The sequence below is a fragment of the Trinickia dinghuensis genome (assembly GCF_003367175.1).
Classification (GTDB): Bacteria; Pseudomonadota; Gammaproteobacteria; order Burkholderiales; family Burkholderiaceae; genus Trinickia; species Trinickia dinghuensis.
In genome coordinates this window covers 827888-883972 of record NZ_QRGA01000001.1, presented here as the reverse complement: position 1 = coordinate 883972, position 56085 = coordinate 827888, and the positions used below count along the sequence as shown (strand labels likewise).

Sequence of the window (56085 nt, the reverse complement as noted above, 5' to 3'; positions counted from 1 at the left end):
TAACAGCGCTCTAACGGGGGGCAGCAAAGCGCCCTTTCGGGACCAGGCGACGCCGACGTCCATGGTCGGAATCGGAATACTCAGGTCGCGCCTGCCGATCCGGTTTCCTTCGAGTGACCAGGGACGATAAACAAGGTCCGAAAGGATTGTCACCCCCATCCCCAGCGCAACCATGCTGCGCACGGCCTCGATCGACTTGCTCTGGATGCGCACGCGCGGCTCGAGGCCATATTTGCCCCAATACTTGCGCACCGTGCGGACGTGCTCGTCCATGTCGAGCAAAAGATAGTCCTCGCGCGCAATGTCTTCCAGCGTGACCTGCTGCGCCTCTTGCAAGGGGTGATCCGGATGGGTCCACAGCCGGCGCGTGGAGCGCAGGATCGTTTCGTACTTCAGCTCGTCCGCCTTGGCCGTGTTCGACACCAATAGCAGACCGAGATCGAGCCGCCCATCGACAAGACTTCGCTCGATCGCCTCACGTGTGTCTTCAAGAATCTCGACAGTCAGGTTGCCAAAGCGCTGTGCGACGGCCGCGAGCATCTGCGGCATCAGATAGGCTGACACGGTTTCCGTCACGCCAAGCCGAACGTTACCCGCAATCTGTTCCGGTTCTTCCTGGGCCGCAACCACGGCCAGTTCGATCGACGTGCTTGCGTTCCGAACGTGACGCAGAAATCGCTCGCCGGCGCGCGTGAGCCGGACGCCTCGCGCGTGGCGCTGAAGCAGCGGCACGCCCACGGTGTCTTCGAGATTGCGCAGTGCAATCGTCATCGACGACTGAGAGACGGCGCAAAGATCGGCCGATCGTGAGATCTGCCCGGTATCGGCCACCGAAAGGAAGTATTCGATCTGACGAAGCGTAATGTGCGTGGCCACGTTGCTCAACTCCGCTGAACTGCGGTGCATCCGCGCCGCCGGCCCTCGTGCCGGTGCGCACGCGGCGCCCGGCCGGAGGTATTGAAAAATTATATATCTCTCGGTCGAAAATATGAATTTGGCAAGCCCATTCCGGCCACTTAGCATCCCCTCATGAAATAGCGTGGGACTGTGATGGAGACTCAGGAAAAGAAGGGCTACTGCACGTTGTGCCGGTCGAGATGCGGCACGATCAACACGGTGCGGGGCGGCATGATGCTCAAGGTGCGCCCCGATAACACGCACCCTACCGGCAGCGCGATGTGCATGAAGGGCAAAGCCGCGCCCGAACTCGTGCACAGTCCTAACCGCGTGCTGTATCCAATGCGTCGCACCGCGCCCAAAGGGGCGGCCGATCCAGGCTGGCAGCGCATCAGCTGGGACGAGGCGATGGGCGAGATCGCAACGACGCTCGCGCACCTCAAACGAGAAAGCGGCGCTGAATCGGTGGTGTTCGGCGTGACGACGCCAAGCGGCACGCCGATGAGCGACAGCATCGACTGGGTGGAGCGATTCGTCTGGGCGTTCGGCAGTCCAAATATTTGTTACGCGACTGAGATCTGCAACTGGCACAAGGACTTCGCGCACATGTTCACGTTCGGCTGCGGCATGCCGACGGCGGACTACCGGAATGCCGAGGTCATCGTGCTGTGGGGGACCAATCCGGCCAACACTTGGCTTGCACAGGCGGACAGCATCGCCCAGGGACGGCGCAAGGGCGCAAAACTGATCGTGGTGGACCCGCGGCCCACGGCGCTGGCGCGCGAGGCGGAAGTCTGGCTGCGCGTGCGGCCTGGCACGGATGGGGCGCTCGCCATGGGCATTGCCCGGCAAATGATCGCGACAGGCCAGATCGACGACGCCTTCGTTCGGGAATGGACGAACGGCGCGATGCTGGTTCGTCAAGACAACGGACTTTTTCTGCGCGAGCGCGATATCGACCCGAAATCGACGAGCAATCGCCATGCGGTCTGGAACGGCACGCTTGACCGCCACGAGTTTGTTGGCGAGGAACCCACGACGACACCCTCCGACCTTGCGTTGCGCGGCACGCACGAGGTTGGCGTATTCGACGCCGCAGGCAGGGCGACGACCGTGACCTGCAGGCCCGCGTTCGAACTGTTTTGCGACGCCCTCGCGATCTACACCCCCGAGCACGTGAGCGACATCACGGGTGTACGCGCGGCCGACATCGAGACCGTTGCGGCCATGCTCGGGCCGCACCAACGTATTGCCTACCATGCCTGGTCGGGCGTGGGGCAGCATACGAACGCGACGCAAACGGAGCGTTCGATCGCCACGCTGTATGCCCTCACCGGCGCTTTCGATACCCGAGGCTCGAACCGCGAACTGGCAAAGCAGCCGACGAATCCCGTCAGCGACTATGCGATGCTGAGCCCGCGCCAGCGTGCCAAGGCGCTTGGACTCGAGGAGCGTCCACTCGGTCCGCCGGCGCAAGGCTGGGTGACGGCGCGGGATGTCTATCGCGCCATTCTCGACGGCACGCCGTATCGGGTGCGCGCTCTCATGGCGTTCGGTACCAATATGGTGATGTCTCAGGCCGACATCGGCATGGCGCACGACGCGCTGTGCGCGCTGGACTTTCACGTGCATTGCGACCTGTTCGAGACACCCACCTCCCGGTACGCCGACATCCTGCTCCCCGTTAATACGCCCTGGGAGCGCGAAGGTCTGCGTCTCGGCTTCGAGATCAACGAGCGGGCCGTGGAACTGGTCCAGTTACGACAACGCATGGTGCCGCCACGCGGCGAAAGCCGCGCCGACTACGACATCGTTTTCGATCTGGCCATGCGGCTCGGAATGGGCGAACAGTTCTTCGGCGGCAGCATCGAGGCGGGCTGGAATCATATGCTCGAACCGATCGGCCTCGATGTCGCGACGCTGCGCGCGCATCCCGAGGGTGTCTATCGGCCGCTCGAACAACGGGAGCGTCAGTATGCGTGCGCCACTCCGACAGGACCGAGGGGCTTTCGCACGGAAACCGGGCGTGTCGAACTCTATTCGGAAAAGCTCCATCGGCACGGCTATCCCGCAGTCCCGCAATACGTCGCGCCGCAGCACGGTAGTGGTGCGCTCGCCGAAGATCACCGGCGCTATCCTTACACGCTCACCTCCATCAAGAACGGCTATTACTGCCACAGCCAGCAACGGGGCGTGCCGAGCCTGCGGCGGCGTGCGCCCTACCCCATCGCGGAACTGGGTGCGGCGCTCGCGGTCACGAAGGGCATTGCCGACGGTGACTGGATACGCGTTACCAGTGCGAGCGGCACTGCGCGATTCCGGGCGAGCGTCGTTCCCGAGCTTGCGCCGGATGTGATCGTGGCGGAGTACGGGTGGTGGCAGGCATGCGAAGAGATCGGCATGGAGGCGCTCGCGCCTTCGGGAAACGCAAGCAGCAACTACAACGCGCTCGTCTCCGGCGCGATTGTCGATCCGCTGAGCGGCTCGTCGCCGCTGCGTGCCGTGCCGTGCGACGTGGCACTCGACCCGTCCGTCGATCGTACGCGGCGTGCCTGGGAAGGATTCAGGGACTGCGTCGTGTCGGCCATTCGAGTGGACGCCGACGGCGTTCGCTCGGTCACGATCTGCGCCGCGGATGGCGGACTGCTACCCGACTATCTGCCTGGGCAGCACGTCACGGTCCATGCTCCGGTACTGGGCGAAGGCGGGACGACGCGCGCCTATTCGCTTACGGGTCGCGCGACCGAGGCCGGGCGCCGGAGCTATTCAATCGCGGTGCGTCATCAGCGAGGCCGCGACGCGAGCGACAAGCCCTTCGAGGGCGCGATGTCTTCGTATATCCATCGCGAGCTGGCAGTGGGGCACAAACTCCTGCTGCGCGCGCCCAGCGGTACATTCATCGTACCGCCCGCCTCAAAGCAGCCCATTGTCTTGTTTGCGGGCGGCATCGGCATCACGCCGTTCATGTCGTGGCTGGAGACGATCGGCGAACAGGGCGCGCAAGCGCCCGAATCCTGGCTGTTCTACGCGAATCAGAACAGCGCCACGCATGCGTTCCGGAAGCGAATCGCGCATTGGCAGCGCAGGTTGCCGATGCTTACCGTCGTGAATTGCTACAACCAGCCGCGCAACGAGGTACCCGGGCGCGACTTCGAGCTGCAGGGCTATCTAAGCGCGGACGTCGTAGACGAAGCATTGATACGGCGCCGTGCGCGCTTCTACCTGTGCGGCCCACAACCGATGATGGACGCGATCACGGCGGGCCTCATCGAACGCGGCGTCCCGCCGTTCGACATCTTCAGCGAGGCCTTCCGGTCTCCGTCGAAGCCGGTCCTCGACCCGTCGCAGCGCTTTACCGTCGAATTCCGGCGTTCGCGCCTCAAGGCCGACTGGACACCGGAACGCGGCAGCCTGCTGAGCTTCGGCGAAAGCATGGGCATCGGCATGCCCAGCGGCTGCCGCGTCGGGCAGTGCGAGAGCTGCGCAATCAAGATCCTCGCGGGAAAAGTCTCGCACCTGAGCGGGCAAGGCCCGGACGAGCCCGATATGTGCCTCGCCTGCCAGGCGATTCCGGTCACCCATCTATGCATCGATGCATGAACGACAGAAGACGCAAGGAGAGCCATTGAGCATGAAAATCTTCGACACCGTAACGACACGCGCAGCACTGGACTTCGCCACCTTGATTCCGTCACTGAAGCAGGCGTTTATCAAGGGATGCCAGGTTCCACTCAGACACTCGCACACGATCGAGGTCGCTGATGGCCGTACCGGCACCGTGCTGATCATGCCGGCATGGGACGCAGAGCGGTATCTCGGCATCAAGACCGTGAATATTTTCCCCGGCAACGTGGCGCACGGAATACCCGGCCTCCATTCAACCTATCTGCTGTATGACGCCCGCACGGGTGAGCCGCTCGCGCAAATGGACGGCAACGAAATCACGTCGCGCCGGACTGCCGCCGCATCGGCGCTGGCTGCAACCTACCTCGCACGCGAGGACGCTTCGCATCTGGTGTTGCTGGGCGCGGGACGGGTGGCAAGTCTCGTGCCGGCCGCCTATCGAAGCCAGCTTCCGATTACACGGGTCGAGGTCTGGGACATCGATCCCCGGGCGGCTGCGCGGCTCGTGCAGCAGCTGCAGCACGAACGCTTCTCCGCCTCGGTCGTCAGCGATCTGCCGCACAGCGTGGCACGTGCGGACATCGTGAGCTGCGCGACGCTCGCCACCGCGCCGATCGTGCAAGGGGCATGGCTCCGACCCGGAACGCATCTCGATCTGATCGGCAGCTTCACGCCGCAGATGCGCGAGGCCGACGACGACTGCTTTCGCGACGCCAGCGTGTACGTCGATACCGACGAGGCCCCGCAGAAATCCGGCGATCTAATCGGTCCGCTCGCGCGCAATGTCATTTCGCTCGCAAGCCTGAAAGGTACGTTGGCCGGCTTGTGCCGGGGCGACGCACGCGGCCGGGGCGACCGCGCGGAGCGCACGGTATTCAAGGCGGTGGGCACCGCACTGGAAGATCTTGCCGCAGCCGCAAAAGTCTACGAGCAGTACGCCGCATAACACGACGCATCGAGGAGATCATGATGAAGGAATTGAGCCATCAACAAGACATGGCCGTCGCGGCAGACCACGACGCACGCGGGCTCGAACGCATGGCTGCGGCGATCGCACGCTGGTCGGAACGATGGTTTCCCGACGCCTATCTGTTCGCGGCGATCGCCGTTGTGCTCGTTGCAATAGGCGCCCTCGCCGTTGGGGCACCGGTACAACGCGTGGGTATCGCTTTCGGAGACGGGTTCTGGAGCCTGATCCCCTTCACGATGCAAATGGCGATCGTCGCCATCGCCGGCTATGTGGTGGCGGTGTCGCCGCCTGCCGCGAGATTGATCGCATGGCTTGCACGCTTGCCGTCCAATGGCAGGGCCGCAGTCGCATTCGTCGCATTGGTCAGTATTGCGTTATCGCTTTTCAACTGGGCGATCAGTCTGATTTTTAGCGGTCTGCTGGTCCGTGCGCTGGCACGCCGCACCGAGCTTCGCATGGACTACCGTGCGGCGGGTGCCGCTGCTTATCTCGGCATGGGCGCGACCTGGGCACTGGGATTGAGTTCGTCGGCATCGCAACTGCAGGCGAATCCGGACAGTTTGCCGAAGGCGCTGCTGGCGATCACCGGGGTCATTCCGTTCACGGAAACGATTTTCCTGCCTCAGTCGATGCTCATGGTCGGCGCGCTGACCGCCGTGTCGTTGCTGATTGCGTATCTGTCCGCGCCTAGCGAAGCACGCGCGAAAACCGCGCAATCGCTGGGCATCTCGCTCGACGAGACTGCAATCGATGTTGCCGCGCCTTCGCGTCCTGGCGACTGGCTCGAGCACAGTCCACTCATTACGCTGCTGATTGTCGCGCTCGGTTCCGTATGGGCGTGGCACGAGTTCACGACGAAAAACCCCCTGCTGGCAATCTCGAATCTCAACACGTACAACTTCGTATTTCTGCTGGGCGGTATGTTGCTGAACTGGCGCCCTCGCCGCTTCCTGAATGCAGTCGCGAAATCGGTACCCTCTGTGGCAGGCGTGCTGATCCAGTTCCCGCTCTATGGGGGCATTGCGTACATGCTCACGAAAGCGGCAGCGCCAACGGGCCTACCGCTATCCGATCATCTTTCGCATTTCTTCGTCACGGTGTCGTCGCATGGGTCGTTTCCGGCGCTGATGGGTATCTACTCGGCCATTCTCGGTTTCTTCGTGCCGTCAGGCGGCGGCAAGTGGATCATCGAAGCACCCTACGTGATCGCGGCAGCCAGGGATCTGCAGGTGCACCTGGGCTGGGCGGTCACTGTCTACAACTCGGCGGAAGCGCTGCCGAATCTGATCAACCCTTTCTGGATGCTGCCGTTGCTCGGTGTGCTGGGATTGCGGGCTCGTGATGTGGTGGGCTTCACGTTTACTCAGTTCGTCGTGCATCTTCCGCTGGTGATTTTCATGTTGTGGATCCTCGCCGGAACATTGACCTATCATCCTCCCGTTACGCTCTGACTGGCTCTTCACACCCCCGATGCAGCGACGCCTGTTTGCGGACTGTCATCCCGGCCAGGTCATACGCGCTGGGCCACTGCGGCGGCCATCTGCCTCATCATTTCGGGATTCGGACGGCCACCGGCCAGGATGTAAGGCGGCACGCGGCTTGTAGTTGCCTTATCGAATCGGCCGCCGTTTCGCAGGAACTCGTCAGCCATGATGAGAAACGGCTTGGACTCGGGATCGGCTTCACCGTACGCGGGATACCAGACTTCGACGGCACTCAGATCGATGCGCCGCTCGGCCAGAAACTTCAGCATCGTGCACAACTCGTCGGGCCCGGGATGATAGTGGCCGCTCTTGGGCGTGATGCCCATCAGCTTGCCGTCGATCACGCATATCTGACCGGCGGCCTTGATCTTGTCGCCAGCGAGGAAGCTCGAATGATGGAATTCGCCCATCCGGTATCCGCCGGCGAAGAGCACGTCGTCCGGCGACAGCACGAAGATGCACCAGTCGACTTTGCCGTCGGACATGCTGCCCCGACCTTCCGTGCTGTAGTTCGCGCTGGCGCTCTCCGCCACGTGGAGAAACTTCCCGTCGATCACGAACAGCAGATGCTTCCTGCGCTGCTCCTTGGTAAGGTACCCGACCGACGCCATCTCGAGACTGGCGGGATTCTGTTCCTCGAGCCAGTAGAAAAAGGGCAGATCGGTGCTGCCGCCTGTGCGCGCCTCAGTCCAAAGAGCAAGCAGTTTCGTCATCCCGAGACCGCTGCGGGACGGCACGGCATGCATCGATCGATGCAGCGGATCCGCCTTCTCCACGAGATAGTTCGGCCGCAGCGCGAGCTGGGGCTGGGGTTGAGGCGGGGGTCTCGAAATCGGGACGCTGTTCGAACGGGCGCGGCTGGGCGTCGGCGCGGGACTGGACACAGGCTCGGGCGCCGAAGGCCTGCCGGAAAAGCTCGCTGCACGGCGCCGCACCGGCACAACGGGCGCCGGCCGCTCGGCGATGCTCGCGAAGGCGTTTTCCGTCGCAGCCGTTTCGGAGGGGTAACGCAGGTAGAACGCAACAACCGCGTCGAGGTAGCTTTTCTTTCCTCTGGCCCGCAACGCCATCGCCTCGACGCCCGCCACCGCCGTAGGGGGAATCGAATAGGAAAAATTCCCGGCTGGCGGCTGCAGCAGCCACTGGTCGGCCGCACTGATGATTTCGCCCAGCTTGGCGACACGCGACGCGACGTCCCGCTTCCTGAGCGCGTGATACTGCCCGATCAGGCCGTCCAGCTGGTCCAGATCGCCGAGGCTGCGGCTAAACCTGGCAAGGCCGCCAAGCACGGTTGCATTGCGAAACTGGTCTACGCTGACGATGTCCCGCCAATCCATGTTGTTTCCCCCGAAAATCGCGGTTCGCGCCGGCGCCACCTCGATCATTTCCGCGTCCACCCATGCGGCAGCAGGACGTTTCTTCATACGTATTTTGCACGCCTCGCCCTGCATCCACAATACGGCGGCGGATAGACTGCTGTCGCGCTTCGCATACCGATTGGCGTGCTTTGCTAGTCATCTCGCACGAGAAAACCGGCAAGATCTCGAACATCATCCGTAACCGAATCAACGACGATGAATATCGATACCGACCTCCCCGTCATGGTCACCGGCGCAACCGGGTATGTGGCGGGCTGGCTCGTCCAACGACTGCTAGACGCCGGCTTGACGGTCCATGCGGCGGTCCGCCATCCTGACGATCCGGACACGCTGAAGCATCTCCAGCGCATCGCGGCCGGTACGCCCGGCACCATCCGCTATTTCCGCGCCGATCTGCTCGAACCCGGATCGTATGCCGACGCGATGGCCGGTTGCGGGACCGTGTTCCACACCGCGTCACCGTTCACTGTCCATGTACGCGATCCGCAGAAGGAGCTCGTCGACCCGGCGCTGCTCGGCACGCGCAACGTACTCGAAACGGCAAACCGCACGCCGTCGGTACGCCGTGTCGTGTTGACCAGCAGTTGCGCGGCCATCTACGGCGACAACGCCGATCTCGCCACTGCACCGAACGGCGTGTTCACCGAGGCGATCTGGAATAACAGTTCCTCGCTGGCACACCAGCCGTATTCGTATTCGAAGACGGTTGCCGAGCGCGAAGCCTGGAAAATCGTCGGCGCGCAGCAGCGCTGGGATCTCGTCACCATCAATCCGTCGCTCGTCATCGGGCCGGGCATCAATCCGTACGCCACCTCGGAAAGCTTCGAGATCGTGCGGCAGATGGGCAACGGCACGATGAAAGTGGGCGTGCCGGACTTCGCCATTGGCGCGGTGGACGTCCGCGACGTGGCCGACGCCCATCTCCGAGCGGCATTCCTCCCGAACGCAAACGGCCGCTACATCGCATCGGGCCATGACACGAGCTTGCTGGCAATGGCGGCAACGCTGCTCGAGCGGTATGGCGCCGACTACCCGATCCCCCGGCGCATCGTGCCCAAATGGCTCGTGTGGTTGGTCGGGCCGCTGGCGGACAAGAACGTGACCCGACGCATGATTGCACGCAATGCCGGGCTTCCCTGGCGCGCCGACAACAGCCGCAGCCGCAACGAACTCGGCATTCGCTACCGCCCGCTCGCCGAATCGATGAATGAATTCTTCCAGCAGCTTGCCGAAACCGGGCAATTGGGGCGATGAATCGCTTCGCGATTTCGCCGGGCTGGCAGGTCGTGATGGTCGACCTCGGCCTGCGCGTCGACGAACTGCTGCGGCGTGCGCAGTTGCCGGCCGATCTGTTCACGCGGCCGGAGAGCGGGCTGTCGACGCGCGAGTATTTCCGCATGTGGCGCGCGTTGGAGGAGATGGTGGCCGAGCCGGCCGTTGCGCTGCGCGTCCTCGATCTCGTATCGGTCGAGACGTTCGATCCGCCTCTGTTTGCGGCGCTGTGCAGCCCGAACCTCGAGGTTGCGATACGACGCATTAGCCAGTTCAAGCCGCTGATCGGACCAATCCGTTTGCACGTGGCGCGCGAGGCCGACGTACTCGTTCTTACCGTTCACTTCCTGGAGCGCGATGAGCAGCCTCCCGCCACGCTGCTCGCGGCTGAACTCGGCTTCTTCGTGAAGCTTGCACGACTGGCGACCCGCACCGATCTTTCCGCGCGGGCTGTCGTGCTGCCGCGCGATCTTGAGCTGCATCACGGCTATACGCGGTTTTTCGGCGTGACGCCGCGATACGGCGACGCACCTTCCGTGAGTCTGTCGCTGCAAGATGCGCGGCGTCCGTTCGTCACGGCGAACAACGCGATGTGGCAGATATTCGAACCCGATCTTCGACGCCGCCTCGACGCATTGTCAGCCGAAGCCGGCATCGTGGAGCGCGTACGCGCCGCGCTACTAGAACTCATTCCCGGCGGCGTGGCGACGGTGGACGATGTCGCACGCACGCTAGCGATCAGCAAGCGCACGCTGCAGCGTCGGCTCGGTGATGAGGGCGCCAGCTTCAAGGCCATACTGGCCGACGTGCGCAAGCGGCTTGCATGGCACTACCTCGATCGCTCCGATCTACCCTACAGCCAGATCGCATTCCTACTTGGCTATCAGGATTCGAACTCGTTCTTCCGCGCATTCAATGAATGGACCGGGATGACACCCAATGCCGCACGCATGCGCGACACGCCTCGACGCGAAGGGCAACCGTGATTCTCGTCGGATTCGGGGTAGCCTGGCCTTTCCGATGCTTTTTTCAGGAGATGAGATGAAACATACGGGACCTGATGCGCTTGATCGGCTGAACGACCTTTTGCTTCGTTTGCGGGGGCATCCGCGGTCAAGCGTCAGGCTTTGCGACGATTTGGCCGGCATTTTTCGCAATCAATGACCGCCGCCTCACCAAGAACACGATGGCTCCAACTGGAATAGCGATATTCAAAATGACCGGCGCATACGGTCCGGCACTAAGGAAGCCTGCTCCGAGAAACGCAAAGCTGATCGAGCCATGCTCGTATGCGCGTTGGGCGGCGTTCATGTCACGGTCCAACTCCGTATATCGGCCTTCTTCAAGGACGTTGCGCTGCTGCGCCGAGTCGGGGCCAGCCGTCTATGTCGCGAAACTCGTTGCGTGAAATGCGAAACACAAACCGCTACAGACCAAAATTCTTGTAATCATTATAGGAGCCTTATAACAGCGACGAATGCGACCGATCTCCCCCCGAGCTGAGGTAGGGTCCCCGCGGTCAACGGCATGACTTATGAGCCATTTGTTCGGTTGCGTGTGTTGGCGACACCACGTTTCTAGACACATACAGCGCGAAGCCGCTTTTCAGTCAGGACCCGATACATGGCTGGCGCCGCATTCGGGCCACCTCATTCGGCCACAAACGGTCATCCGAAGCTGGCGGATGAATCGTCGACAATCGGTCTCGCAACCGAGAAGACATTCACCGTTGGCGTCTGCCGGGCGATCGACGATAACCGTATGCCGCTACCGGCTCTTCCTCTGGAAGGCTCCCCCTGCAGCACGTCGGAGGCTCCTGAAAGCCTGCGGCTCCCACGCGCGCATAGCAAGAACGAGAGCGGTTCCGGTCCTCTCCGGCAACGGTGCAGAGGATGATAGGTCGTGTAACGCGGCAAACTTCGACCGAAGCTTGAACAATTCGTCGTTCAGCTGGCTAAGTGCTCCTTTTGTCAGCATGCCGTGAATGAAGCCCATGGACTCGTCTGGCGTGTCGAACCGGCTATCCATGAAGTCGGGAAGCCCGTGCTGGGAAAAGTATTGTCGAATCGGGCCGCCGGGCAGCCAGTCAAAGTCGCGTGCTACAAGCGGCTGAATCCGGTTGCCGGGTTTCAGCTTAATGAGACCCATCCTGTCGAGCGCGAGCAGATACTTGATGCACTCCGCCGCTGTTAGTCGATACGTCGCGACGAGGTCATCGATCGACCAGTGATTGAGCGCGCATACCGTTACCAGTAGAAACTTCTCGTCCGAGACGAGCCGCGCCTCCTGCTCTGGCGTAAGCGTGTGCAAGCGAGGCGTTGACGTCTCGACTTCATGCAACAGCTCGCCCATCGTCAGGCCCAGCAGGTCGCAAATTTGGGCGAGGCGCTCGACAGTAATGCGTCCGTTGCCCAAAAGGCGCTTCACGCTAGCCTCGGACAAGTCCAGCGCGTGTGCGACGTCTCGATAGCTAAGTCCCGCTGCTTTGAAGCGGTGCTTGAGCGTCGCGACCAATCGGGCGATCTCTGTCATGAAAGTATTGGAATTCAGTACCTGATGGGCCATTTTACGCAAAATCGCATAAAAATAGTGCGAATGACGAGACCTCGTGACATCCTGCGCCCACTCAATAACGAAAACGAAGGAAGTCGCCATGTCCATCATCGACTGCGCGTCGAGCGGCGGTACCGAAGCGGCAAAAGCAGATCGAGAAATGTCGCATCGAGATCTGCGCATTGGAGACCTCGTATTCATTCGGGTGAATGCCAGACCTTTTCTCGAAGTGGCGCGCGCAACCTGTTCGTGGACAAACCATGTAGGGATCGTTGTCGGCGTTGGCGAGAACGATTCGCTCATCGCCGAGAGCACATTTCCACTGTCCCGCGTAACGACAATGTCCAGATTCTTGGCCCGATCTTCGGGCGGATTCGCGATTGCGCGACTGAAGCAGCCACTCGACCGCGCGCAACAACGCAGCCTGATTTCGGCGGCAACGCGCCGTAGCGGAGTCTTCTACGACACCGGTTTCAATATCGAGTCGCAGCGCCAGTTCTGCTCACGCTTTGTACGCGAAGTGATCTTTGAGGCGACGGGTGTTTCCATCGGCGAAGTCGAAACATTCGAAACGCTGCTCCGGCGTAATCCGCGCCACCCGCTTGGCTTCTGGAGATGCTGGTATCTTGGTTGGATCCCATGGCAACGCCGCACAGTGACGCCCGCGAGCCTTCTTGCGAGCCCGCATGTGCGAGTATTTTGGGATAACCATTGCAACGACATTGAAGGCGCAAGGCCTTCTATCGCGCGGAAAAGTCATGACGATGGCGACGATGTCGCCCTTCGCATGTCGATTGGCGCCAAATGGCTCGAGTGGTTGGTCGGCCCGCTCGCGAACAAGAATGTGATCCGACGCATGATCACGCGCAATGCCGGGCTTCCCTGGCGCGCCGACAACAGCCGCAGCCGCAACGAACTCGGCATTCGCTACCGCCCGCTCGCCGAATCGATGAATGATTTCTTCCAGCAGCTTGTCGAAACCGGGCAATTGCGGCGATGAATCGCTTCGCTCTGATCAGAGCGACAACCTACAACTGCACGATCCGTTTGCGAAACTCGTCCGGCGTCGCTCCCATCAACCGGTGGAACATCGCAATGAAAGCGGACGACGTGCTGTAGCCCAACTCCAGCGCCACCGTCTGCACGGCCAGCCCGTCCTCGAGCATCGAAAGCGCCCGCACCAGCCGCAACCGCTGCCGCCACTCCACAAAGGACATGCCGAGGTCGCGCTGACAGCGCCGCGACAATGTGCGCTCGGTACTGTGCACCACACTGGCCCACGCTTCCAGCGGGCGATTGTCGCCCGGCTGATGGCGCAGTGCCTCGAGCACCTGGCCCAACGCCCGGTCTTCGGAGATCGGCAGATAGGTATCCTGGCGCGGCGCCAGGCTCATCTGGTCGACTAGCACCTGCATCAGCCGTTCGTCGGCGTCGTTACGTGGATAGTCCACCTGGCGCGCCACCAGGTCGGTCAGGATCGCCTTGATGATGGGGCCGACCGCCAGCGTACACACCTCGGTGGGCAGCCTGCCGCAACGGTCTGACGCAATGTCCAACACGCAATAGCAAGCCTCTGACCGCGTACTGGCCTCATGCTCCGTCCGCGGCGGCAGCCACAGACCGTAATGAGGCGGCGTCAGGTACTGGCGGCTTCCCACGGTCAGTTCGATCACGCCGCTGAACGAGAACACAAATTCGCCCCAGTAGTGGCGCTCCGCCGGGTAGGTCGTCACCTCGTTCAGCCGCATCGTCCGGAAAACCAGCGAATGCGGCAAGGACTGCCCGAGCGAGCGCGAAATTTGAGCGCCAGGCATCTTGTCGGAAACCTCGTATGCGTTGTCTGGTTTTCATTATATCGATGCGATCCGCCATCCCCACAATGAGTGCCGTTGATGAAGGCGCATTGGCTCGAGTCGGGCCAGAACCTTCCGACACTGTTCTTGTTAAGTCATGGCCACCATGGGGAACCCAAATGAACGCCCTCGATACACTTGCCCAACTTCCCAGACTCGACCTGCGAAGATTCACCTCGCCCGTGCAATACCTCGAGCGCTTCAGCGCGAAAATCGGCGTCGAGGTATGGTGCAAGCGCGACGATATCGGCACGGTTGGCCTTGCCGGTAACAAGGTGCGCAAGCTCGAAGTCGAACTCGCGCATGCCATCGCCCAAGGCGCCAGGCACCTGGTTGCCGAAGGTTCGCGTCTTTCCAACGCAGTGCGCGCGGTTGCCGCGGCGGCGGCGACAACCGGTCTTCGCTGCACGCTTGTGCTGTGCCACGACGAACCCTGTGAGCCAGTAGGCAATCTGCTTCTGGACGGACTGTTCGGGGCGCATCTGCGATTCGTTGGCAATGCCAGTTGGCCTGAACTCGCTCAGCACGCCGAGGCGGTCGTGACCGAACTCGAGAATGCCGGGGAGCGTGTCTATCGACTTCCCATCGGCTGTGCCTCGGAGAGGAGTTCCTTGGGCTTTGCCCTCGCATACGCTGAGCTTCGCGCTCAAATGGCCGCACAAGGGCGTGAGGTCGGCACCATCGTACACGCCAGTTCATCAGGGGGAACCCACTCGGGACTCGTGCTTGGCAATGCGCTTCATGGGTCGCCGAGCAAGATCCGAGGCATCGTCGTCGCCGGGGAGGTCTACGACGATGTTCCGGGTCAATACCTCGCCTTTGCGCGTGGCGGTGCGCGTCTGATCGGCGCAGAGGTTGAACTGACGCGCAGCGACATCAATCTCACCGAGGACTATCTCGGGGACGGCTACGGGCTGCCCGCTCCCGGGGTGATGGAGGCAATCGATCTTCTCGCCACGACCGAAGGCATACTCGTGGATCCGGTCTACAGCGCCAAGGCTGTCGCTGCGCTCATCGATCTCGCGGTAAGGAAGGAATTGGAAGGCCCTGTCGTCTTCTGGCACACGGGCGGGTATCACGCGCTCTTCGATCCGCATTACTCACGGAAAGTCTGGGCCGAGATCGAACGGCTTTCCGCCGTGCGGCTGTAGCTTGGCGAGTGCGAGGCATCGGCCGGAGGCACTCTGGCTAGTTCAGCGGAAGTGTCCCTCCCTTGAGGAAGGGTTGTTTTCGAGGTAGTTCGATAACTTGCGGGCGACGAATTTCCGCGGCCACTTTGAGACATTCGGCGCAGCGGGATATCGCCGACAATCCCACATACACGAACGGACACCTTGGGGGAAACTCAATTCTGAAGCCCCCCAGGAAGCCTTGCACGATCTCGTGCGCAAACGCTACATTGGGCACCAGGCTCTGGACGCATAGGTTGCCTAAAATGTGTCCCCATCGCGCACGTAATCGGGGGTGTGTCGCCGCTGAGGCACACGACAGTGACGTCTCCGCGGTATCGGCGCGGGCAGCCGGGCGGTGTCGACCCACGCCCAAAAGCTCGAAAGGGGGCTATGTTGACTTTGCACGAGGCAATCGTCCAAGTACTCTCCGCTGCGGGTGAGCCGATGACGGCGGGTGCTATCGCAGAGGAGGTTCGCCGGCTCGGACTCTACTCCCGCCGCGATGGTGCGCCCGCGCCTGCAAATCAGGTCAACGCGCGCGTGAATAGATATTCGCAGCTCTTCGGACGCAATGACGGGTTGATTAGTCTGCGAAGCGAATCACCGATGAATCAAGGTCTGCCGCGACCTCCGCGCCAGGATCCCCATACGCCCGTCCAAGGGAAGCACCACTTCGGCGATCTCGAGTCGAGGCGCTTGGCACCGATATCGAGCGTTGCCTTTCGTGACGTCGGAGTTATAGGTGTACTCCTTAAGACTGGCCTGCCCTCGTATGATTGGCTGGATTGTTGCGGCGTCTACGCTCTGATTCTCCCGCCCGAGTACAAGCTCTCCTTCATTGACGCCGAAGAGGCTCGCGAAGCCGGTAACGTCAGATCGCCATGGGATGTCGACGAGTTGAGGAGGAAGTGGGTCTATGGTACTCGCGTCGTCTACATTGGGCTGGCCGGAGATCGCTCCCCGCGTTCGCTCCGCAAGCGCCTCATGGACCTCCTAAATCATTGCAACGGAAAGACCTCGGAAAAGGGGCCGCACAAGGGCGGTGAAATTATCTGGCAATTCGCTGCGTACGACTCGTTGTTAGTGCGCGCGGTGCCCACCGGTAGTCCGCCCGAGCCTCGCGACACCAAGCGCTCGCTGCTGGCAGAGTTTCGCGAGTTGCACGGCGCCCTTCCGTTCGCTAACCGAAAACTGTAGCCAATGTTCACCGCTGTGGCATCTTCCTTCGACCAGGATGCCGAGGATTCTCGGTCACGAGCGTTTGCCGCCGCAACGACACACGGGCTGGCTTCGTTAGGGCAGAGAATCCAGCCTGCATACGCAAGAACATACGGTTTGGCAGTACGACTGCCCGCTTTCTGCGTATTTGTATGTCTCTGTCGGACCGTTTTATGCCTTTTGCATCGCGCGTACCCAACACAATCGGCGCGTCTGGTCGTCCGGCGCTCGCCGGCCAAGGACCGTCGTTCGCGGATTGCAGACGGACGACTGCCGATGCCCCCAAAGCGGACGTTTCTCAGTCTGTCGACGCCTTCACGTGCTGCACTACGGCGGAGAGTCGCATCTCTGCAAAACGTTGGAGTAATGCATCCTCTGCCGAACTCAGTGCATCGTCGAGGAATCGGCTTACTGCGAACTCTACCGGGCAGGCTGGGTTGTCATTCGCCGTACCGATCGCAAATGCGCTCTTATGGGCTATAGCGGCATATATGTCACGCACCGTGAGATCACCGAGTTCACAGCAAAGAAGCCAGCCTCCCCTTGGTCCGACAATGGACTCGACATAACCGGCTTCACGCAGCGCAGCCATCGTGCGTCGAACGAGCGATGGCTGAGTGTGCAGCATTTGCGCGATCGTCTCGGAGGTGGTGGTGCCGCCGCGCAGGTGCATGTGAATGAGTACGTGAACAAGTCTGGCCAACCGTGTATCGCGTTGCATGCTCTATGTGGAATTCGTGACGTTTGATGTTACGATTTTGCGTGATTTTGTGCAACTGTCGGAGCGCGATCGTGTACGCATTTACTCAGTCCTTCATCGAAACCAATGGCATTCGCCTGAACGTCGCCGCCCAGGGCGCGGGGCCGCTAGTATTGCTTCTTCACGGGTTCCCCGAGACGTCGTATGCGTGGCGACACCAACTTGCGGGCTTGTCGAATGCCGGATTTCGGGCAGTCGCGCCGGATCTGCGCGGCTTCGGACTCAGCGCTTGCCCGATGGAGCCAAGGCTGTACACGACGCTGGATATCGTCGGTGACCTCGTGGGGATGCTGGACGCGCTCGGAGAGCGCGACGCGGTTGTGATGGGAAACGACTGGGGTGCAACCATCGCATGGCAAGCCGCCCTGCTGCGCCCCGACCGCTTTCGCGCTGTCGTTGCGCTCGGGGTTCCCATGATGGGCCGAGCCCCGATAGCGCCAAGCCAGATATTTCCGCTGACTGAGCAGGCATGGTTTTACACGCACTACTTTTCCCAGCCGGGGCAGGCCGAGAGCGAACTCGAGCGCGACGTTGCCGCTACCCTGCGTAAGCTCTATTTTTGGGCGTCAGGCGACGCCGGCCCGCGCGACCATAAAACACCGAATCCTTTCGGGCTCGTTTCGCGGCAGGCGGGACTTCTCGGCGCCTTGCCTGACCCTGAGTCGCTACCCGCCTGGCTTGATGACACTGGCTTCGACGCTTTTGTGAAGGCTTTCAAGGCTTCAGGCTTTCGCGGTGGGCTCAACTATTACCGCAATCTAGACCGGAACTGGGAGTTGCAGGCGGCTTTCAACGGCCGGCTCATCCAAACACCAGCCCTTTATCTGGTCGGAGAGTACGACACCGGGCTGGCGATTCCAGGCATGCACGAAATCATCGGCGCCATGCCGAAGCTTGTGCCCAATCTTCGCGATTCTGAAATCATTCCGCGAGCGGGGCACTGGCTCCAGCAAGAAGCCCCGGACCGCGTAAACGCCGCCATCATTGACTTTCTGCGCAAGCTGTAGAAGTCACTGACCGTTCGTTGATCTGTATCGGTCGTTAGTGCGAAAGTGGGCCATGGCCGGAACGGGTCGACAGCGGAAGGTCGAAGCCACGCCGAGAAGATCGATCGTCGTCCAACGGTCAACTTCTGCCATCGGCCAGTCAGGCCGCTCTCTTCAGGATGTGTCGCCCAGCCGCGAGCCAAAACGTCAGGCCCGCGATAGCGCCAGCAAACGCAAGCACCGGGGAGATCAAAAGAACTTCCTGCCAAAAGTTCGGTGGTGGCGGAGGATTGGGAGGATCGGTGTACCACGTCGAGCCAGACATGGCAGACACGACTGTGGCAGCGCCAAGAAGAGCCAAGACGCATCCCACGGAGACGTAAAACAGCGGGTTCCGAATGCCAAAGTGGGAAACGAAAAGATAAAGCACAATGCACAGCAGAGCCGAAAGTAGCGCGCCCGGCACCAAGAGAACAAAAATAACAAGACAGTCCGATAAGAGGACGCCAAGCGTTCCCTCAAGCGGATATAGCAGCCCACCAGATGCTCGCTGCGAGATGACGTGTGGAAATTGGGAAACGACGATAGAGCCAGTCGCGGCGGTTACGGCCAGGAGATAAGCCACTGTGACACGTGCAACTGATGGCTGCAGTACCGGCATATCAGGATCCATGGTTGCGCAGACCTTGACGTCGGGTGCGATCATAAATTGAATGTTTGCTTCGCGGAAAGCTGGGAGTCCGCAACACGTCCTCCCGCGCTACGCCACCGGCTGCAAATCCTGCAGCATCGTCGGCACGAGTTCGGTCACGGTCGGATGAACATGCACCGCGCGGCTGATCGTGGTGTACGGCATTTCCGCGTACATCACATCGAGCAGCGAATGCACCACTTCGTCACCCGTCACGCCGAGAATCGAAGCGCCGAGAATCGCCCCGGTATCCGCATCGACGATCGCTCTCATGAATCCCTGGCTCTCGCCTTTTTCCACGGCGCGTCCGACGCGCGTCATCGGCCGGGTACCCACCAGCAGTTTGCGGCCCGACTGTTTCGCCTCATTGAGTGTCATGCCAACGCGGCCAAGCGGCGGGTCGATGAACAACGCATACGCCGGGATGCGGTCTGACACCTTGCGCGGGTCGTTATCGAGCAGGTTGGCCGCAACGATCTCGTAATCGTTGTACGACGTATGAGTGAACGCGCCACGGCCGTTGCAGTCACCGAGCGCCCAAATGCCGGGGACGTTGGTACGCAGCTGTTCATCCACTTCGATGTAGCCGTGCGCATTGGTCGCAATCCCGGCTTTGTCCAACCCGAGCGCGTCGGTATTCGGCACACGCCCCACGGCGAGCAGAAGATGCGAACCCGCGGCTTCCCGAGCGCCGCCGGAGCAATCGAGTCCAACGACCACCTTGTCTCCATCGCGTCTCGCGGTCAGGCAGTTGGAATCGAGCTGGACATCGATCCCTTCGGCTTCCAAAATTTCCTGCACCGCCTGCGAAACGTCTTCATCCTCGCGCTGAATGAGGCGCGGGCCTCTCTCTACAATCGTGACCCGGGATCCGAAGCGCCGGTACATCTGGCCGAACTCGAGCCCGATGTAGCTGCCGCCGACGACAATCAAGTGCTCCGGCAGAAAGTCCACATCCATCATGGTCGAATTCGTAAGGTAAGGCACCTGATCGAGGCCTGGCATAGGCGGGATCAGCGCTCGTCCCCCGACGTTGATGAAGATCCGTTCCGCTTCCAGCAATTCGTCGCCCACTCGCACGGTATTCGCGCTCTCGAAGCGGGCATGGCCCTGGTAGACCGTGCAGTGCGCCAAGCCGCGGACCCACTTTTCCACGTTGCTGCTGGAACGCTCGGAAATCTGGTCTTTGCGCGCCTTCACTTGTTTCATGTCGATTGTGATCGGCCCGCCGATCACAACGCCGTACTCGGCAGCCCGCCGAGCCAGGCGGGCCGCATAAGCGCTGGCCACCAGCGTCTTGGTGGGGATGCAACCGGTGTTCACACACGTGCCGCCGAATCGCCCCCGCTCGATGATGGCGACTTTCATGCCCGAACCAGAGAGCCGCGCGGCGAGCGCCGGGCCGGCCTGTCCGGTGCCGATGATGATTGCCTCGAAACGTTGACTCATCGCGCTCCTCCTTTGCCACTGACCCATCATTCGACAGATCTTGTCGATCACCGCTTTGTTTCGCGCCTGATGGCCACGGTAGGAGATTTCAGTCGTAGCCGCAATTTTTTTTGGGAGCCTTTTAAATCAGCGGTTAGCTGCCATTTTGGGTACCACGGGAAGTACTTCTCGGTTGGCGGGCGGTATGCGCGGGGAACGGTCTGGTTGTGAGAGCGGGCTCGATCGAGTACGATCTGAAGAATCACTAAATACGCTATTTAACGAATAGCGACTGCACCGGCAATCAAAACCAGCAATAGCTGTACGTGCTGAAAATGCATACTGCGGCCGGCGAATCGCCGCCACGTAACGTGATGTCGCTCTGCATCCCCCAGCCGCATCGTCCGGCGGAATTGAAAGAGGGAGAGCGTTGCTGTTCGAACGTAACCAAGGTACTCATCATGCCCAGAATTCTCGATGAAAAAAAAGCTTCGGAGCTTGGAGACATGTACATCAAGGGAAACCATGCTCCGATAATCGAAGCCATCAAAGAGAAGAGCCCGGTCAGCCCCATCTTGCTGTCCGATGCGACATCAGGCGACGCCCGCCTCGCGACGGTATACGCCGCCATGACAAACGCTCCGATAATCTATATAAAGGAATTATCGAAGTGTGACGACGAGGATTTCCTCGAAAGATATTTCAACGATCTTAACGTGGATTATATAAAACTCGGAGCAGATAAAAGCCAGGAGATCTTCAACAAATTCAAGATTTCAGGCTTGAGTATCAAAAAGGGAACCAAACTGACCGAGGCGGTCACCGAAATCCTAGGCAAAAGAGAAGCTGAAATCAGCTCCGGCGTCAAAAAGATAACGTCAAAGAGCGGCAAGGACTATTACGCTCACCGGCAGATGAATCGGAAGATTTTCAAGGAATTTACAAGAGAAAAATTTGATTACTCGGATCCCGATGGACGATTTCTTGATCTTATTTTTGAAACCAATCCCGTGATCGTGATATGGAGCAAGAGCGGACTTTCCGGAACCTTCATGGGAGGACATCCTGAACATCTATTCGGAAAGACGGCGACGAGCCAAATCGTGACGCTTGCGCGGGAAGTCGGATTCAAGGTCGCCGTCGCCGGAGATCTGACAATCCACAACCTCGATATCGATTTCGATCTGCGTCACGTTCACGATGGGAAGCTCAACGGTCTATCGCTGACCCAGCAATACGGGGCAATCAAATACATTAACTACTTCAAACCCCTGTTGAACATGAGCATGCGGTCCGGTCAGATTGAACCGCTTCCCCTTCTGGGCGTGAGAACAGTCTATCTCGAAGATCTGTTCAACAAACAGGAAGCGAGAATGCAGAATCTGCAGGCTGTGATGCCGAAAAAATACGCGAGACAGATTTTTTCAGTTCCGCCCACACTCAAGGGGCAACTGAAGCAGCTCATGATCTTCTTTTATGATCATGGCTTCAGAGCGAAACTCCAAAACGATCCGCTGAGACCAAGGCTGGAACAAGGCATTGTCATGTTGTGCAAGACGCTCGATACCACTCTGCCGGCCAATTTTAGCTACGCCGATCTTGCCAACAATTTGCTCATGAAAGAGAAGCTCGATGCGCTATTCAAGAGCCTTCCGGACAAAAGCGAGTTCAAGAGCGTCAAAAACAACTTCAGGGATGCGGGCGCGACGAGAGGATTCATCACAGATGACATCAACACGCTCAGAGCGAGGCTGACGATCGAAGGAGCTTCGATCAAACTTGGAGAAAAAAAGGACAAATATTTCCCCCGCAAACTGGACTATCTAATTGAGCAGATAGATCTGTTGATCAAGTAATAAGATCGGGATGCGGACACTGCCCTCTCCGGATAAACGCATCGAGCGTGCCCGTAGTCGATCGGAGCATCCAGAATTGTGTCGATGCCGTCGGTGGTCGATAGCAGCGAGCCGGTAGTTCCATAGTCGGCCACGATTGGGTCCCGGCTTCGTAAGTCGTTGCTGGAAGCGAAGGCGCGCATCGCGACATGGATGTGCCCTTCGTGTCCGTCTCCCGCGTGCGGGATAGCTCCGCGCGGGCGAGCTCCAGTCCAGCGCCCTCACCTAATCCTAGAAAACGAAGCAGGCCGATAGATCGACGACGATTGCGAAACGAGAAAATCCGTGACCGCCGCGCTAGAAAGGTCGCAAGCCAATCGCAAAAAGCGCTGAAGCCTATCTTCTTCCACAAGGATCTCGCGAATCACTTCGTTCGGCCCGATTGGGTGAATATTCTTGGCCTGCGTTCATCGGTCGAGAACGAGGTCTACACTTCGTTCGTGCGCAACAAAGATTTGCTAAACGAACTGGACGAGCAGACGCAAGACATGCTGCGCCGTCCGGAGTTCTACACGCCCTTCGACGATCTCACGATGTACAAGAGCGCCGTGGAACTCGGTCAGGCCGACATGCATCCGATACTCGGCGGTGCAACGCCAACCGACATTCGCTTCTTCGAGAACCGCACGGAAGGCCGGACGCCACAAGCACGGCACGCCGTCGCGCGGCTGGTCGAGGCGCTGCATCGTCTCAAGAAGCGCGTGCTGATCCAGCCAGGCGATCTGCTTGGCTCAGCGAACAACGATTGTCTGCACAACAAGGATGTCGGTACCATTCGCGATGAAAAAGCACTAAAGGAACGGTGGCTGATGAAGACCGTCAACGTCCGCTCGCTGCGCGACCACCACGCTCACTTGATCGAGGGGCGTCCTCGCATCGTGAACGGCTGACCCCGCAGCAGGGCGCCAGGGCGGCGTCCCGGCTGCCGCAGTCGCCCTGGCCCACAATGCCCGGTCACCGCATCCAACTATTTCCATGCTCGAATCCAGACCGTACACGCGCTCAATCGCGGACACCGCCCCACCCGCACGCAGCTGGGAAGTGGCGCTCCTCATGGCCGCCGCTTCGATCGGATATTTCGTCGTGCAGCTAGATGTATCGATCGTCAATCTCAGCTTGCCCGCCATGCAGGCGTATTACCACGCCGACGTTGCGACACTCCAATGGATCGTCAACGCCTACACGCTAGCGTTTTCCGTCTTCCTGCTGTCCTCGGGCGTACTCGGCGACCGCTATGGAAGCAAGCGCTTTCTCATGGTCGGCTATGCGCTCTTCTTCGTAGGCTCCCTAGCGTGCGGCTGCGCTCCCACCGTCGCTTTCATGCTCGGCGCACGCTTCGTTCAAGGCCTCGGCGCGGCCATCATCGTTCCGAATTCGCTGGCCGTCATCAACTGGTCGTTCGCCGGCCGGAATGACTTGCGCCTCTCGCTGCTTTCGGTCTGGATGGCTTTCGGAGGCGCCGCATTGACGTCCGGCCCGATCATCGGCGGCGTCATCACCTCGTTCGCCAGTTGGCGGTACATCTTTTTCATCAACCTGCCCGTCTGTGTCGCCGGCCTCGTGCTGACCTCGCGCTTCGTCAAGACGCCGCCGAAAGGCGTCGCGCGCGCGAACGATTGGGCCGGCCAACTCTTGCTCCTCGGAGCGTCCGCGGCGCTGCTCGTGCTGATCATCAATTTCACCGGGCTGTCGTCGCTAACAGTTAGCGCGCTGGGAGTAGCGGCGCTCGCCGGTCTAGCCGCATTCGTGCGCACCGAAAAACGCACCGTCGAGCCCGCCATACCGCTCGACCTCTTTGTCGATCGCTCATTGCAGCGCGCGCTGGTACTGGGAATCGTCGTTAACTTCCTCTACTTCGGCGTGGTGTTTTTTGCGAGTCTTTATTTCCGCGATACCCTCGGGATGAGTTCGCTGCAGGCCGGCTTGGCATTCATTCCCGTCACGTTGCCTCTGATCGCCGCGAATATCACGAGCGGAAAGCTGAGCCGCCGCGGTGGCCCCGAGCGCTCGATACTCGCGGGCCTCTCCCTCCTGATTCCTGGAACGCTGCTGCTCGCACTGCCCATCATGCGTCATGCGTATTGGCCAATGCTGCCGGCGTTCATGCTCGTTTCATTTGGCGTGGGCCTGATTACGCCGATGATCACGGCAACGGCCTTGCAGACGATCGGGCCCGAGCGAGGCGGCATGATTTCGGCAGTCGTGAACTTCGCGCGCCAGATTGCCGGCGCATTCGGCGTGGCGGTCTTCGGACTGTTCATCGCGCAACACGACAACGCCAGCGCTTCCTGGCGCGATTTCAGCATCGCGCTGCTCGCGACCGCCGTTGTCCTTTTACTTTGCGCACACGCGTTCCGCCGCGCCACCGTGTCCGTACCGTCGAAGGTTTGAGCGTGCTCGCTGCAAGTGCGGTGGAGTTACCGACAAGCTTTCAAACCTTACTGGCACCAAATCTGCTGCGTGGTTGCGAGGGTTCCTACGCCCCTCCGCAATCATCCGACTAATCGCTATGGACGACTTCTTCAACCGTCTCTTTCATTTACAGCCGTCGCTGGTCGCGACAATCACTCACGATGTCATGGGTCTGGTCGTCGCCGTGCTGATCCTCGTGATCAGTTGGTGGATTTCCAATCGCATTGCGCAGATTTGCTCGGCCGTGGTGATGCGCTCGCGCGCCGATTCCACCCTGGCGCCCATGCTCGCGGGCATTGCAGCGTGGGCGGTGCGCGTAATCGGGATTGTCGCCGCGCTGAGTGAAGTCGGCGTCGCCACGGCAAGTGTTCTCGCAGCGCTGGGTGCCGCCGGCCTGGCGATCGGCCTGGCGCTGCAGGGCACGCTTCAGAATATTGCCGCCGGCATCATGTTGCTGATGCTGCGACCGTTTCGCGCCGGCGACGTGATCGAAGGCAGCGGCGCGACGGCGGGCATCGTCTGCGAGGTAGGCCTGTTCACGACGCGCATCGAGCGCACGGACGGCAACATCGTGTATGTACCGAACAGCCAGATCTGGAGCAATCCGGTCATCAATTACAGCAACGGCGGCACGCAGCGTGTCGACGTGACGATCGATCTTGCGCGGCGTGACCAGTTGGATGCCGCCATCCGCAAGCTCAAGGAGATGCTCGCCGCCGAGCCACGCGTCGAGGCCGCCTCCACGCTCGCGCCGACGGTCACCGTGGACAGCTACCACTCGAACGACGCCGTGCGGCTACGCTTGCGCGCGTGGGTCCGCCAGTCGGATGTGACCTATGCGGCCGACGATATACGCAGCCACGCCCGCGACGCGCTCGCCTCGGCCGGACTTACCGTAGCGAGTAACGGGCCGAGTGCCGTTGCCGCACGCGTGACCGACGATGCCGAACTCTCGCGCTCTTAACCCCAACGGCGCGACTTGGCAGTCCGAAACCGTTGGCGAAGATCCTGAAAGCAGCCGAGGTCGCAGGCATTCCGACACGCTCGCGCGCAGCGTCAGTTCACTGAAAGACAAGAAATCAGTTCAGTTATATCCAAGAATGCGTAAATCGAAGCCGATATGATGTTGTCCAGTGAACGGCAACTTGCGGCCGTGCATTGAACCTGAGAGCCCCAATACTTCAGTTGCCGATCAGGCACATTCGGCGGAAGCTCCATCCGCCACAGTTTTCCATCTAAGAACCGGGCATCAGAAGCGATCCTAAGTGCCCGACCGCCGGCTACCCCGCGCGCCTTCAAAAGCCCAACTCCATTCGTCTTGGCGGCCATGCTCAACAGAATCGAGCACGGCGCCCTGCTGCTAACGACCGCTACTGCCCTGTTGCTCTGCGTGCACGTGTTCCGCCACGCCACCGTGTTCGTGTCGCCGAAGATTCGAAGGCGCTGGCCGCAAGCGCGAGGCGCCGAGGCGCACCGCGCTCACACCGAAGGCAACGAGGGTAAGACTCCCGAACACCGTCATGGTCGTGGCGATGCCGGCGGCTGCGCTCACCAGCGGTCCCGCGAAGCTCGCCAAGGCGAACGCACCGAAGTACAGGCTGAACACCGTGGCAGGCTCGGCCACTCCAGTACGCGCCGCCAACGCTGGCAGCATGCCGACGGCCGAACCGAAGGCCAACCCAGTGAGCGCGGCGAACACGATGAACGACACGGGCAGCTTCAGGAACGCATCGGCGAGCGCGGCAAGATAGGCTCCCGCGGCCAGCCCAAGCATCGCGCACCAAGTCGCGCGAGGAGTGAGGAAATCGGAGAATACGCCGCCTCCGAAACGGCCGGTTCCGTTTGCGAGCGAAATCGCCGCGGTGCCGGCCACGGCGCTCCACGTCCCGGCCCCATGCCCAACCGCAAGGCGGCCGAGCGCGGCGAACACCGCCGAACCAAAAGGAACGCACGCGAACAGAAGGCCGATATTCCAAGCCACCGCCCGCAACGCGGGGCCGTAGGCCTGCGATTGCGCGGCTCCTTCCGGCGCAACCGCCCGCGCCGGCCCGCCTCGCAGCGTGAGAAGCGCGATACCGCCCGGAATGCACCAGGCCGCCGCGGTCGCGCCGAGTGCGTAACGCCACGACTGACGTTGCGCGAACCACAGGAAGAGCGGCACGCTGACCGTCGCCGAGAAACAATAGACCGCGAGCAGTGCCCCCGAAAACCGCCCACTTGCGCGCGACGCCTGACGACGGATAATTTCGATGCTGGCCGGCGTGGACAAGCCGCCGCCCACGCCGAGCGCCACGCACGCATAGCAAACCGCGAACATCCACGGGGAATGGCTGCTCAGCCCGGATAGCGTCCCTGCCACGAAGCACAACCAGGCCAGCATCAGCACACGCTCAGGCGGGTAGCGGCCCACGAGACGCCCGCCCGCCAGCACGGCCGGAAACAACGTGAGCGGCGTCAGCGAAAACATGAGGTCGAGCGATGCTATCGACCAACCCGTCTCGTGCTGAATGACCGGCGCAATGCCGCCCCATGCGTACACCATCCCGAACATCAATTGAAACGGGATGAGACACACAAACGCTTTCCAATTCGACACACTGCACCTCAGCGTGAGGGTGGGTTCTGGCGCAGCCCGGATTGAATATCGTCGAACAATCTCGTAGACAATTCGATACCGCGCAGCAGGCCAAGATTCACCGCGTGCACGGATTCGCCCGAATCGTCCACCCCAACGAAGCGCTCGATAATTTCGTCCAACACACGGCTGTGTTCGACATCGCATTCGCAATGGAGGTCGATCGTGCGCATGTCGATGAAGTGCATTTCCTCGCCGGCGCCCGTGAGAAGCTCGCGCCACATTGCATATTCCCGGCTCACCCAGCCTTCGATCGAAGAAAATGCCGCCAGCGTCACGGCATCGTTGCCTTCCCGCAAAATCTGCTGGTGGCCTTGATAGAAACGCTGGGAGATTTCGCGCGACCGAGCCTCGAGTTCCTGGGCACGGCGCTCGTCGATCGCATCTCGCCAGGTGCTCGTGCGCCGCAGCGACTCGAGGAAGCGCCGGTACAGTTCGCCGTGATGCAACTCCCATCGCGCGGCCTGGCCGGGCTGAAAGCCGATTTCATCGAGCAAATTGTCGTAAATGTGCTTCTTGGCGTCGAGATCGGAGAGGCTGGCGAAAAGCGCGCTTACGTAGGAGGCAAAGTCATAGACGAAATGCGCGTAGAGTTCGAAAAACTCGAATAACACCACGGTGTCGCTTCGAACACGCGAATTGACCGGATGCTCGATAATCAGTTGTTCTCTCAGATTCAGCAATGACCCCGTGGACTCGGGAAAGTGCGCGTACCGATTGAACTTCTCGGTCGGAATAGGTAACGTGCTCATTGAAAACTCCTGTTTGAATTTTGGCTCCGTAGCGCGCGGCCCCGCAGCGCCGGAAGCATCATAGAAGCCGATAGGCGTTTTCACTTGCTCGTTGCTGAACCAAATAATTGACTGTCCATGAACCTCGACTTCACGAACAACGAATCGAGCGTCGTATCTTCGTGGCCGCAAAAAGTCTTTTGCGCGCCCGCCGCCGACGTCGAATGGGATTCGCTCCTGAGCGACATCATGCAACCGGGCGATCTCACGATTGGCGAGCGCGCGCACCGGCCCGGCGTAGCGACCACGGCGCGGTTACTGGGCGGCGGCATGATTGCGGACCTGCGCATGCCGGCGCTCAAGGTTGTCCATCGCGCCGAGCACGTGGCGCAAAGTCAGGAAGAGGAAGTGCTGGTCAACATCGTTAGGGATGGCGCCGGCGAGTTGGTCCAAGCCAACAGCCGATTGCAGTTTCAAACGGGCGACATCACCTTCCGCAACGCGTACGCCCCGTCCAGCGTGGCTTTTTCAGGCGCGAGAGTTCATTTGATTGCGATTCGCGTGCCGCTCTCGCGCTGGCGCGGCTATTTCTCCGCGACGTTGCGCGAGCCGGTGCGCGTGCCCGCATCGCATTCGATCACGCAGGCCATCAACCGGCTTGTGCAGCAAATGGAAACCGGCCTCGTCGATTGCCGCCCGGCGGCTGTTGCCGCGCTCGAGCAAGCATTCGTGTTGATGCTGGCCGCCGCGTGCTTGCAGTTCTATACGAGCACCGCCGATGCCGAGGCCCGCGCTGAAGGCGTGCGTTGGCGCCAGGTCCATGACTACATCGACGCGCATCTATCCGACGCCGCCTTGACACCGGCGGACTGCGCCCGGGAGCTTCAGATCTCGGAGCGCTATCTCTATCGCGTGCTCGCCCAGCATGGCGACCGATTTTCACGGATGCTTCAACGCAAGCGGCTCGACGTCTGCGCCGAGCGGCTGCGCGATCCCCGCTACGACCGCTATCAGATCGCCACGATTGCATATCAATGCGGGTTCAAGGATCCCGCTCACTTCAGCCGCGTTTTTTCGAAACGTTTCGGTGTCAGCCCTCGGGCGTGGAGAGCGTACGAGGGCCTCGCGATCTGAGACCGAGAACGACGCAACGTTACTTGTCATGCAGCCAAACCCGTCTCTGCGCGACCTTGCTCCGGCAATCCTGGGCGTAAAGCTGCCGTAGCGCTCGTGCAGCGTCGTTGCTCCTAAAGTAGATTCGGCGTTCCGACCCAGATCGCGAGGGCTTCGGTGGATTGAGTATTCAACCACGCGTGAGGCGACGCCGATTGATAGTGCGCACTGTCCCCTGCTTTGAGCACAACAGTCTTGCCCTCGAGGGTCAACGAAATTTCACCCGCCGTGACGTAGAGGAACGCTTCCTCTGCGCTGGTTGGGATTTCGGTAGGTTCGCTCTGATGGGGCGGAAACTTCACAAGGATGGCCTCGAGCTGCCCGCATCCAGACCCTCGCGTCAGTCGGGCGAACGAGTTTGCGGAATCCGCGAATTCGAAAAACTTCACTTCGTCGCCACGACACACGGCGTTCCGTTCGCTTGGAGCGTCGATAAAGTATTGCACGGCGACACCGAGCGCGTCGGCAATGCCTTTCAACGAGGCGAGCGAAGGCGTGGCCAAGCCGCGCTCTATCTGTGACAGGAAAGGCTTCGAAATCCCCGCAGCCCTTGCCGTACAGTCGAGCGTGCGCTTTAGCCGCTGCCTTAGCGTGCGGATCCTGCCGCTGAGAATCACGGGCGCTGCTTTTTTGTTCCGGTGAGCCTGAAAAGTGAAGTGGGCTTCGGGGCGCATGGGATACATTGTTCTTCCTCGCACGGTGCAAGCCCGAAGAATATCTCTGCACCGGGCGATCAACTAGGTGGATAATCGCGGACGAATCATTAAGTAAAACAGGACAATGCGAAAGAGTGGATTGACTGATCTCGAAGCGATATTGACGGTCGCCCGGTATCGTAGCTTTCGGTCGTCGGCGGCCGAACTCGAGATTTCGACCTCCGCGTTGAGCCAGATGATCGCCGCAGCGGAGTCGCGCATCGGCGTGCAACTGTTCCACCGCACGACCCGAAGCGTTTCGCTCACGGATGCCGGGCGCGAGTTCGTGGAAGCCATCGCACCCGCGGTCGCCGTGATTCGTGACGCAACCGAGCGCGCGGGTGCGCAAAAGGATTCCCCTTCCGGGCGGATCCGCGTGAGCACAAGCACGGGCTTCGCGCGTCAGTCCATGCCGATGTTTCTCTCGTTCATGGAACGTTATCCCGACATCGAACTGGAGATGAAGGCGGAGGATCGTATCGTCGACATCGTGTCGGAGGGTTTCGATCTAGGCATTCGATTACCCGAGAACGTTCCGAAGGACATGATCGCGGTCCCGTTCGGACGCCCTCAGCGGGGTGCCGTGGTGGCAACGCCCGACTACTTTCTGCGGCACCCCGTCCCGAAGACACCTCATGACCTGCATCATCACGAATGCATTCGGTCTCGGTTGGCTGACGGCACGATCAATACATGGGATTTCGAGTTCCGGAGCAAAAAAATCCAGCTAGAACCGAAGGGCCGCTTAATAGTCAACTCGGGAAATCTGGCACGCGATGCCGCCCTGAGCGGCGTTGGCATCGCCTTCGTCAACGATTGGCACGTCGTGGCGGATATTGCCGATCAAAGGCTGCAGCGCGTGCTCGAAAAGTGGGTGCCCACCTTCAATAGACCCAGCCTCTACTTTGCCAACCGACGGCATAAATCGAGCGGTTTTCGGGCGCTCATCGCGTTTGCACGGAGTTGGACGCCGGATTCGGACGCGTGATTCAACGCACCTTTAGGGGCGACTCAAGCTGCCGCGTCGGCGCTACCACTCACCGCCTCCCGCGCCAGTGCACGAATGCGCTCGGCAGTCTCCGCCTGAAGCGGCGTGTACACGAGCATGCTGAGATCCGGCCGTCCATCGACAGCGAAGAGCGAATACTCCATCTCGATCGGCCCTAGCTGCGGATGCAGCAGGCGCTTCACGTTCTCGCCCTCGCTGTGGCTCAACACTTGGTTCTCGCGCCACATGCGATCGAAGTCGGAGCTCGTGCGGCACAGATCATCCACGAGATCGCCCACTTCGGTAGCGAGCCCTGCTCGCGCCACGTCCGCGCGAAACGTCCCAACGACGAAGCGCGCGACGCTCTCCCAGTCGTGCTGTTTCGAGCGCACGGCCGGGTTGCTGAACAAGAACCGCAAGATGTTGCGCTGCCCAGGCGGCAGCGCGCCGTAGTCGGTCAGCACCAGGGCCGCGGCCCGATTCCACGCCACGACGTTCCAGGTCGCGGTCTTGATGATCGCCGGACTGGCATCGAGCGAATCGAGTACGCGCTGCAACCTCGGGTTCACACTGTCGACGGAGCGCGGACGCACTTCCGGCGGCCGCCCGAGGCCCAGCATGAACAGATGCTCGCGCTCGGCATCCGTCAGCATGAGCGCCGTGCAGATGCGCTCCAGCACCTCGGCGGAAGGCGCGCCGCCGCGGCCCTGCTCGAGCCACGTGTACCAGGCGGAACTGATGTTCGCGCGCTGGGCAACTTCCTCCCGGCGCAATCCCGGCGTGCGCCTGCGGCCGGACAGGCCAAAGCTGGCAGGATCGAGCCGCGTGCGGCGGCTGCGCAAAAAGTCCCCGAGCGTCGGGGCGGCGTTCACTGACATGAATGACAAGCCTGTTAGTCCGTTTACCAGGATAAAGTCACTACTTCAACAGGATAGCTAATGATCGCATAGTGCCTCGGTGACTACCCAGGAGAATTCACGATGCGCATCTTTCTCACCGGCGCGACCGGCTTCATCGGCTCCGCTCTCGTTCCCGAACTCATCGAAGCGGGCCATCAGGTGATCGGCATGACGCGCTCCGATGCGGGCGCGCAGGCGCTGACCGCGGCGGGCGCCGAGGTTCATCGCGGCACGCTCGAGGACACCGACAGCCTGCGCAGCGGTGCCGAAAAAGCGGACGCCGTCATCCACCTCGCGTTCGATCACGATTTCTCGCGCTTCGTCGACAACTGCGAAAAAGACAAGCGCGCGATCGCCGCACTCGGCTCGGCGCTGGCCGGATCGGATCGCCCGCTTCTTTTGACGTCGGGCACGGGTATCGGCAGCCGCGACGACGGGCAGCCGGCCACCGAGGACGTGTTCAACACCAAGCATCCAAATCCGCGCATCGGATCGGAAATGGCGGGCAATGCGTTGCTGGAGGCGGGCATCAACGTGTCGGCGATGCGCCTGCCGCAAGTGCATAACCCGTTCAGGCAGGGCCTCGTTACACCGCTCATCGAGATCATGCGTGAGAAAGGCGTGTGCGCCTATGTGGAAGACGGCCGCAACCGCTGGCCGGCGGGGCATCTGTCGGATGTCGTGCGGCTGTACCGGCTCGCGATCGAGAAGGGAGAACGTGGCGCACGCTACCACGCGGTCGGTGAAGAAGGCGTCAGCGCGCGCGAAATCACCGAGGCACTGGGGCGCGGCCTGAACCTGCCCGTCGTCTCGATCGCGCGGGAAGAGATGCAAGCGTACTTCGGATGGATGGCGATGTTCGCCGCGCTCGATATGCCGGCATCCAGCGCGCAGACGCAGGCGCGTTTGGGCTGGAAACCCGTGGGGCCGACGCTCATCTCCGATTTGAACGAAGCGCGCTACGCGTAGGTGCCGACCCAACCCTCGCTGGCGCCGCTACGTGCGGCGCTAGCGAAGATCGTCTTGAACACTGCCCGTAAGGATATGAGAATAGCGTTCTTGTCTCATGTCATCACGGGCAGGTCCTTGCTTCGGACTCTACCCCCATCCCCTTACATCGGTAGAGATCGTCATGGCGCCTCAATTCGAACTGAGCGAAACGTTGGTCGGCGCGCTCTCTTTGCGAGCCATCAAATCTTTTCTCGCAGCGGCGAAGTTCAAGAGCTTCACGGGGGCCGCCAATGCATTGAGCGTCACCCCCGCGGCGGTAAGCAAGCAAGTGCGGGAACTGGAGGACTACCTGGGTGCGGAGCTTTTCGTCCGTTCAGGCAGGGCCGTCACGCTGACTGCCGACGGCGAGATGTTCAAGGACGCCGCCCAGATTTCCTTGATCAACCTCCATCAGGCCGCCGAGCGCCTGCGCAAGAGAATTCCTGCCAGGCAAACACTGACCGTGTGCTGTTCGCCCGCGTTTTCGGCACTGTGGCTGCACAAGCGGCTGCCCGAATTCATTCGCGACAATCCGGATATCGAACTGACCGTGCTGGCCACGCAGAATTTCATTTCGATGGAAGCGGGTGTGCTGCCGGACGTGTACATCGCCAAGCTGGCCAGCTTGCGTGACGGATACGACAGCGAGCACTTGTTCGACGACGAGGTCTATCCGGTTTGCACGCCGCAATATCTGCAAAGCCATGGTGCTATCGAAACGCCGGAAGAACTGCTGGACAGGTCGCTGCTCGATATCAGCGCCTACGGTCGTTCGCAGATCTCCGAGCATATCGACTGGAAAGTTTGGCTGGCATTGCATGACGTGGACACCAGCTGGCGCGCCGACATTCCGCGTCAACTCTTCACCAGCAACGACTACTCGGGCATCGTGCAGCTGACCTTAGCCCACCAGGGGATCGCCCTGGGCTGGCATCATCTCGTGGGAAACCTCGTGGCAAGCGGCGACTTGGTGCGCCCGCTGCCGAACATGACCGTGATGAAGAATCGCGGCCATTACCTTTCCGTCCGCAAGGACAAGACCGACGCCAGTGTGTGCAAGCAGTTCTGTCAGTGGGTGAAGCTGCAACTCTCCCTGCATCCTCGTGCCGATGAAGCGAACTCTGGCCTGAAGAATCCGGAACGCTGAGAGCCGGCGCCGAACCGGCCCCGTTCGCTCGCGGTTCGATCCTGGCCGACACCGGGCCGCGCTTTGGCTGCCGCGATCTTCAACCAAAAGTTGAAGCAATGCCGGACGATATGTCGCTTAAGTTATCCGCGAAACAGGCATAGATTTCCTTCCACGCCGCGCTCGTTCGGCAGCACAGGAGAGGAGATCAGCAGATGGGCTTCAAGAGAACCATTCACGCCGTGGAAACGCATTCGGGCATTCCCATGCGCGTGGTCACGGGCGGCATTCCGAACATTCCCGGCGACACCGTCTACGCCAAGATGAAATGGCTGGAGGCCAACGACGACGGCTTGCGCAAGCTGCTGTTGCGCGAGCCGCGCGGCTATCCGGCGCACTGCTGCAACATCATCGTGCCGCCCTGCCACCCGGAGGCGGACGCCGGCTACATCATCCTCGAGCAGGTGGAGTACCCGATGATGTCAGGCGGCAACACCATCTCCGTGGCCACCGTGCTGCTGGAAATGGGCATGCTGCCCATGCAGGAGCCGATCACCGAATTGACGCTCGAAGCACCGGCGGGGCTGATCCGCATCGTCGCCGAGTGCAAGGACGGCAAGGTCAAGAGCGTGAAGTTCAAGAACGTGCCGGCCTTTGCCGCGCACTTGGATGCCGAAATCGAAGTACCGCACCTGGGCAAGGTGCGGGTGGACGTGGGCTGGGGCGGCATGTTCTACGTCATTGCCGACGTGCGCCAGTTCGCGGGGCTCGAACTCAAGCCCGAACATGGCAAGGAGATCACGCGGATTTCCGCCATGATCCGGCAGGCAGCCATCGAGCAACTGCCCGTTGCGCACCCGGACTATCCGGGCGTGGGCATCACCATTTCGCAACTCTCCGGCCCCACGGACGATCCCCGGGCTGACTGGAAGAACGTGGTCACCATGCCCACCGGCCCGCTCTCCTGGGACGATCCCGCCACCTGGACCGGCGCGATCGACCGTTGCCCCTGCGGCACCGGCACCTGCGCGAAGATGGCCGTGCTGCACGCCAAGGGCGAATTGCCGCTGCACCAGGATTTCCGGCACCAAGGCATCCTCGGTACGGTCTTTACCGGCCGCCTGGAAGGCGAGGCCCGCATCGGCGATAAAGCTGCCGTTGTGCCGACGCTGGCCGGCACCAGTTGGATTCATGGCATCAACACCATCGTGCTGGACCATGACGATCCCTTCCCCGAGGGGTACACCCTGGGGGATATCTGGCCGAAACAGTAAAAGTAGACTGCGGCCGATGAAACTACGCTAGATAGCGGGCCCTGCATCGGTCGATGCACTTCCGGCCCATCCAAGATCAGCGAAATTGATGATCTTCGCCTCGCAGGCTCGTGCCAGCTTCAAATCGTGACTCGAGAACAAGACCGTGCGGTCCACGGCCAATGTCTTGAACAAATCGACAAGAACGGCACGGGCCGGCGCGTCTAGCCCGTTGCCCGGCTCGTCAGCGATCACGACGGTGGGCTTTCCAAGCAGGGTCGCTGTCAGGTACAGCTTTTTGCGCGTGCCGAGCGACATCTGCTCGAAATGCTTCTCCATGTGCGGGGTGAGTCCGAAGCGGTCCGCAAGTTCGAGCGTGTGGGTGTCCACGATCGTCTCTTTGGCGGACGCCACCAGTTCGAGAAACGCTCGGCCGGTCTTGAACGGATACTCCATGCACTCGTCGGGCACGTACGCCAAGGTGGATTTCGCCTCGAGCGGCGCGGTACGCAGCGAATGGCCGTCGAGCCAGATCTCGCCTTCGTCGGCATCGATCGCCCCGGCGAGCATGCCGAGCAAGACGGATTTGCCGCTGCCGTTTTCATCGCACAGCGCCACACAGCCGGCGCCGCATTCGTAATTGAGCCCTTGGAAGACGACGTGCTCGTCGTAGCGTTTGCTGAGATTTTCGAATCGAAGCATGGGTGAGTCGATCAAATGAAGATTTGCCGGGCGACAGTGACCCGGACCGCGGCCGACATTATGCCGAGTCGCGCGACACGCCAATAGATAGTCATCGTGTCAGCGGGAGCTGGTCACGGTCCGCCGCCTGGCGGCGCTTCACGTGATCGATGAAGGCGCGCAGCTTCGACATCATCTGCCGGCGGCTCGGATAGTAGAGAAACACGCCAGGTATCGTCGGCGCGAACGGCTCCAGCACCTGCATCAGCTCTCCCTTTCTCAGCCCTTCAGCGGCCAGTGGCTCAGGCAGCTGCGCGAGGCCCATGCCCCGCACTGCCGCACCGAGCATGGTGGGAAAATCGTTGGCGATGAGGGGGCCGGATACGGCGATCTCGATCGAGCGGCCATTGTCGTCGAACGACCATAGCGCGAGCGCGCCGCTGCTTTTCCGCCATCTCAAGCAGGCGTGCTGACGAAGATCGTTCGTGTTCTGGGGCGGACAGCGACCGGCGAGGTAGGTCGGACTGCCGACGACGATGAGCCGGAGCGGTGGCGTGAGCGGCACCGCGACCATATCGGCATCGACGAACTGCCCCAGGCGGATGCCGGCGTCGAACCCTTCCGCCGCAAGATCGATCAGTTCCTTGCTGGCAACGATCTCCACTTCAACCTCGGGATAAGCCTCGCAGAAGGATGCAATCAGCGGTTCCAGCAGGATCGGCACCACCGCACGGGGTACTGAAAGACGCAGTAACCCGGTCGGCTTCTGGCCAAATCCGCGCGCGACTTCACTCGCGGCGACAAGCTCGTCGAAGGCCGGCTTTGCGTGCGAGAGAAAGCGTTCGCCGGCTTCGGTCAAGCCGACACTGCGTGTGGTGCGGATGAAAAGCACTGCGCCGATGCGCTCTTCGAGTACGCGCACGGTCTGGCTGATCGCCGACGGCGTCACGCCGAGCTCCGCGGCCGCCCGGCGAAAGCTGCGATGCTGGGCGACGCTCAGAAACACTTCCACGCCGTCGAGCGCCCCTTGCCTGACTGTGAAGTTCTGCTTCATAGCCCATCAACATTGTGATGAATAGTCCGTCGCGAGAGGCCATGGTACACCTACGCCTACGGACGAGGAGCCGCCCGGCCCGGCTCCCAAGCCGTGAACGATCCACTGAAACCATCGAGGAGGAAACATGCCACCGGAACTGATCTTCCTGCTGCAACTCGTTCTTGGGTATGTGGCCTGTTTCCTTTGCTTCCGCACGTACGTCTGGCCCAAGCTCAAATCGATGGAGCCGTTCGATGCGCAACGCGCCATCGCTACCTTGCACAGCTTCCGCTTCTTCGGGCTGGTCTTCATTCTGCCTGGCGTCGTCGGTCCGAATCTGCCTCACAGCTTCGCCGAATACGCGGCATACGGCGATCTCGCAACGGGAGTTCTGGCCATGCTGGCCTTGATCACGGCGCGGACACCATCGCTCTTTTGGTTATTCGTCGTCGCTTTTAATCTCGTGGGCGTGGCCGACCTCACCGTGGACTACTATCACGCGATCCAAGCCGGTCTTCCCGCGCGCGCAGGAGAGCTTGGCGCTACGTACGCGATTCCGATCATCTACGTCCCTATGCTAATGATTACGCATGTCACCGCTTTCTATCTGCTGCTGCGGTCACAGCCCGGGTTGGCGCGCAGGCCGACTATGACTTGATCCGGTTCGTCGACGCAGTCGACATTGAGGAGCGCGCACGGTTCTAGCGCGGATTGATCAGCGGGACGTAGATCGGCAATCGACAAGCGGCGGATATGTTCGATAAGAGAATATTGGCGGGTTTCTGCACGCTGGCGCTCGCGATTGGAAGCGCCAGCGCTGCGTCGGCCGGCGGCGAGCAGACGTACGCCGACATACTCAATGGTCCGGCGACCTACGTCGAGTTGGCCGGCGCTAACGGTGCGATGTCGGATGCCGGGTGCAAGCGCACGGACTGCTTGGCGATAGCCGACCTCGTGCATGCGTTCGACATCCTCTTTCGTCGCGACACGCCAAACACCATGACGCGCACCGAACCCGAGGACGGCAACCGGATAGCACGGGCAAATGCTCGATTCGACCAAACGGTTCTTGTGCATCGGGATCGGTTTTCGGACTACTGCGCGGCACTCACGAAGCTAGCCACGCACTACTCCGAGTATTCGTTAGGATTCCACACCATCGAAATCGCCACGCGACTCGATGCCGCCGACCAGTCGGTTCACTGCGCGGATTCCGTTATGACCGCGTTCCCGCATAGCGAAGAGTCCGGCGAGATGATCGAAACTGCGAGAGAGACGTGCAAGAATGATCACTGGGGCGCTTGCCGAGAAATACGCGCCCGCCGCTGATTGTGGGCGCGATATTCCGCGGCTGACCCCGAAGCGCTTGCGAAATTTCTCTTGAAGTACGCGTAGGCACGCCAGGCACCGCTCGATATCACGCCTCCGCCCGCACCACCTCCCCAATTTTCGTCATTGTCTCCCGGACGCACCGCGCAAACTCCAGCGCCGCAGGCTGCACCGTTGCGGGCAACCGCAAGCAAATCGCGAACGGGGGCAGCGCGGGCAATCCCGCCACATGCGGCGCGAGCGTTTCCAAATCGGCCGGCACCGTCGAAACAAGCCACGCAGTAATCGCGAGCCCCGCACGCACCGTCGCCGCAGTCGCCTCGATGTTGCCGCTTTCGAATACCGTGCGCCAAGCGATCCCCTCCTCCGCAAGCGCACCGAGCACCACCGGGCGAAACGCGCAGCGTTCGTCGACCATCGATAGCGGCAACGGCCGCTTCTGCCAGGCGTCGCTGCCGCGCCCCGTCACCCATACCAGAGGCTCGACTCGGATTACCTCGCCGTCGGCTTCGCTCGCAACGTATTCGACCAGCGACAAATCCGCCCGACCGCTATCCACCGCCTCTTTTAGCTCAGGCGACGCGCCGCAAACGAGGGAAATGTCCACGTGCGGATGCGCTTCGGCGAACGCTTTCATCGCCGGCGCGAGCGGCGTGATGAGATCGTAAGGTACGCCGACCCGCAGGCTGCCCCGGAGCGGCTGCGTCGTCATATCGGCCCAAATCTCGTCGTTCAGCCGCAGCAGCTGCCGCGCTTTGACGAGAAACTGCTCCCCCTGGCGCGACAGCTCCAGCTTCCGCGCTTTACGCACAAAAAGCAGACAATCGAGCAAGTCCTCTAGGCGCTTCATCTGCTGGCTCACGGCGCCCTGCGTCATATGCAGCAGATTCGCGGCGACGGTCATGCTGCCGCTATCGGCAACCGCGACAAACGTGCGAATGAGATCGAGGTCGAGGGTTCGGTTCATCGACACATTATGTCCCGTAATGGATGACATCAACATTATTGGTTTTGCTGATGCGTCGGCAATCCGTAAAGTGCAAGATTCGACCACGCGGATACGTGCCGATGACCTCGATCCTGCCCTTGCTTCTCTTTGTCGCCGTCGCGACCCTCACGCCCGGCGGCGCGACGACGCTCGCCACCGCGTCCGGCGCGCGCTTCGGTTTCACGCGGTCGATTCCGCTGATGCTCGGCATTGCAATTGGGCTTGGGCTGCTGGGAGGCGTCGCGGCGCTTGGCCTCGGTCGGCTGCTGCTGGCGATCCCCGCGCTGCAAACCGCCGCGAAGGCACTCGGCTCCGCGTATCTGCTTTGGCTCGCGTGGCGCATCGCGAGAAGTGGTCCGCCGAATGCAGGCGAGGGCCCTGCGCGCCCGATCACACTCGTCAACGGCTTCCTGCTGCTGTGGCTAAATCCGAAGGGCTGGGCGATGACGATCGGCGCAGCGGCATCTTTCGGAATGCTGGCGACCAATCCAAACAAGCTCGCTCTGTTGCTCGCGGCAGCATTCGGCGTGGCGGCGTGCGCCTCGCTTACGCTGTGGTGCTCGCTTGGCGTACTGATTGCACGATTCTTTAGCACGCCGCGTCATTGGCGCATTCTCAATCTTGCGATGGGTGTGCTGCTGGCCGCGTCCATCGTTCCTACTTGGAGGTAAGTATGTCTAACCATCTATTCGCCGAATCGTTCGATATCGAAGCGGCGTTCGCCGATGTGTCGGAATACTGGTCGCCGAAGATCGTCGCGCAGGTCAACGATCAATATGTGAAGGTAGCGAAATTGCACGGGCAGTTCGTCTGGCACGATCATGCGAACGAAGATGAGTTGTTCTTCATCGTGCGCGGGCATCTGAAGATCGAATACGAAGGTGGGCGCGTCGTGAATCTGCCCGCCGGTTCGATGCACGTGGTGCCGCGCGGCACGCAGCACAACCCTGTCGCCGACGAGGAATGCTGGGTGATGTTGATCGAGCCCGTGCAGACGAAGCACACCGGTAACGTCGATTCTCCGTTGACCAAGTCGGTTGAGGAGCAATTGCGCTAAGCGCGCTGCGTCGCGTCGTCTGCCCTTTTTGGCTTTCCGTGTTGCATCTTTGTCCTAAGATCGAGCCGCTAGCTCTGTAGACCGTTGGAGATTGCGGCGACTGGGCTACGTTTGCTTTGGCGAGTTGCCCGACTTCCCGCTGGGTTATTCGAAGATTTTCTTGAGGAAGTCACTCGCCGCAAACGTCGCAAGCAACCAAGTTTTAGCATCGATTTCCTTGATTGACTAGATCGTTTTTATTTTTTTGGACGGAGTCGTTTTTTAAGAGAATAAATATCCAGAATATCTCTCCCATTGCGCTAAGATAGACCGCCGTGCGCGAGCTTCGTATCCGCACGTCAACAAATAGATAAAACCATTAACGAGCGCAATGGGGTAAACATGGAAGAGTTGACCTTTGGGTCGTGCGTCTGGGAATCATGGTTGCAAGGAGGCCGATTCGTTCGGCACAACCCGCTAACCGTCATCGCGGCGATCGTCGTGTTGGCAGCCTCCGGTGTGATCGCGATCACTCAGTATGGCGTTCATCCCTCACCCTCGGCTACGTTGACGTCCGGGCTCGTCCGTCTCGCCCTCGAGCTCGTCAAGGTCATCGTGATGATCATGCTGCCGGTCCAAGTTATGCGGCACGCTATGCTCGAAGAGCACGAGTCGAGTGCCAGCTGGTTGTTTGGAAAAATATTCTGGCGCTATCTGTGGGTGGGACTACTGCTGGTCATTATCTGTATTGCGATACTCGCATTGGTGTTCGGCGGTGGATTTTTGCTGGCCCATTCACTTGAGAGTCGCGTCTTGCGATCCTTTGTGTGGATCGTCGGCGGTGTCGTCGCGGTATGCCTCGTCACGATCCTTTGGACTCGGCTCAGCCTACTGTTCTGCCACGTTGCCATCGGAAGGACCGGCGGCTGGCGCGCGTCGTGGCACGATACGCGCGGACACGTCTGGAGAATCGGCCTTTCTCATCTCTTGACCGCGCTGCCGATTCAGATTTGTGCAATCGCGCTGATTCTCGGAGCGTATTTCCTCTTCGGCAGGACCTTCTTCAGCGCGGCTCTACCCTATTGGGTCGCGGTTGGCCAATCGCTGACGCTTCCCGTGGGCCTGATCGTCGGTTCGACGTGCTTGGTATGGTTCTATAGAAGGCTCGCCAATACGCTTCTCGATCTGCCTTGACTAATCCGCTCGTCGCGCCCCAAACCGCTCACGCGCAAGCAACGCAAAAATAACGTCATCAGCCCACTCGCCTCGGAACCAAAGGCTTTCGACATGATGGGCTTCCTTGCGGAAGCCCAACGATTCGAACAACCGCATGCTGGCGGTATTCCGTGGGTCGACCGGCGCGACGATTCGTCGGTCACCCCTGCCGTGATCAGCGGCGAGGGGCTGTCCTCGACGCAGGAGGCCTAGAACTTGCGCTGCGTCGCGTAGGGGGAGCCCGACGGTGAAGATCCCGCCGGGAACGTATTTCAACTCTCGCAAGCAGATTGACGCCCGCCTGCGGTAGCATCGGTTTCCCGACGGGCTCCGAACAATCCGCGCTCGCTGCAAAGGTTTCCACACATGCTGATCAACTGCGCCGCATACCAGGACGGCAACAAGCTCGCCGACGTCAAGATCGACGACATCAGCGATTACATCGCCAAACCAGACTGCTTTGTCTGGGTCGCGCTGAAGGACCCGGAGCCCGAAGAACTCGAAAAGATGAAGGAAGAGTTCGGGCTGCATGAGCTCGCGATCGAAGACGTTCAGCACGGGCACCAACACCCGAAGATCGAGGAATACGGCGAGTCGTTGTTCGCCGTACTGCACACGATCGAGATGGACGACGACAACGAATTGCAAATCGGCGAAGTCGATGTCTTCGTGGGCGGCAATTACGTGCTTTCGGTTCGTAATCGGACACAACAGGGCTTCCAAGAGGTCCGCTCGCGCTGCGAACAACAACCGGATCTACTGAAGCAAGGCTCCGGCTTCGTGCTCTATGCGCTCATCGACAGCGTCGTCGACCGCTACTTCCCCATCCTTCAAGCGCTCGGTTCAAAGCTAGAGGAGATCGAAGACCGTATCTTCGAGAAACACAGCCTTGCGGCCTCACGCGCAATCATCGAAGATCTGTATTCGTTGAAGCGCAGGCTCGTGGCCCTCCAGCACCATATCGCGCCGTTGGTCGAGAGCGTCGCCAAGCTGACGGGCGGCCGCATCCCTCAGGTCTGCGCGGGCATGGGGGCATACTTCCGCGACGTCTACGACCACCTCGAGCGCATCGTGAAAACGATCGAAGGCCGGCGCGAAATGACCGTGACGGCGATCCAGGTGAACCTCGGCATGATCTCGCTCGCCGAGAACGAAGTGACTAAACGTCTGGGTGCGTTCGCAGCGCTGTTCGCCGTGCCGACTATGATCGCCGGCATCTACGGCATGAATTTCCAGAGCATCCCCGAACTTCACTACGCGTACGGCTATCCGATTTGCCTCGCGGCAATGCTTGGGATCGACGTGATCTTGTGGTGGCGCTTCAAGGCGGCGGGGTGGCTATGAGCTAGGGCGGCACTCGATGGACATAGCGCCGCTTCTCCGTTCATCATTGGACTCGTTGCGTCGCACTGGCCGCCAATCTTTTGTCGAGATCAGTGTTTACTCAAAGCGCGTGCAGCTAAAGAAAACGGGCCGGCAACGATTGATGTTGGAATCCGTCAAAGAGAATGACTGCCGCTAGATTGACACCATTTTTTTCGGGTACGGAGAGGTTGATGGAGGCAATGCTTGAGAAGCTGTCGGCGACTGTCGCGGCGGCGGACACGCTGGACGCGCTTACGCGGCCGCTGCTGGAAATGCTGCAGGCGGTAACGGGACTCGAGTCGACATATCTGACTTCAATCGATCTGGAGCGTGCGGTCCAGTCCATCATGATTTCGCACAATACCGGCCAACTCCAGATGCCTGAGGGACTGACCGTTCCGTGGTCCGATACGCTGTGCAAGCGCTGTCTCGAACAAGGCCTTCCGGTTGTGAGCAATGTTGCCGAAGTGTGGGGCGACTCCCAAGCTGCCGCTGCGCTCGGTATCCAAACGTATGCGTCCGCTCCTGTCCGCGATAGCGACGGCCAAGTGATCGGCACGCTGTGTGCCGCGAGCCAGCGCAGCAGGAAGCTCGGGCCTCGGGCGCGAAGTACATTGAACCTGTTTTCGAAGCTCATTGCCCAGCACATCGAGCGCGAGCGCCTACTCGAAGCCCTCCGTCGCGCCAACGAACGCCTGACCCGACATGCGCTCACCGATTCGTTGACAGAGCTTCCAAATCGTCGTGCGCTGCGCGATGAACTGGGCCGGTTGCTAGCGCGCGCCGCACGCGAAGGCTCTTCCGTCGTTGTTGGCATCTTCGACCTTGACGGGTTCAAAGAGGTCAACGACCAACATGGACACCTCATGGGAGACGTTTTGCTGCGCGAGTGCGCATTGCGCCTTTCGCGGGTGGCTCGAGATTCGGACATGCTGGCGAGAATTGGCGGGGACGAGTTCGCTGTTGTCGGGCCGGGTCCCGCGGAGGAGTTGGAAGCCGAACACGCGGCGGCTTCCCTTGCTATCCGCGCGGCGGAAACTACGGCCGGCATCTACTCGCTCGACGGTGCGCATGTTGCCTTTCAAGGCGTAAGCGCCGGCGTTGTGGCAGTGCGCGTGGCTACAGTCGATGAAGCCCTGGAGCTTGCCGACGCCGCGATGTACCGCGCAAAGCGATCACGTCAAAAAGCGAGGCATGGCGTCACGAGCGGCGTTGACGAAGTTTGATTCTAGGCGTGCAGCCGCTGCCCCTCTGCGGCTGTTCGACAATCACGTGCTGCCGAGCGCCCCCCGCTCCTCGAGCTTAAGACCCAGCGACATCACGACGCCCGTGATCAACACCACCAGCACGAGGGTGGCCGAGGGCAACAGCGTCGAGACTCTGGTGGGGAGACTGAAAAAGAGGGTTGCGGTAATGAGGCCCCGCGGCGCTATCCAAAGCGCTTGTCGTTTTCCGGGGCCCGTGGTGAGCCGGAGAGCGGGCCACCTGAGCGCGAAGACAAGCACGACGATGACGATCGCGTAGAGCCAGGCATGAGGATCGACGAGCGTCGTGATGTCGGTGGTGTAGCCAAGCAACAAGAAGAAAAACGTGCGCACAAAAAACGTCAGCTCCGCGGTGAGGTGCTTGAGGCGCTCGAGCTCGCTTTCGAGTGCGTCGTTGTGCATCCATCGCAACCAGCGGATCCCGTGGAGCAACTGCGAATTGTTCAGCGTCAAACCGAGAATCAGCACGATCAGCAAAGGCGACAAGTGCATCGCATCGGCCAGCGCATACACGAGGATCAGCGCCGACAACACGGGAATGAACTTGACGTTCCCTTCGAGGTTGCCGACCAGCCAATACACCCCCAACGCGACGGCCACGCCAAGCGCGAGCACGGCGAAGCCGCCTCCGATCAAGTGCAAGGCGACGGTGCCGCCCATCGATGCCACCAGCAGCGCGTTGAAAAGCATGACACCGAGAATGTCGGACCACGAACTCTCATAGATCACGAACTCGCGCTCGTCGCGATTGAGCATCTCGGAGGTGGGAATCGCAACGGAACTGCTGATGACGCCGAAGGGCGCCCCGGCCAGCAAGGCCAAAGGCATCGGCAGGCCGAATACCGCCGACATCATCACACCCAATGCAACCGTCGTGAGGCCGACACCCAACGCCGCGGCACCGAAGGTCGACAAAAGAAAGCGGCGACGCCCAAGGTCTAGACGCAAATCCAATGCGCCCTCGAGCACGATCAGCACCAAGCCCGCGGTTCCCAGCGTCGATATCAATGCTTGGGGCAGAGCGACCGTAGCGTGATAGGCGTGGGTAGCCACGCGCACCAGCACGCCGGCCAGCAACAGCAGCATCACTGACGGCACTCGGTAGCTGCGCGACAGATGGTTGAACCAATACGACAGCAATACGGCGGCTGCCGTGCCGATCATCAGGGCGTTGGGCGCCATTGCGCTTCGTCCTCCATGCAGGGGTTTGGCTGCGCGCTTGTCCTGGAGCACCAGTGCAAGCGCGCCCGTGAAAACACACTACGCATCCAATCTATTGCCTTCGGTTCGCCGGCCTCGTGCCCGCGAGCTTGGGAAGCGACTGCTGTTCCCGAATGATGTTGACCAATGTAAGCAGCGCCGGGTGATTGTAGCGGCGACTGCTGTAGTAAATATGAAACGGATCCTCGAGATAGGCATTCTTCTTCAGCACGATCTGCAATTCGCCCCGCTCCAGTTCTCCGGCAATCCGGGCTTCGAGCAAGTACGCAATTCCCAAACCCGCCTTGCACGCGCTGATCGTGGTGGCCGTGTCGTTGATCGTGAGCGGACCGGGCACGCCCAGGCGCCTAGATTCTCCCGCATCGTTGATTTCCCATCGGTAGCTCGAATTGTCGCCGAGCAAGAGCTGCAGGCAATGGTGGTTCGACAGATCGCCGGGCCGGCGAGGCGTGCCATGCCGCTCGAGATAAGCGGGCGAAGCGGCCATGACCCACCGTTGCGGACCAGTCAGCGGCACCGCCACCATGTCTTCGGGAACGTAGTGGCCGTATCGAATGCCCGCATCGTAACCCTCAGCCACGATGTCGATGGGTCGGTTCTCGACCACAACGGTAAGCCGCACTTCGGGACACCGGCGCACGAACTCCGGCAGCGCGGGCGCAATGAGCAAGTGGGCGGCATCGGCAAAGACGTTCAGCCGAATCTCTCCGAGTCGCGCCGTGCCGGGCGCTTCGAATGTCTCGAGTGCGGAGCCGATCTGATTGAACCCGTCTTCCAACCGCGCAGCTAGGTCCTGCCCCGCGGCGGTGGCGGACACTGCCCTGCTCGTCCTGTTCAACAGCTTTGCGCCGAGACGGTCCTCCAATCGGCGCATGGCGTGGCTGATAGCCGATGGTGTCTGCCCCAACTCGATCGCGGCGAGCCTGAAGCTGCGACACCTGACGATCGTCAGGAATGATTTCAGGTCCGCGAAGTCGATCCGATCTGTCTTTGACACAGTGAATGTGGTTCATCTACTCAGTGAATTTCATTCATTCTATACCGTGCAATCATTCGTATCCGGCCGGCACTGGAACGGTGCGCGGCCTGCGGTTCGATCTCATCGAGGAGGAATGTATGCCGAGCTTCGAGCACATGCGGATTGGCGATCTCAACGGCACGCGGGTTCTGGTCACCGGCGGCTCCACGGGAATCGGAGCAGCGGTGGTTCGCGCATTCGCGGCGCAAGGCGCGCAAGTAATCGCTCACTACAACCAGAGCGAGGCGGCCGCGCAAGCGCTGCGGGCTGAATCACCCGAGCGGATCAAGCTCGTCCAGGGCGATCTCAGCGAGCCCGGCAGTGCGTCACGTGTCGTGGAGGCCGCGGCCGAAATGCTGGGCGGGCTCGACGGGCTGATCAACAACGCCGGCGGCATGTTGGGGCGGATCAAGACGACGGCGATGCCGGAAAGCCACTTCGACGAGGTCGTCAACCTCAACGTCCGTTCGGTCTGGGACGCGACCTTGGCGGCCTACCCGCATCTCAAGCAATCCAAGGGCTACATCATCAACACGTCGTCCATCGCAGCACGCACGGGTGGCGGATCAGGGGCCGTGCTTTACGCGGCGACGAAAAGCTTTGTCAGCAGCTTGACTCGCGGCCAGGCAAAGGAATTCGTCGGCGACGGAATTCGAGTCAACGCGGTGGCGCCGGGGCTGATCCAGACACCCTTCCACGACAGATACACACCGCCCGATATTTTCGCGTCGCAAGCCGCTTCGGTGCCCATGGGGAGAGAAGGTTTGCCGGAGGAATGCGTGGGCGCGTTCCTTTTCCTGGCGTCTCCCGCCATGTCCGGGTACATCACCGGTCAGGTCATCGAAGTGAACGGCGGACAACTCATGCCTTGAAAGAGGAAAGGAAAGACAATGAATCAACGGCCATTTGGGCAGACAGGAAAAGTCGTTTCGGAGATCGGGTTCGGCGCTTGGGCGATCGGCGGCTCGTGGGGCGACGTTCCGGAGGCCGACGCAAAAGCCGCGCTGCATGCGGCGCTCGATAGCGGTACGACCTTCATCGACACGGCCGATGTCTACGGCGATGGACGCTCGGAGCGGATCATCGCAGCCGTGCTCAAGGAACGAGGCGGACCGCGGCCGTTCATCGCGACAAAGGCGGGCCGTCGGCTCGACCCTCATGTGAGTGAGGGCTATAACAGCGCCAATCTGAATGCGTTCGTAGACCGGTCCCTGAAGAACTTGGATACCGACTGCCTCGATCTGGTCCAGCTCCATTGCCCGCCGACGGAGGTCTACTATCGGCCTGAAGTCTTCGAGGCCATGGATGCCATGGTCGCTTCGGGGAAGATCCGGAACTATGGGGTGTCGGTAGAGAAAGCCGAGGAAGGTCTCAAGGCGATCGAATATCCGGGCGTCAAGTCGGTACAGATCATTTACAACATCTTCCGGCAGCGGCCGGCCGATCTTTTCATGCGCGAGGCACGGGCCAGAGAGATTGCCGTCATTGTCCGCGTGCCGCTTGCATCGGGCCTGCTAACCGGGAAGATGACGGGCAACACGACGTTCGCAACCGACGACCATCGCCACTTCAATCGCGATGGTCAAGCCTTCGACAAGGGCGAGACGTTTGCCGGCGTCCCTTATGACGTGGCGCTCAAGGCAGTGGACGAGATCCGTCCGTTTGTCCCGAGCAACGTCACGATGGCGCAGTTTGCGCTGCGCTGGATTTTGATGAATCAGGGTGTGACGACCGTCATCCCGGGTGCAAAGAATCCGGAGCAAGCCAAGGCAAATTGTACGGCGAGCGATCTGCCGCCTCTAACAGATGCTGCTATGACTGCCCTGCGCACGCTGTACCTGGAGAAGATCGCGCCGTTTGTGCATCATCAGTGGTGATGTAGTTCGCGTGAGGACGGTAACCGCGTTGCGCGTCCTCACGCGGCCGGATTAAATTCCGACCTTGGGCGCGTTGAGAATCAATCGCAGACCAAGCCCGGTAATCGCAACCGCAGCGATGCGATCGACCCACTTCTTCGCTCGCAGATACATCTCGCGCGGCGCCTTGGTCGAAAAGCACAGCGCGACGATCGTGTACCACCCGCATTCGACCGCGAACACCAGCGGAGGCAGCGCGAAATAGCACCAGAGCGGCGGATGCTGCGGCAGCAATGCGGCAAAGATACTGCCGTACCAGATGGCCGTCTTGGGATTGCTCAACTGAGTCGTCAAGCCCATCCAGAACGACTTGCGTGCACTGTGAGATTGAGTGGCGAGTGAGTCGTCGACCGTGATCGGGCGATCGGCGCCGCGCCATATCTTCGACGCCATGTAAATCAGATACGCGCCGCCGGCGATCTTCAAGCCGATATAGAGCCATTCGACAGCCTGCAAAAGCGTATAGAGCCCGGCGAGTGCGACGCCCCCGAACAGAATGCCTCCCGCACCCATCCCGAGTGCGGTAGCTAGACCATCGCTGCGAGACAGACCGATGGCATTGCGGGCGACAAGCACAAAGCTCGGCCCCGGGATCATGGCACCTAGCCATAACGCGGCAAGAATAGCGAAAACGGCTGCTGATGCGGTCATCGGTCTCTCCTTGTTGTTCGGGTACGGAATGCGGAAGCCGATTTTCGCACGATCACCGCGGGTATGCAGCGTTCCCGGCCAATGCGCGAACCATTGCACGTATTGCACCGATAAACGCCAGCCCCCACGCGGCGAACGCAATCAAAATCACGATGCTCGGCACGATCTCCAGGTACGCGGCCGGCGCGGCAATTGCATAAACGTGCGTGGCCGCGGTGTACATGCCGATCGGAAAGACGACGGACCATTCGGCGACGGAGTATCGGATCGGATCGCGCGCAACTACATGCTTCGCCACGAACAGAATCGCCAGTTGAGGAATCCAGAATGTGGCCATGGCCCAGAACGCCGTCGTCAGCGTAAAGAGCACAGGGCGCAAATCATGCGCAAACAAGGTCGTCGTTTGTGCAAGCAGCAGCAAGCGGCTTCCCGCCAATGCGGCAATGGCCATCGCACCCATCGTGATCCACCAGGGTTCGGTCAGATCGTGCGGCGTCATCGGCACGAAGCACCAGCGATAGAAAATCAGCGTGATCAGCATCAGATAGAGCAAGCCGCCGAGCAACCATAGCCCCAGCGCGAGGTGAGCGAAAGGGAGCGGATCGGCGGCCGTCTGAGCGACCGAAACGGCCAGGATCGCACACGCCTCGGTCGCGACGACGAGCAGCAGCCATGTACCGTCGAGTCCAGTCTGCAAGCTGGGCTTGCGCTGACTGATCGTCATCGCGGTGAGAAACGGGTAGATCAGCACGAACCAGAGCACGAGCGCGGCAACGAGCAGCCACAGCGACACGGCCGGCAGCAGATCGTATGCCGAGCATTGATTGCCGATCACGGCAGTGGCTGCAATCAGCGTCAGGAATCCCGGGCCGCGCTGGTGGTCCGGCAAGTCCGCGCGCACCGCTCGGGGGTAGCGGGCGAGCCGGCATAGTGTAATGACCCACAGCAGGGGATACACGACCACGTTGATCGCAAACAGCGCCCACCCGATCTTTGGGTAGCCACCAAGGCGCGCCGCGATCGACACGATACCGGTAGCCATCACCATCACGAAGGCTCCCGGCGGGAAGGTTTCAAGCCATGACGCCGCGGTGCGTTTGATGTTTCCCCCTTGTGTGAGCCGCCGGTCAGCTGGGGCCATCAGGTTGAGACCGCTCCAATATAGCGCACTAGGCGGGGCTAACTCCTAGCGTTGCACTGTCGAACGGCCGCACCGTCGCGCCGGCGTTGGGCATCAGGCAACGAGATAGTCGAGAAGACGATGCATGAGCGTTTGCATCCCTTCATGCCAATGAAACGCTTCGAACTGGTCCGGAAACCTGAACGTCGATTCCGCTCGCGACACGCCCGAGACGGCATGCCAACCGATCTCCTTATGCGTGATGCTTCCCCGCCTACGTCACTTCGCAAACAGCATCCCGAGATCCGCGAACGACTTGAACTCGAGGGCGTTGCCGCTCGGGTCTAGGAAGAACATCGTCGCTTGTTCGCCCGGCTCTCCCTTGAAGCGAATGTACGGCTCGATCACGAACTGGACGCCGGCGGCCTTGAGCTTTTCGGCGAGCTCGGTCCATTGCGGCATCGTCAGAATCGCACCGAAATGGCGCACCGGTACGCCGTGCCCGTCGACGGCATTCGTCGCGGTCGCGCCCGTCTCGCCAGGCGCGAGATGCGCGACGATCTGGTGGCCATAGAGATTGAAGTCGACCCAGTCGGGTGCGCTGCGGCCCTCGGGGCAGCCCAGCAGGTCGCCATAGAACGCTCGCGCCTCCTCGATGCTGTTGACGGGGAACGCGATATGGAACGGCAGGATCGGAGCATTCATGGCGAGGAGCTTCCAAAAATTGAAGAAAGGTGCGTTTCATCGAACGCCTGGACGACATCTTATCCATGATGAAATTGGATGAATAACGATATATTTACGATCTGAGCAACAATTCTTTCGATGAATCGGATCATGCTGAGAGAGCTAAAAACGTTCCTCGCCGTCGTGCACCACGGCACCTTCGCCCGCGCGGGCGCGCAGATCGGACTGACGCAATCGGCGGTTAGTGCGCAGATCCAGCGTCTCGAAGACGAACTCGGCTTCGCCCTATTCGATCGCACCGGCCGTTCCGCCAGCCTGAACGCAGCGGGCAAGCGCACCGTCGACGTCGCGCAGGAACTGCTCGCCGTGTATGCACGCATGGCTACGCAAGGCGCGGCTAGCGAGAGCGCCGGGCTTCTACGGATCGGTGCGATCGCATCGGCGCACACTTCGCTACTGGTTGGCGCGATTCGCCAGTTTCGCGCGGTCTCGCCCGGTTGGCGGATACGGGTATCGCCGGGCGTGTCGTTGAGTCTGCTCGCGCAGGTCGACTCGAGCGAACTCGATCTTGCCGTCATCATCAAGCCGCCCTTCGCGTTGCCACCCGAATTGAAATGGCACTCGCTCGTCAGCGAGCCGTTCGTGCTGCTCGTGCCGCGCAAGTTCGCGAAGGAATCGTGGCGCACGCTGCTCGCTCGCGAGCCGTTGATTCGATACGACCGCAATTCGTTCGGCGGACGGCTCGTGGACCGCTTCCTCAAGCGCAAGCGGATCAACGTGAACGATGCCGTGGAGTTGGACGAGCTTCAGGGCATCGTCGAACTCGTTGCCGCGGGCGTAGGTATCGCGATCGTCCCGCAGGCCGCGCCGCTGCGTTTTCCTACGGCCGTGCGTACGCTGACTCTCGGCGACGAGACGTTTTACCGGGAAGTCGGGATCGTCGAGCGCTCGACGCCCGATCGACAGGGCATCTCCGACGATTTTGCGGCGTGCTTGCGTGCCGTGGCGGCAAGCTGAGCAGGTTGAACGGCCGACGCAGGCCACTCCGCTTGCGCACTGCACTTGCTCCGCCGGCGCGTCGATTATGAACAAATCCGTAACGATGATTTATCAAACTAGGAGTTAACCCTAGGACCTCCAGTCTCTACACTGCAGTCATCGGTTCAGCAACGAACACGATGCAAACAGCAGCAAGACAAATAAACTTTGGAGGTAGTAATCATGAAATCGCTCATTCAAGCCGTTGTTATCGCCGCCACCATCTCCGCTCCGGTGGCCGTTTTCGCCCAATCGAACGCCCCTGTGACGCGTGCTCAAGTCAAGGCTCAACTCGTTCAATTCGAACAAGCCGGTGGCCGCGTCAACATGGCCAACGACCCGAACTACCCGGAAGATGCCCAAGCTGCCGAAGCTCGCGTTAATGCGCGGAACGGCAACAATGAAGGGTTCGGTGGCGTGCAAGCCGGTTCGTCGGCTTCGGGTGCTCCCGTGCGCACCGCCGGCGGCAAGTCGCTCTACTTCGGTAACTAATCCAGCCGTTACTCAAAGTCCTCCGGCCGCGCCCAAGTTGGCGAGCCGGTTGACGACCAAGATCCTCGCTGATTCGAATTGAATGCGGCTTGTTTCGTCACGACGATGGCAAGCCGCCTTTGCATCGATACCTCCGCCGCCGGTCTCCGGTGGTTTCCGCCTAGCCCATCAACCGGCTAGGCGCTTTTTCCATGCTTTGCCACATCAGCACCGCCACTATCGAGAAGGCGGCGGCATCTTGCGTGCATGCTCGACTTCTCAGTCCTGCGCGCCCGCGCGACTTTATTCCCCTTTCCCCTATCGACATCCTTGACGGTTGGTCCGCGGCAAGCCGAGGTGGATCACGCCAGCACGGAGCGGGTTCGCGTGCCAGCGACGGGTTGAGTGGCACCTACCTCCCCTCATCGATTATGAACAAATCCGTAACGATGTTTTATCAAACTAGGGGTTACCCCTAGGACCTCCAGTCTCTACACTGCAGTCATCGGTTCAGCAACGAACACGATGCAAACAGCAGCAAGACAAACAAACATTGGAGGTAGTAATCATGAAATCGCTCATTCAAGCCGTTGTTATCGCCGCCGCCATTTCCGCTCCGGCAGCCGTTTTCGCTCAATCGAATGCCCCTGTGTCGCGTGCTCAAGTCAAGGCTGAACTGATTCAGTTCGAGCAAGCCGGTGGCCGCGCCACCATGAGCAACGACCCGTACTATCCGGAAGATGCTCAAATCGCCCAAGCTCGCATTCATGCGCAAAGCGGCAACAATGAAGGTTTCGGTGGCGTGCAAGCCGGTTCGTCGGCTTCGGGTGCTCCCGTGCGCACCGCCGGCGGCAAGTCGCTGTACTTCGGTATCTAATTCAGGCGTTACCCAAAGTCCTCCGGCGGCGCCAGAAATGGCGCCGCCGTTGTCATTTGGGCGACGGAAAGCAACACCTCGACGCAGCGAGCGACAATCGATTATGAACAAATCCGTAACGATGATTTATCAAACTAGGTGTTACCCCTAGGGTCTCCAGCCCCTACACTGCAGTCATCGGTTCAGCAACGAACACGATCAAACAAGCAGCAAGACAAATAAACTCTGGAGGTAGTAATCATGAAATCGCTCATTCAAGCCGTTGTTATCGCCGCCGCCATTTCCGCTCCGGTAGCCGTTTTCGCCCAATCGAACGCCCCTGTGTCGCGCGCTCAAGTCAAGGCTGAACTCATTCAGTTCGAACAAGCCGGTGGCCGCGCCAACATGAGCAACGACCCGTACTATCCGGAAGACGCTCAAGTTGCCCAAGCGCGCGTCATTGCGCAGAACAGCAACAATCAAGCGATCGGCGGCGTGCACGCCGGTTCGTCGGCTTCGGGTGCTCCCGCAAAGGCAAACGGCGCGAAGTCGCTGTTCTTCGGCATCTAAGCTGGTTGCACAACAAGTCTTCCGGCAGCGCCCACGTGGACGCGCCGGTCGACGCCAAAGATCCTCGCTGATTCGAATTGAATGCGGCTTGCTTTGTCACAACGACGGCAAGCCGCCTTTGCATCGATACCTCCGCCGCCGGTCTCCGGTGGTTTCCGCCTAGCCCTTCGATCGGCTAGGCGCTTTTTCCCGGCGTCGCCCCACCAACGCCGCGCACCGACGATGCGGCCGGCTCAGTGATGCCGACGCGCGACGCCACGCGCGAACGCCCCCGCTTCAAGCGCTGCAAAATCGTCCAATACTTTCCGCAAGCAAGCTCATAGCATTCTCTTCACAGTCAGTTCATCAGGAGAGAACCGTTGCTCTTGCAAACGGAAGCACATGCCGCGGACACCATCGAGATTCCGCAAAAGTCTGAGCGTTGCGTCATCGTCATCGACGAAGCACTGCCGCCCGGCAAAGCGTCGAATGCAGCCGCGGTAGTCGCATTCACGATGGGCCAGCGGCACAGCCGTCTCGTCGGGGCGCCGCTGCTGGAAAGCGACGGCACGATCCATCCCGGTCTCATTCCGATCGGCATTACGGTGCTCAAAGCCACCAGCGATCAGTTGACCGAGCTTCGTCAAAAGTCGCTTCCCCACTGCGACGTCGTGGACTTTCCCGTGCAGGGACAAACCACCACCGACTATGCCGCGTTTCTCGACGCCGTCTCGACCCAGGCCGGCGAATCGCTTCGGTACGTCGCGGTCGGACTGCTCGGGCCACGTAACCGAGTCGGCAAACTGGTCGGCGGCTTCTCGCTGTTCGCATGATGGAAGCGAGCACGGGTGCGCTCAACTCAACGCCTTGATTCCCGCCCTCGCCTGGAAACCCATCCCCCATGACTAAAATTCACCTCGTCCACGCCCACCCGGAGCCGCGCTCCTTCTGTACGGCGATGGCTCACGAAGCCCGACGCGTACTGGAGCTGCGCGGCGACGAAGTGAGTTTCTCCGATCTGTACGCGCTCAACTTCGATCCAGTGGCTAGAGGCAATGAGTTCGCCGCTCGCGCCGACAGCGATTACCTAGTCTATGCACTGGAGCAACGCCACGCGCTCGCGCACGATACGCTTGCGGCCGATGTCCGGCGCGAAGTCGATGCCCTGCTGGCCAGCGACACGCTGATACTCGTGTTTCCGCTCTACTGGTTCTCGGTGCCCGCGCTGATCAAAGGCTGGATCGACCGCTGCTTCCTCTCGGGCGCCCTATATGGCGGCAAGCGCATCTACGGCCGCGGCGGTATGGTCGGCAAGCGTGCCGTGATCGGCGTGAGCCTCGGGGGACGCGAGCACATGTTCGGTCCGCAAGGCATTCACGGCGAACTCGCGAGCGGCATGCTGCGCCACCTCTTGCAAGGCACGCTCGGATACGTCGGCTATGAAGTGCTCGAGCCGTTCTTTGCGTGGCACGTCCCGTACGTGTCGGATTCGGAACGAGCGAACACGTTGACGCGCTGGTGCGATTTCATCGATAGGCTCGATCGGCAACCGCGCATTCCGATGCCACGGATCGAGGACTATGATGACGTGCTCCGACCTCTTCCACGATTCGTCTAATCATCCCGTCATGAAAGCTGCCGCATCCACGCGTTCGATCAAGCTCTGGCGGGCACCTGACGTCATGGACGCCGTCATGCTCAAGGGTGAGTTCGTCGGCCACCGATATCCGCCGCACGCACACGATACGCACTGCCTGGCGGTCATCACCGGCGGAGCCTTGGCAGTCGAGGCTCGCGGCCAACGGCGCATCTGCCGCCGCGGCGATGTCATCGTCATCGATGCCGAGGTCGTGCATTCCGGCGCGGCCGCCGATAGCGGCAAGTGGAAGATGCGCGTAGAACACGTGCAGCCCGCGGCGCTCGCCGCCTACTGCGACGAGCTTGGCATTGCTCGGCGCGAGCGATTCGAATTGCAGAGTCCGTTTATCGCCGACGCCGAATTGTCGCAGCACCTTTACGGCGTGAACTGGTGCTCCGAAGTGGACAATGACCGCTTCAAGCGCAGCGAGGTACTCGCCTGCGCCATCGTCGGCCTTTACGCGCGACACGCGAGCCACAGCAGCGCGCTACCGTTAGTGCGAAGAGAGCCTGCAATGATACGGGCCGTAAAGAGCCGGCTGCGCGAAGATTTGCATGCGCGCGTGACCTTATCGACGCTTGCAGCCGAGTTCGGCGTCACGCCGTTCGTTCTGCTGCGCGCCTTTTTGCGCGAGGCGGGACTGAGTCCGCATGCGTTTCAGCAGCAGGAGCGCGTACGCAATGCACTGCCGATGCTGCGCGCGGGCAAGCCCATTGCCGAAGTCGGCGCGCGCACCGGCTTCGCGGATCAATCTCACTTCACGCGCGTCTTCAAACAACAAACCGGCGTGACGCCGAAGGTCTATCAGGCCGCGTTTTCTTGAGTCGCCGGGGCACCGCAGCCTACTGGTCCGATCGATTATTAACATATTCGCAACGATGATTTATCAAACTAGGGGTTACCCCTAGCGCCTCCAGTCT

Annotated in this window: 55 protein-coding genes (1 of these 55 running past the window's edge); 35 read left to right on the top strand and 20 right to left on the bottom strand. The window is 60.8% G+C overall.

Features of this window, described 5'->3' with window-relative positions; all coding sequences use genetic code 11:
* Nucleotides 1–876, bottom strand: the 5' portion of a protein-coding gene (locus DWV00_RS03960; RefSeq protein WP_115532273.1) for a LysR family transcriptional regulator. 36 nt of this gene lie to the left of the window's left edge; 876 of the gene's 912 nt are visible here — the first part of the coding sequence; the start codon lies at nucleotides 874–876; its stop codon lies off the left edge, out of view.
* Nucleotides 877–1050: 174 nt separating this feature from the next.
* Here DWV00_RS03960 and DWV00_RS03955 point away from each other — a divergent pair, with 174 nt between their 5' ends.
* The 3 genes from DWV00_RS03955 to DWV00_RS03945 are packed head-to-tail and all read left to right on the top strand — an operon-like array spanning nucleotide 1051 to nucleotide 6942.
* Complete coding sequence (locus tag DWV00_RS03955; RefSeq protein ID WP_115532167.1) at nucleotides 1051–4497, top strand: molybdopterin-dependent oxidoreductase; 3447 nt, start codon at nucleotides 1051–1053, stop codon at nucleotides 4495–4497.
* A gap of 31 nt (nucleotides 4498–4528) precedes the next feature.
* Entirely contained in the window at nucleotides 4529–5467 is a 939-nt protein-coding gene (lhpI, locus tag DWV00_RS03950; protein ID WP_115532166.1) for a bifunctional Delta(1)-pyrroline-2-carboxylate/Delta(1)-piperideine-2-carboxylate reductase, read from the top strand.
* Nucleotides 5468–5490: 23 nt separating this feature from the next.
* On the top strand, nucleotides 5491–6942 hold the full coding sequence (locus DWV00_RS03945) for a short-chain fatty acid transporter (protein WP_115532272.1): 1452 nt from the start codon (nucleotides 5491–5493) through the stop codon (nucleotides 6940–6942).
* Nucleotides 6943–7001: 59 nt separating this feature from the next.
* On the opposite strand, the gene DWV00_RS03940 is transcribed toward DWV00_RS03945, so the two are convergent.
* Nucleotides 7002–8426 (bottom strand): hypothetical protein, encoded by a 1425-nt coding sequence (locus DWV00_RS03940; protein ID WP_147297830.1) that lies wholly within the window; start codon nucleotides 8424–8426, stop codon nucleotides 7002–7004.
* Nucleotides 8427–8549: 123 nt separating this feature from the next.
* Between DWV00_RS03940 and DWV00_RS03935 the strand changes: the two genes are divergently transcribed.
* Nucleotides 8550–9608, top strand: coding sequence for an NAD-dependent epimerase/dehydratase family protein (locus DWV00_RS03935; protein WP_115532164.1), 1059 nt, complete (start codon nucleotides 8550–8552; stop codon nucleotides 9606–9608).
* Nucleotides 9605–10612 carry an AraC family transcriptional regulator gene (locus tag DWV00_RS03930; protein WP_115532163.1) on the top strand — a complete coding sequence of 336 codons (1008 nt, stop codon included), beginning with the start codon at nucleotides 9605–9607 and terminating at the stop codon, nucleotides 10610–10612. Before DWV00_RS03935 ends, DWV00_RS03930 begins: the two co-directional genes overlap by 4 nt.
* A gap of 127 nt (nucleotides 10613–10739) precedes the next feature.
* On the opposite strand, the gene DWV00_RS03925 is transcribed toward DWV00_RS03930, so the two are convergent.
* Nucleotides 10740–10937 (bottom strand): hypothetical protein, encoded by a 198-nt coding sequence (locus DWV00_RS03925; RefSeq protein ID WP_115532162.1) that lies wholly within the window; start codon nucleotides 10935–10937, stop codon nucleotides 10740–10742.
* A gap of 456 nt (nucleotides 10938–11393) precedes the next feature.
* Nucleotides 11394–12158: a helix-turn-helix domain-containing protein gene (locus tag DWV00_RS03920; RefSeq protein ID WP_115532271.1), complete on the bottom strand. Its 765-nt coding sequence runs from the start codon at nucleotides 12156–12158 to the stop codon at nucleotides 11394–11396.
* A gap of 121 nt (nucleotides 12159–12279) precedes the next feature.
* On the opposite strand from DWV00_RS03920, the gene DWV00_RS03915 reads away from it, so the two are divergent.
* Nucleotides 12280–13179, top strand: coding sequence for a YebB family permuted papain-like enzyme (locus tag DWV00_RS03915; protein WP_245964705.1), 900 nt, complete (start codon nucleotides 12280–12282; stop codon nucleotides 13177–13179).
* Nucleotides 13180–13207: 28 nt separating this feature from the next.
* Here DWV00_RS03915 and DWV00_RS03905 read toward each other — a convergent pair whose 3' ends face one another.
* On the bottom strand, nucleotides 13208–13993 hold the full coding sequence (locus DWV00_RS03905; protein ID WP_220274651.1) for an AraC family transcriptional regulator: 786 nt from the start codon (nucleotides 13991–13993) through the stop codon (nucleotides 13208–13210).
* A 17-nt stretch (nucleotides 13994–14010) separates the two neighbouring features.
* Here DWV00_RS03905 and DWV00_RS03900 point away from each other — a divergent pair, with 17 nt between their 5' ends.
* Together DWV00_RS03900 and DWV00_RS03895 are read left to right on the top strand one after the other, a co-directional pair.
* The gene (locus DWV00_RS03900; protein ID WP_245964704.1) at nucleotides 14011–15183 is read left to right on the top strand and encodes a 1-aminocyclopropane-1-carboxylate deaminase/D-cysteine desulfhydrase; all 1173 of its coding nucleotides are present in this window, start codon (nucleotides 14011–14013) and stop codon (nucleotides 15181–15183) included.
* Nucleotides 15184–15594: 411 nt separating this feature from the next.
* Nucleotides 15595–16401: a winged helix-turn-helix domain-containing protein gene (locus tag DWV00_RS03895; RefSeq protein ID WP_115532160.1), complete on the top strand. Its 807-nt coding sequence runs from the start codon at nucleotides 15595–15597 to the stop codon at nucleotides 16399–16401.
* Between the two features lie 319 nt (nucleotides 16402–16720).
* Here DWV00_RS03895 and DWV00_RS03890 read toward each other — a convergent pair whose 3' ends face one another.
* The gene (locus DWV00_RS03890; protein ID WP_115532159.1) at nucleotides 16721–17143 is read right to left on the bottom strand and encodes an Rrf2 family transcriptional regulator; all 423 of its coding nucleotides are present in this window, start codon (nucleotides 17141–17143) and stop codon (nucleotides 16721–16723) included.
* A 71-nt stretch (nucleotides 17144–17214) separates the two neighbouring features.
* On the opposite strand from DWV00_RS03890, the gene DWV00_RS03885 reads away from it, so the two are divergent.
* A complete protein-coding gene (locus DWV00_RS03885; RefSeq protein WP_245964703.1) occupies nucleotides 17215–18189 on the top strand; it encodes an alpha/beta fold hydrolase in 975 nt (324 codons plus the stop codon).
* A gap of 139 nt (nucleotides 18190–18328) precedes the next feature.
* On the opposite strand, the gene DWV00_RS03880 is transcribed toward DWV00_RS03885, so the two are convergent.
* Together DWV00_RS03880 and DWV00_RS03875 are read right to left on the bottom strand one after the other, a co-directional pair.
* Nucleotides 18329–18874, bottom strand: a complete 546-nt coding sequence (locus DWV00_RS03880; protein WP_115532157.1) for a hypothetical protein — start codon at nucleotides 18872–18874, stop codon at nucleotides 18329–18331.
* Between the two features lie 54 nt (nucleotides 18875–18928).
* Nucleotides 18929–20308: an FAD-containing oxidoreductase gene (locus DWV00_RS03875; protein WP_115532156.1), complete on the bottom strand. Its 1380-nt coding sequence runs from the start codon at nucleotides 20306–20308 to the stop codon at nucleotides 18929–18931.
* A gap of 314 nt (nucleotides 20309–20622) precedes the next feature.
* Here DWV00_RS03875 and DWV00_RS03870 point away from each other — a divergent pair, with 314 nt between their 5' ends.
* The 4 genes from DWV00_RS03870 to DWV00_RS03855 all read left to right on the top strand — a co-directional run bounded on the left by DWV00_RS03870 (nucleotide 20623) and on the right by DWV00_RS03855 (nucleotide 25558).
* Nucleotides 20623–22143, top strand: coding sequence for a hypothetical protein (locus tag DWV00_RS03870; RefSeq protein ID WP_147297829.1), 1521 nt, complete (start codon nucleotides 20623–20625; stop codon nucleotides 22141–22143).
* 188 nt (nucleotides 22144–22331) lie between these two features.
* Nucleotides 22332–23072 (top strand): hypothetical protein, encoded by a 741-nt coding sequence (locus tag DWV00_RS03865; RefSeq protein ID WP_147297828.1) that lies wholly within the window; start codon nucleotides 22332–22334, stop codon nucleotides 23070–23072.
* An 85-nt stretch (nucleotides 23073–23157) separates the two neighbouring features.
* Nucleotides 23158–24573, top strand: a complete 1416-nt coding sequence (locus DWV00_RS03860; RefSeq protein WP_115532153.1) for an MFS transporter — start codon at nucleotides 23158–23160, stop codon at nucleotides 24571–24573.
* On the top strand, nucleotides 24509–25558 hold the full coding sequence (locus DWV00_RS03855) for a mechanosensitive ion channel family protein (protein WP_245964702.1): 1050 nt from the start codon (nucleotides 24509–24511) through the stop codon (nucleotides 25556–25558). The genes DWV00_RS03860 and DWV00_RS03855 overlap by 65 nt, the downstream gene beginning before the upstream one ends.
* Nucleotides 25559–25954: 396 nt before the next feature.
* Here the strand turns inward: DWV00_RS03855 and DWV00_RS03850 are convergent, their stop codons facing one another.
* Both DWV00_RS03850 and DWV00_RS03845 read right to left on the bottom strand, forming a co-directional pair.
* Nucleotides 25955–27169: an MFS transporter gene (locus tag DWV00_RS03850; protein ID WP_181885344.1), complete on the bottom strand. Its 1215-nt coding sequence runs from the start codon at nucleotides 27167–27169 to the stop codon at nucleotides 25955–25957.
* A gap of 29 nt (nucleotides 27170–27198) precedes the next feature.
* A complete protein-coding gene (locus DWV00_RS03845; RefSeq protein WP_181885343.1) occupies nucleotides 27199–28248 on the bottom strand; it encodes an iron-containing redox enzyme family protein in 1050 nt (349 codons plus the stop codon).
* Between DWV00_RS03845 and DWV00_RS03840 the strand changes: the two genes are divergently transcribed.
* Nucleotides 28210–29094 (top strand): helix-turn-helix domain-containing protein, encoded by an 885-nt coding sequence (locus DWV00_RS03840; RefSeq protein WP_181885342.1) that lies wholly within the window; start codon nucleotides 28210–28212, stop codon nucleotides 29092–29094. The two genes, DWV00_RS03845 and DWV00_RS03840, sit on opposite strands and share 39 nt — an antisense overlap.
* 113 nt (nucleotides 29095–29207) lie before the next feature.
* Here DWV00_RS03840 and DWV00_RS03835 read toward each other — a convergent pair whose 3' ends face one another.
* On the bottom strand, nucleotides 29208–29816 hold the full coding sequence (locus tag DWV00_RS03835) for a helix-turn-helix domain-containing protein (protein ID WP_245964701.1): 609 nt from the start codon (nucleotides 29814–29816) through the stop codon (nucleotides 29208–29210).
* A gap of 112 nt (nucleotides 29817–29928) precedes the next feature.
* Here DWV00_RS03835 and DWV00_RS03830 point away from each other — a divergent pair, with 112 nt between their 5' ends.
* Nucleotides 29929–30816, top strand: coding sequence for a LysR family transcriptional regulator (locus DWV00_RS03830; RefSeq protein ID WP_245964700.1), 888 nt, complete (start codon nucleotides 29929–29931; stop codon nucleotides 30814–30816).
* 23 nt (nucleotides 30817–30839) lie between these two features.
* Here DWV00_RS03830 and DWV00_RS03825 read toward each other — a convergent pair whose 3' ends face one another.
* Nucleotides 30840–31694, bottom strand: a complete 855-nt coding sequence (locus DWV00_RS03825; protein WP_115532146.1) for a helix-turn-helix transcriptional regulator — start codon at nucleotides 31692–31694, stop codon at nucleotides 30840–30842.
* Between the two features lie 102 nt (nucleotides 31695–31796).
* Between DWV00_RS03825 and DWV00_RS03820 the strand changes: the two genes are divergently transcribed.
* The 3 genes from DWV00_RS03820 (at nucleotide 31797) to DWV00_RS03810 (ending at nucleotide 35105) form a co-directional block, all read left to right on the top strand.
* Entirely contained in the window at nucleotides 31797–32684 is an 888-nt protein-coding gene (locus DWV00_RS03820) for an SDR family oxidoreductase (protein WP_115532145.1), read from the top strand.
* 163 nt (nucleotides 32685–32847) lie between these two features.
* Nucleotides 32848–33852 carry a LysR substrate-binding domain-containing protein gene (locus DWV00_RS03815; protein WP_115532144.1) on the top strand — a complete coding sequence of 335 codons (1005 nt, stop codon included), beginning with the start codon at nucleotides 32848–32850 and terminating at the stop codon, nucleotides 33850–33852.
* 194 nt (nucleotides 33853–34046) lie between these two features.
* Nucleotides 34047–35105 carry a proline racemase family protein gene (locus tag DWV00_RS03810; RefSeq protein WP_115532143.1) on the top strand — a complete coding sequence of 353 codons (1059 nt, stop codon included), beginning with the start codon at nucleotides 34047–34049 and terminating at the stop codon, nucleotides 35103–35105.
* A gap of 27 nt (nucleotides 35106–35132) precedes the next feature.
* On the opposite strand, the gene DWV00_RS03805 is transcribed toward DWV00_RS03810, so the two are convergent.
* Nucleotides 35133–35786 (bottom strand): ATP-binding cassette domain-containing protein, encoded by a 654-nt coding sequence (locus tag DWV00_RS03805; protein ID WP_115532142.1) that lies wholly within the window; start codon nucleotides 35784–35786, stop codon nucleotides 35133–35135.
* Between the two features lie 91 nt (nucleotides 35787–35877).
* The gene (locus DWV00_RS03800; RefSeq protein ID WP_115532141.1) at nucleotides 35878–36819 is read right to left on the bottom strand and encodes a LysR family transcriptional regulator; all 942 of its coding nucleotides are present in this window, start codon (nucleotides 36817–36819) and stop codon (nucleotides 35878–35880) included.
* A gap of 127 nt (nucleotides 36820–36946) precedes the next feature.
* Between DWV00_RS03800 and DWV00_RS03795 the strand changes: the two genes are divergently transcribed.
* Nucleotides 36947–37459, top strand: coding sequence for a hypothetical protein (locus DWV00_RS03795; protein WP_115532140.1), 513 nt, complete (start codon nucleotides 36947–36949; stop codon nucleotides 37457–37459).
* A 95-nt stretch (nucleotides 37460–37554) separates the two neighbouring features.
* Nucleotides 37555–38130 (top strand): hypothetical protein, encoded by a 576-nt coding sequence (locus DWV00_RS03790; protein ID WP_115532139.1) that lies wholly within the window; start codon nucleotides 37555–37557, stop codon nucleotides 38128–38130.
* A gap of 88 nt (nucleotides 38131–38218) precedes the next feature.
* Here the strand turns inward: DWV00_RS03790 and DWV00_RS03785 are convergent, their stop codons facing one another.
* On the bottom strand, nucleotides 38219–39097 hold the full coding sequence (locus tag DWV00_RS03785) for a LysR substrate-binding domain-containing protein (protein WP_115532138.1): 879 nt from the start codon (nucleotides 39095–39097) through the stop codon (nucleotides 38219–38221).
* A gap of 101 nt (nucleotides 39098–39198) precedes the next feature.
* On the opposite strand from DWV00_RS03785, the gene DWV00_RS03780 reads away from it, so the two are divergent.
* The 6 genes from DWV00_RS03780 (at nucleotide 39199) to DWV00_RS03755 (ending at nucleotide 43960) form a co-directional block, all read left to right on the top strand.
* Nucleotides 39199–39789 (top strand): LysE family translocator, encoded by a 591-nt coding sequence (locus DWV00_RS03780; RefSeq protein ID WP_115532137.1) that lies wholly within the window; start codon nucleotides 39199–39201, stop codon nucleotides 39787–39789.
* A gap of 2 nt (nucleotides 39790–39791) precedes the next feature.
* Nucleotides 39792–40175, top strand: a complete 384-nt coding sequence (locus DWV00_RS03775; protein ID WP_115532136.1) for a cupin domain-containing protein — start codon at nucleotides 39792–39794, stop codon at nucleotides 40173–40175.
* A gap of 381 nt (nucleotides 40176–40556) precedes the next feature.
* Nucleotides 40557–41348 carry a hypothetical protein gene (locus DWV00_RS03770; RefSeq protein WP_115532135.1) on the top strand — a complete coding sequence of 264 codons (792 nt, stop codon included), beginning with the start codon at nucleotides 40557–40559 and terminating at the stop codon, nucleotides 41346–41348.
* Between the two features lie 93 nt (nucleotides 41349–41441).
* Nucleotides 41442–41582, top strand: coding sequence for a hypothetical protein (locus DWV00_RS33915; protein WP_181885340.1), 141 nt, complete (start codon nucleotides 41442–41444; stop codon nucleotides 41580–41582).
* A gap of 153 nt (nucleotides 41583–41735) precedes the next feature.
* Nucleotides 41736–42713: a magnesium/cobalt transporter CorA gene (gene corA, locus DWV00_RS03760; RefSeq protein ID WP_115532134.1), complete on the top strand. Its 978-nt coding sequence runs from the start codon at nucleotides 41736–41738 to the stop codon at nucleotides 42711–42713.
* Between the two features lie 212 nt (nucleotides 42714–42925).
* Nucleotides 42926–43960 (top strand): GGDEF domain-containing protein, encoded by a 1035-nt coding sequence (locus DWV00_RS03755; protein ID WP_115532269.1) that lies wholly within the window; start codon nucleotides 42926–42928, stop codon nucleotides 43958–43960.
* Nucleotides 43961–44002: 42 nt separating this feature from the next.
* Here the strand turns inward: DWV00_RS03755 and DWV00_RS03750 are convergent, their stop codons facing one another.
* On the bottom strand, nucleotides 44003–45181 hold the full coding sequence (locus DWV00_RS03750; RefSeq protein ID WP_115532133.1) for a cation:proton antiporter domain-containing protein: 1179 nt from the start codon (nucleotides 45179–45181) through the stop codon (nucleotides 44003–44005).
* Nucleotides 45182–45272: 91 nt separating this feature from the next.
* Entirely contained in the window at nucleotides 45273–46217 is a 945-nt protein-coding gene (locus tag DWV00_RS03745) for a LysR family transcriptional regulator (protein WP_115532132.1), read from the bottom strand.
* A gap of 119 nt (nucleotides 46218–46336) precedes the next feature.
* On the opposite strand from DWV00_RS03745, the gene DWV00_RS03740 reads away from it, so the two are divergent.
* Together DWV00_RS03740 and DWV00_RS03735 are read left to right on the top strand one after the other, a co-directional pair.
* Entirely contained in the window at nucleotides 46337–47110 is a 774-nt protein-coding gene (locus tag DWV00_RS03740; protein WP_245964699.1) for an SDR family NAD(P)-dependent oxidoreductase, read from the top strand.
* An 18-nt stretch (nucleotides 47111–47128) separates the two neighbouring features.
* Nucleotides 47129–48115, top strand: a complete 987-nt coding sequence (locus tag DWV00_RS03735) for an aldo/keto reductase (RefSeq protein WP_115532131.1) — start codon at nucleotides 47129–47131, stop codon at nucleotides 48113–48115.
* 51 nt (nucleotides 48116–48166) lie between these two features.
* Here DWV00_RS03735 and DWV00_RS03730 read toward each other — a convergent pair whose 3' ends face one another.
* From DWV00_RS03730 to DWV00_RS03720, 3 genes are all read right to left on the bottom strand, one after another.
* Nucleotides 48167–48805, bottom strand: coding sequence for a LysE family translocator (locus tag DWV00_RS03730; RefSeq protein ID WP_115532267.1), 639 nt, complete (start codon nucleotides 48803–48805; stop codon nucleotides 48167–48169).
* Nucleotides 48806–48857: 52 nt separating this feature from the next.
* The gene (locus DWV00_RS03725) at nucleotides 48858–49946 is read right to left on the bottom strand and encodes a tellurite resistance/C4-dicarboxylate transporter family protein (RefSeq protein ID WP_115532130.1); all 1089 of its coding nucleotides are present in this window, start codon (nucleotides 49944–49946) and stop codon (nucleotides 48858–48860) included.
* 258 nt (nucleotides 49947–50204) lie between these two features.
* Entirely contained in the window at nucleotides 50205–50630 is a 426-nt protein-coding gene (locus DWV00_RS03720; RefSeq protein WP_115532129.1) for a VOC family protein, read from the bottom strand.
* 132 nt (nucleotides 50631–50762) lie between these two features.
* Here DWV00_RS03720 and DWV00_RS03715 point away from each other — a divergent pair, with 132 nt between their 5' ends.
* From DWV00_RS03715 to DWV00_RS03685, 7 genes are all read left to right on the top strand, one after another.
* Nucleotides 50763–51629, top strand: coding sequence for a LysR family transcriptional regulator (locus DWV00_RS03715; RefSeq protein ID WP_115532266.1), 867 nt, complete (start codon nucleotides 50763–50765; stop codon nucleotides 51627–51629).
* Nucleotides 51630–51833: 204 nt separating this feature from the next.
* Nucleotides 51834–52142, top strand: a complete 309-nt coding sequence (locus tag DWV00_RS03710) for a DUF4148 domain-containing protein (protein WP_115532128.1) — start codon at nucleotides 51834–51836, stop codon at nucleotides 52140–52142.
* A 547-nt stretch (nucleotides 52143–52689) separates the two neighbouring features.
* The gene (locus DWV00_RS03705; protein ID WP_115532127.1) at nucleotides 52690–52998 is read left to right on the top strand and encodes a DUF4148 domain-containing protein; all 309 of its coding nucleotides are present in this window, start codon (nucleotides 52690–52692) and stop codon (nucleotides 52996–52998) included.
* A 240-nt stretch (nucleotides 52999–53238) separates the two neighbouring features.
* Nucleotides 53239–53547 carry a DUF4148 domain-containing protein gene (locus DWV00_RS03700; RefSeq protein WP_115532126.1) on the top strand — a complete coding sequence of 103 codons (309 nt, stop codon included), beginning with the start codon at nucleotides 53239–53241 and terminating at the stop codon, nucleotides 53545–53547.
* 359 nt (nucleotides 53548–53906) lie between these two features.
* The gene (locus DWV00_RS03695; protein WP_115532125.1) at nucleotides 53907–54359 is read left to right on the top strand and encodes a DUF2000 domain-containing protein; all 453 of its coding nucleotides are present in this window, start codon (nucleotides 53907–53909) and stop codon (nucleotides 54357–54359) included.
* Nucleotides 54360–54427: 68 nt separating this feature from the next.
* Entirely contained in the window at nucleotides 54428–55144 is a 717-nt protein-coding gene (locus DWV00_RS03690) for an NAD(P)H-dependent oxidoreductase (protein ID WP_115532124.1), read from the top strand.
* Nucleotides 55145–55154: 10 nt separating this feature from the next.
* The gene (locus tag DWV00_RS03685) at nucleotides 55155–55988 is read left to right on the top strand and encodes an AraC family transcriptional regulator (protein ID WP_115532265.1); all 834 of its coding nucleotides are present in this window, start codon (nucleotides 55155–55157) and stop codon (nucleotides 55986–55988) included.
* Nucleotides 55989–56085: the final 97 nt, after the last annotated feature.

What these genes read in the sequence shown, in the direction of transcription:
- DWV00_RS03930 (WP_115532163.1), top strand. Translation starts at nt 9,605, where the DNA reads ATGAATCGCTTCGCGATTTCGCCGGGCTGGCAGGTCGTGATGGTCGAC.
- DWV00_RS03820 (WP_115532145.1), top strand. Translation starts at nt 31,797, where the DNA reads ATGCGCATCTTTCTCACCGGCGCGACCGGCTTCATCGGCTCCGCTCTC.
- DWV00_RS03890 (WP_115532159.1), bottom strand. Translation starts at nt 17,143, where the DNA reads ATGCAACGCGATACACGGTTGGCCAGACTTGTTCACGTACTCATTCAC.
- DWV00_RS03940 (WP_147297830.1), bottom strand. Translation starts at nt 8,426, where the DNA reads ATGCAGGGCGAGGCGTGCAAAATACGTATGAAGAAACGTCCTGCTGCC.
- DWV00_RS03825 (WP_115532146.1), bottom strand. Translation starts at nt 31,694, where the DNA reads ATGTCAGTGAACGCCGCCCCGACGCTCGGGGACTTTTTGCGCAGCCGC.
- DWV00_RS03935 (WP_115532164.1), top strand. Translation starts at nt 8,550, where the DNA reads ATGAATATCGATACCGACCTCCCCGTCATGGTCACCGGCGCAACCGGG.
- DWV00_RS03925 (WP_115532162.1), bottom strand. Translation starts at nt 10,937, where the DNA reads ATGAACGCCGCCCAACGCGCATACGAGCATGGCTCGATCAGCTTTGCG.
- DWV00_RS03795 (WP_115532140.1), top strand. Translation starts at nt 36,947, where the DNA reads ATGCCACCGGAACTGATCTTCCTGCTGCAACTCGTTCTTGGGTATGTG.
- DWV00_RS33915 (WP_181885340.1), top strand. Translation starts at nt 41,442, where the DNA reads ATGATGGGCTTCCTTGCGGAAGCCCAACGATTCGAACAACCGCATGCT.
- DWV00_RS03715 (WP_115532266.1), top strand. Translation starts at nt 50,763, where the DNA reads ATGCTGAGAGAGCTAAAAACGTTCCTCGCCGTCGTGCACCACGGCACC.
- DWV00_RS03730 (WP_115532267.1), bottom strand. Translation starts at nt 48,805, where the DNA reads ATGACCGCATCAGCAGCCGTTTTCGCTATTCTTGCCGCGTTATGGCTA.
- DWV00_RS03800 (WP_115532141.1), bottom strand. Translation starts at nt 36,819, where the DNA reads ATGAAGCAGAACTTCACAGTCAGGCAAGGGGCGCTCGACGGCGTGGAA.
- DWV00_RS03710 (WP_115532128.1), top strand. Translation starts at nt 51,834, where the DNA reads ATGAAATCGCTCATTCAAGCCGTTGTTATCGCCGCCACCATCTCCGCT.
- DWV00_RS03955 (WP_115532167.1), top strand. Translation starts at nt 1,051, where the DNA reads ATGGAGACTCAGGAAAAGAAGGGCTACTGCACGTTGTGCCGGTCGAGA.
- DWV00_RS03900 (WP_245964704.1), top strand. Translation starts at nt 14,011, where the DNA reads ATGCGTTGTCTGGTTTTCATTATATCGATGCGATCCGCCATCCCCACA.
- DWV00_RS03755 (WP_115532269.1), top strand. Translation starts at nt 42,926, where the DNA reads ATGGAGGCAATGCTTGAGAAGCTGTCGGCGACTGTCGCGGCGGCGGAC.
- DWV00_RS03945 (WP_115532272.1), top strand. Translation starts at nt 5,491, where the DNA reads ATGAAGGAATTGAGCCATCAACAAGACATGGCCGTCGCGGCAGACCAC.
- DWV00_RS03705 (WP_115532127.1), top strand. Translation starts at nt 52,690, where the DNA reads ATGAAATCGCTCATTCAAGCCGTTGTTATCGCCGCCGCCATTTCCGCT.
- DWV00_RS03750 (WP_115532133.1), bottom strand. Translation starts at nt 45,181, where the DNA reads ATGGCGCCCAACGCCCTGATGATCGGCACGGCAGCCGCCGTATTGCTG.
- DWV00_RS03835 (WP_245964701.1), bottom strand. Translation starts at nt 29,816, where the DNA reads ATGTATCCCATGCGCCCCGAAGCCCACTTCACTTTTCAGGCTCACCGG.
- DWV00_RS03790 (WP_115532139.1), top strand. Translation starts at nt 37,555, where the DNA reads ATGTTCGATAAGAGAATATTGGCGGGTTTCTGCACGCTGGCGCTCGCG.
- DWV00_RS03860 (WP_115532153.1), top strand. Translation starts at nt 23,158, where the DNA reads ATGCTCGAATCCAGACCGTACACGCGCTCAATCGCGGACACCGCCCCA.
- corA (WP_115532134.1), top strand. Translation starts at nt 41,736, where the DNA reads ATGCTGATCAACTGCGCCGCATACCAGGACGGCAACAAGCTCGCCGAC.
- DWV00_RS03780 (WP_115532137.1), top strand. Translation starts at nt 39,199, where the DNA reads ATGACCTCGATCCTGCCCTTGCTTCTCTTTGTCGCCGTCGCGACCCTC.
- DWV00_RS03735 (WP_115532131.1), top strand. Translation starts at nt 47,129, where the DNA reads ATGAATCAACGGCCATTTGGGCAGACAGGAAAAGTCGTTTCGGAGATC.
- DWV00_RS03895 (WP_115532160.1), top strand. Translation starts at nt 15,595, where the DNA reads ATGTTGACTTTGCACGAGGCAATCGTCCAAGTACTCTCCGCTGCGGGT.
- DWV00_RS03805 (WP_115532142.1), bottom strand. Translation starts at nt 35,786, where the DNA reads ATGCTTCGATTCGAAAATCTCAGCAAACGCTACGACGAGCACGTCGTC.
- DWV00_RS03905 (WP_220274651.1), bottom strand. Translation starts at nt 13,993, where the DNA reads ATGCCTGGCGCTCAAATTTCGCGCTCGCTCGGGCAGTCCTTGCCGCAT.
- DWV00_RS03700 (WP_115532126.1), top strand. Translation starts at nt 53,239, where the DNA reads ATGAAATCGCTCATTCAAGCCGTTGTTATCGCCGCCGCCATTTCCGCT.
- DWV00_RS03740 (WP_245964699.1), top strand. Translation starts at nt 46,337, where the DNA reads ATGCCGAGCTTCGAGCACATGCGGATTGGCGATCTCAACGGCACGCGG.
- DWV00_RS03815 (WP_115532144.1), top strand. Translation starts at nt 32,848, where the DNA reads ATGGCGCCTCAATTCGAACTGAGCGAAACGTTGGTCGGCGCGCTCTCT.
- lhpI (WP_115532166.1), top strand. Translation starts at nt 4,529, where the DNA reads ATGAAAATCTTCGACACCGTAACGACACGCGCAGCACTGGACTTCGCC.
- DWV00_RS03875 (WP_115532156.1), bottom strand. Translation starts at nt 20,308, where the DNA reads ATGAGTCAACGTTTCGAGGCAATCATCATCGGCACCGGACAGGCCGGC.
- DWV00_RS03915 (WP_245964705.1), top strand. Translation starts at nt 12,280, where the DNA reads ATGTCCATCATCGACTGCGCGTCGAGCGGCGGTACCGAAGCGGCAAAA.
- DWV00_RS03775 (WP_115532136.1), top strand. Translation starts at nt 39,792, where the DNA reads ATGTCTAACCATCTATTCGCCGAATCGTTCGATATCGAAGCGGCGTTC.
- DWV00_RS03810 (WP_115532143.1), top strand. Translation starts at nt 34,047, where the DNA reads ATGGGCTTCAAGAGAACCATTCACGCCGTGGAAACGCATTCGGGCATT.
- DWV00_RS03690 (WP_115532124.1), top strand. Translation starts at nt 54,428, where the DNA reads ATGACTAAAATTCACCTCGTCCACGCCCACCCGGAGCCGCGCTCCTTC.
- DWV00_RS03865 (WP_147297828.1), top strand. Translation starts at nt 22,332, where the DNA reads ATGGATGTGCCCTTCGTGTCCGTCTCCCGCGTGCGGGATAGCTCCGCG.
- DWV00_RS03770 (WP_115532135.1), top strand. Translation starts at nt 40,557, where the DNA reads ATGGAAGAGTTGACCTTTGGGTCGTGCGTCTGGGAATCATGGTTGCAA.
- DWV00_RS03880 (WP_115532157.1), bottom strand. Translation starts at nt 18,874, where the DNA reads ATGATCGCACCCGACGTCAAGGTCTGCGCAACCATGGATCCTGATATG.
- DWV00_RS03785 (WP_115532138.1), bottom strand. Translation starts at nt 39,097, where the DNA reads ATGAACCGAACCCTCGACCTCGATCTCATTCGCACGTTTGTCGCGGTT.
- DWV00_RS03870 (WP_147297829.1), top strand. Translation starts at nt 20,623, where the DNA reads ATGCATACTGCGGCCGGCGAATCGCCGCCACGTAACGTGATGTCGCTC.
- DWV00_RS03840 (WP_181885342.1), top strand. Translation starts at nt 28,210, where the DNA reads ATGCAACCGGGCGATCTCACGATTGGCGAGCGCGCGCACCGGCCCGGC.
- DWV00_RS03725 (WP_115532130.1), bottom strand. Translation starts at nt 49,946, where the DNA reads ATGGCCCCAGCTGACCGGCGGCTCACACAAGGGGGAAACATCAAACGC.
- DWV00_RS03685 (WP_115532265.1), top strand. Translation starts at nt 55,155, where the DNA reads ATGAAAGCTGCCGCATCCACGCGTTCGATCAAGCTCTGGCGGGCACCT.
- DWV00_RS03720 (WP_115532129.1), bottom strand. Translation starts at nt 50,630, where the DNA reads ATGAATGCTCCGATCCTGCCGTTCCATATCGCGTTCCCCGTCAACAGC.
- DWV00_RS03920 (WP_115532271.1), bottom strand. Translation starts at nt 12,158, where the DNA reads ATGACAGAGATCGCCCGATTGGTCGCGACGCTCAAGCACCGCTTCAAA.